Source organism: Kineococcus rubinsiae, assembly GCF_011839805.1.
In the GTDB taxonomy this organism is placed as follows: Bacteria; Actinomycetota; Actinomycetes; order Actinomycetales; family Kineococcaceae; genus Kineococcus; species Kineococcus rubinsiae.
In genome coordinates this window covers 1-52,357 of record NZ_VWPY01000032.1, presented here as the reverse complement: position 1 = coordinate 52,357, position 52,357 = coordinate 1, and the positions used below count along the sequence as shown (strand labels likewise).

Here is a 52,357-nt window from a genome sequence, read left to right as displayed (position 1 = left end):
GGCGACGGGCCGTCGGGCCGCGCGCCCCTGCCGCCCGGGACCGGACCCGCCGCGGCCGCGGCCCCCGCCGTCGACGCAGGCCCCGGTGCGACACCGCCGCCTGCCCCGGCCCGGACCGTCCCGACGGCCGTCGCCCCGGTGCCGGTCCTCCCGCCGGTGGTGCTCCCGTCCGCCGTCACCTCGGCGCCGGCGACCACCGCCGCGGCCGCCACCGTCGCTGCGCTCGACGTGCCGGCCGAGACGACGGCCACCACACCCTCCGGAGCGGTCACGGCCGTGCCGGTCCCCGTGGCGACCCCCGTGGGCTCGAGCCCGGTCGCCGGGAGCGGGGCCTCGACGCCGCCCGCCCCGCTGCCGCTGACGAACCCCGCCGCCTTCGCGCACGGCCTCGCCGGCCGCCTCGACGTGCTCCCGCAGCACACCGACGGTCTGCACCGGATGTCGGTGGAGGTGAACCCCGAGGGCCTCGGCCCCGTGCAGGTGAGCGCCGAGGTCAAGGACGGCGCCCTGCACGTGCAGCTGGCGGGCACCTCCGACGCCGCGCGGCACGCCCTGCGCACCGCGCTGCCGGAACTGCTGCGCGAGCTGGCCACGACGAGCTTCACCCAGGCGACCGCCGACGTCCGCTCCGACCTGCGCTCCGACACCGGCGCGCAGCAGCAGCGCCAGGGCGCCGACGCTCAGGCCGGGAGCGCGTCCGGCGGCGACCAGGGCCGCCGCGGGCACGGCGGCGGGGGAGAGGGCGGCGGCGAGCGGCGTCACCTCTTCGCCGCGGACGAGCAGCGCTCCGCCCGCCGGGCGGCGGTGGCCGCCGCCGCGGGCCGGCTCGACCTCCGGATCTGACGCGACCTCCGGATCCGACGGGGCCCGGGTCTGAGCCCGTGCACCCGGGTCCTTCAGCCCTGGAGCCCCGAAACCACCGATCGGCCTACAGCTCGTCCCCCGAACGACCGAAGGAGTGCGCATGACCATCGATGCGGCCAGCGGCGCCTCGGCCTTCGACTCCCTCCTGGCGTCGTCCAACGCGGCGACCGCCGGTGCCCTGTCGAAGCTGAGGAACGACGTGACGACGAGCGCCAAGGCGTCGGGCACCACGAAGGAGAACAAGGACACCTTCATGAAGCTCCTCGTGGCGCAGCTGCGCTACCAGGACCCGTCCAAGCCCGTGGACTCCTCGCAGTTCATCGCCCAGACCGCCCAGTTCTCCACGCTGGAGACGCTCGAGGAGATGAGCACCAACAACACGTCGATGCTCGCGGCCCAGCTCAAGCTGCAGGCCAGCACCCTCGTGGGCCAGACGGTGAGCTACCCGGGCGGTGACGGGAAGACCGTCACCGGCGTGGTGTCCTCGGCCTCCTTCACGGCCACCTCGGCCGGCGGCACGGGCGGCGAGCCCGTGCTCAAGGTCGACGGCAAGGACGTCCTGCTGTCGAAGATCTCCAGCATCGACGTCCCCGCGGGCCACACCGCGAGCGCCACCGCGACCGGCCCCGCGACCGGCACCGCCGGCGCGACCCCCTGATCCCCTGCACCTGAACCCCTGCAGGTCAGCACCAACCGCAGCACCCGCTGCGCAGCCCGACCGCACTGCCCCTCCACGCACGACCCCCGGCACGATCCAGGCCAGCCGTCCGAAAGGCAACGACACATGCTCCGTTCCATGTTCTCGGGTGTGAGCGGTCTCCGCTCCCACCAGACGATGATGGACGTCGTCGGCAACAACATCGCCAACGTCAACACCACCGGCTACAAGAGCTCGACCGTGGTCTTCGCGGACACCCTGAGCCAGCTGACCAAGGCGGCCGGCGCCCCGCAGAACGACAACGGCGGCACCAACCCGTCGCAGGTCGGCCTCGGCGTGCGGGTCAACACGATCGCCCAGAACTTCCAGCAGGGCTCCGCGCAGAGCACGGGCAAGGCCACCGACCTCATGCTGAACGGCGACGGGATGTTCGTCGTCAAGCAGGGCGAGAACACCATGTACACGCGCGCCGGGGCCTTCTCGCTCGACAAGGACGGCTACCTCACGACCCCCGAGGGCGCCTACGTCCAGGGCTGGCAGGCGGACAACGGCGGCACGATCAACGTCAACCAGCCCACCGGGCAGCTGCGCATCCCGGCCGACAGCGTCATGCCGGCGGAGCCGACGGCCGCGTCGTTCGTCAAGGGCAACCTGGACAACTCCGCGGACCCGGTCAAGGACCTCACCGGCACGTGGAAGACCCCGGCCGTCACCACGGCCTTCGACAGCTACGACGCCCAGGGCACCCGGACCCGGATCACGGTGTCCTTCATCAACACTGGACCGGGGTCGACCGCGAGCGCCGCGGAGGCGAAGTCCGCCGCGACGGACGAGTGGACCGTGGGCTACAGCTGGGTCGACGCGGCCGGGGCGACGCAGACCGCGGACGGCGGCACGATCTCCTTCGACCCGGCCGCGAACTACGCGATCGACGTCTCGGCGGCCCCCAACCCGGTCGCCCTCTCCAACGGTCAGGCGACCGTCGTGGACCTGACGTCCCTGACCGGCCTGGTCGGCAACGGCAAGTCCAACCTCAGCGCCACGGCGGACGGTGCCGCGATCGGCACGCTGGAGTCCTTCACCTTCGGCGCGGACGGCATCCTGTCCGGCAGCTACTCCAACGGCCTCAAGCGCAACCTGGGCCAGGTGGCGGTCGCGACGTTCAACAACTACGCCGGGCTGCAGAAGGCCGGCGGCTCGCTGTTCAACGTCTCGGTCAACTCCGGCACGCCGAACGTCGGCATCCCGGGTGCGGCCGGCCGCGGCACCCTCGGGGCCGGGCAGCTGGAGATGTCCAACGTCGACCTGTCGACGGAGTTCACCAACCTGATCCTCGCCCAGCGCGGCTTCCAGGCGAACTCCAAGATCATCACCGCCTCGGACGAGATCCTCCAGGACGTCATCAACATCAAGCGCTGAGCGTGACGGCCGCCGGCTGAGCCGGCGGCCGGGCAGGACTGGACGCCCCCCGGGGCCGCGTGGTGCGCGGTCCCGGGGGGCGTTCGTCGTGCGGCCCTCCCCGGACCGGGTCGTCCGCTGCCGGCGCACTCACGCTGCGCCACTAGCAGTTCACCCGCTCGGACGCAAGGTGTCCGCTCAGCTCGCTGCTCCCACCGCCGATTGACCGGTGAACCCCGGCCCATGGACGGGCCCCGCCACCACCCTCCAAGGATGGACCCCTCGTGATCCTCGTGACCCGGCTCAACGGGTCGGTGTTCGCCCTGAACCCCGACCTCATCCAGCGCGTCGACGCCACGCCCGACACGGTCGTGACGCTGGTCGACGGCGTCAAGTTCGTCATCACGGAGCCCCTCGCGGACATCATCGACCGCATCATGACGTTCCGGGCCCGCGTCGTCGCCACCGCGCACGCGCTGGAGGAGCGGGGCACCTCCGCGGAAGTGCTCGAGCTGCCGCACACGCGTGCCGATACCTCGCACGACGACGACCACGACGACACCGGGGGCACGCTGCCCGCGCCGGTGCCGCTGCACCGCAGGAGGACCTGACCCCATGGACATCGCAACCATCGTCGGCCTGGTCATGGCCGCGGCGGCCATCCTGTGGGCGCAGAACCACGAGGGCGGCTCGCCCAGCGACATCCTCCTGCCGGGCCCCCTGGTCCTGGTCTTCGTCGGCACCCTCGGCGTCACCCTCATGGGCGGCGTCCTGAAGGACGGCACCAACCTCATCGGCTCCCTGAAGACCGCGTTCCTCGGCAAGCCGAAGAACGCCGCCGAGACCGTCGGCGTCATCGTCTCGATGGCCGAGCGGGCCCGCCGCGAGGGCCTGCTGGCGCTCGAGGACGCCATCAAGGCCGTCGACGACGACTTCCTGCGCGACGGTCTGCAGACGGCCATCGACGGCACCGACCCCGACGAGCTCTACGAGATCCTCACCGCCAAGATCTCGGCCAAGAAGGCGTTCGACAAGCAGGGCGGCAAGGCCTGGGGCGACATGGGCGCCTACGCCCCCACCGTCGGCATCTGCGGCACCGTCATCTCCCTGACCGTCGTGCTGGCCAACCTCGACGACGTCTCGGCCCTCGGCCCGATGATCGCCGCGGCCTTCGTCGCCACCTTCTGGGGCGTGGCCAGCGCCAACGTCTTCTTCCTGCCGATCCAGAGCCGGCTGGCCCGCCTGTCCGGCCTCGAGGTCGCCCAGATGGAGCTGGTCGTCGAGGGCATCCTCGCCATCCAGGCCGGTTCCAACCCCCGCTCGGTCGCCAAGAAGCTGGAGAGCCTCCTGCCGCCGGGCACCGCGGTGCCCGACAAGAAGGCCGCCTGATGTCCGGAGGCGGGCACGGCAAGCGCCGTGCGAAGCACGAGGAGCACGAGGAGCACGTCAACCACGAGCGGTGGCTGGTGTCCTACGCGGACATGCTCACGGTCCTCGTGGCCCTGTTCATCGTCCTCTTCGCGCTCAGCCAGGTCGACGCGGTCAAGTTCGCCCAGTTCAAGGCCGGGCTCACCGACGGCGCCTCGGCGTCGAACCTGGTGCTGCCCGGCAACGACGGCATCAACCAGGTCGACAACGGCGAGGACCCCATCGACCTGATGCCGCTGGCCGGCGGCGACCCGATGCAGGAGATGTCGGTGCAGCAGGTGCTGGACCAGGCGCAGAAGAAGGCGAACCAGTCCGACCTGGACGCCGCCCAGGCCGAGGTCGCGCAGTACCGCGACGTCGAGGAGGAGCTGGACAACGCCCTGACGGCGCAGGGCAAGGAGAACCAGGTGACCTACCGGATCACCTCGGAGGGGCTCGTCATCGGCCTGGTCGCCGACAACGTGTTCTTCGCCAACGGCAGCGCGGACATCCAGCCCGTGGGCCTGCAGGTCCTGGACGTCATCGGGCCGACGCTCGCCGCGCTGCCCAACGACATCGCCGTGCAGGGCCACACGAACTCCCTGCCCCTGAGCAGCACCGTGCGCTTCCGCGACAACTGGGACCTGTCCTCGTCGCGGGCGAACAGCGTGCTGACCCGCTTCATCGCGGCGAACGGGGTCTCCGACCAGCGGTTGTCCTCGACGGGCTTCGGCTCGGCGAGGCCGCTGTACCCGGACTCCGACCCCCGGGCCCTCGCCGGCAACCGCCGCGTGGACCTGGTGGTCGCCTCGCCGTCGTCGGAGGCCGTCAAGGCGCTCCTGCCGCAGGTCGCGGCCGGCACGCCCACCACGGGTCCCGACGAGGTGCAGCCCCCGGCCGCGGACCCCGCGCCGGCGGAGGCCCCGGCGGCCCCGGTCGTCGACCCGGGCCTCGCGGGGCCCGTCGAGGTCGCCCAGGTCAGCACCACCGAGAACACCGCGGAGCAGGCCGTCGCCGAGCACGCGGACACCACACCGGAAGGCCACTGAGATGGAGCGCAAGATGGCAGGCAAGAGCGGCGGCAAGACCCCCGGACCCGGGGGCGACGGTGGCACGGCCGCCGACGCGCCGGCCGGCGGGAAGAAGAAGAAGCTCATCGTCGTCGGCCTCGGTGCCGTGCTGCTGCTCGGCGGCGGCGGGGCCGGGACCTACATGATGATGAAGCCGGCGGCCGCGGCGGAGAAGCCGGTCGAGGAGGTGCTGGTGGCGGGCGACGTCACGGCGCTGGACCCGATCACCGTCAACCTCGCCGACGGGCACTACCTGAAGCTGGGCCTCGCGCTGCAGGCCACGCTGTCCACCGGGGGCGGCCACGAGGGCGGGGGCGGCCCCGACGGCAGCAAGGCCCTGGACCTGGCCATCGCCGAGTTCAGCGGCCTGTCCACGGCGGAGCTGTCCAACGCCGAGCAGCGCCAGCACTACAAGGACGAGCTCCAGGAGAAGATCATCACCGCCTACGAGGAGGAGCCCGCCAAGGAGGGCGAGCACCCCCACAAGGTCATCATGGGCATCTACTTCACCCAGTTCGTCACGCAGTGAGCGCACCGTCCCGGGGGCGGCGCAGCCCCGGGACGGTGCTTCCGGCCGGACGGCGGGGGAGCGGGCCGGCAGCGTCGCCGGCCGCTCCCGTCACTCGTCCGGCCTAGCGCTAAAGGGTGAACCCCCTGCGTGCCGATAGGTCAGCGTGGCAACCGAGACCTCCACCGCCCCCGGGCGGACGAGCACAGGGCGACGCTCGCGTCGGCGCGGTGTTCCCGTCCCGTACGACTTCCGGCGGCCCACCAAGCTGTCGCGCCAGCACGCCCGGGTCCTCGAGATCACCTACGAGACCTTCTGCCGGCAGTGGGCGACCCTGCTGAGCTCCACGCTGCGCACCACGGTGCAGGTCGAGCTCGAGGGCATCCAGCAGTTCAGCTACGACGAGTACGTGGCGTCGCTGCCCACCCCCAGCGTCATGGCGGTCTTCGACCCGCAGCCGCTCGTGGGGGCCGGGATCCTGCACCTGGACACGCCCGCCCTGCTCAGCTGGGTCGACCGCATGCTCGGCGGCAACGGGGGTGGGCAGCAGCCGACCCGCGCCCTCACCGAGATCGAGGCCGTCCTGGGCCGTCAGCTGATCGAGCGCACGCTCACCGAGCTCGCGTTCTCGCTGACCTCCGTCGTCGACCTGCACCCCAGCCTCACGAGCCTGGAGCAGAACCCGCAGTTCGCGCAGGCCGGCTCGGCCACCGACGTCATGATCGTGGCGACCTTCGAGATGGTCCTCGGGGGAGTGGCCGGCCGCGCCACCCTCGCCATGCCGCTGGACCCGCTGTCGACGGCCCTGACCGCCGCCGAGCTGCGGGTGGCGAGCCCGGAGGAGCTGCGCACCCGCCGGCTCATGCGCGACCGGCTCGACGACCACCTCGAGCACATCCCGATCGACGTCTCCGTGCGCTTCGCGCCGGCCCGCCTGCGGCCCGACGAGATCCTCGCGCTCTCACCCGGCGACGTCCTGCGGCTGCCGCACCGCTCCGAGGTCCCCCTCGACATCGTCGCCTCCGGCGCTCGCATCGCCACCGCCGTCGCCGGCAGCCGCGGCCCGCGGCTCGCCTGCCTGGTCGTCCCCACCCCCGAGGAGTCCGCATGAGCACCGCCACCCACACCGACGCCCAGGCGTTCGTCAGCCAGGCCGCCGAGGCGGCGCTGTCCGTCCTGCCCCTGCCGACCCCGGGCACCATCACCGCCGTCCTGGCCGTGGGCGACGCCCCCGACCTCGGCGAGGAGGGCACCGGCGTCTCGGCGCGCTTCGCGGGCGCCGCCTCGGGCACGGTCGTCGTCATCATCGGCGAGGCCGCCACCGACGCGCTGCTGTCCAGCCCCGAGGGCGCGCTCGACCCGGTCGACGCCGTGCGCCCCGCGCTGGAGACCGCCGTCGCCACGCTCGGGCCGTGCACGCTCGAGGCGGCGGTCGAGGGCAGCCCCGCCGAGGCCCTGGCCGCGCTCGGTCCCGCCGGTGCGGTCGCGGTCGTGTCCTCCGACGGCGAGGTCGTCGCGCTCATCGGGATCAGCGCCTCCGGCGAAGCGCCTGCGCCGCAGCCGGTGGCGACCGCCACCGCGACCGCGGCCGGCCCCCGCCGCACCATGGACCTGCTGCGCGACGTGCAGATGGACGTCACCGTGGAGCTGGGCCGCACGAGCATGACCGTGCAGGACCTGCTGTCCCTGCAGCCCGGCTCGGTCGTCGAGCTCGACCGCGCGGCCGGCAGCCCCGCCGACATCCTGGTCAACGGCCAGCTGATCGCCCGGGGCGAGGTCGTCGTCGTCGACGAGGACTACGCGATCCGCGTCACCGAGATCGTCACCCCGGGCACCGAGGTCCACTCCTGATGGACGCCCTCGCCGCCCTGGGGCGCATGTCGGTCTCGCTCGTCGCGGTCCTCGGGCTGCTGTGGCTGATCGCCCGCTGGCTGCGCCGCTCCAAGGGCGCGGCCGCGGCGGCCGGCAGCGACATCGCCGTGCTCTCGCGCCAGGCCATCAGCCACAAGGCCGGGGTCGCGGTCGTCCGGGTCGGCGAGCGCGCCATCGTCGTGGGCGTCACCGAGCACCAGGTCACCCTGCTCTCGGAGGTCCCGCTGGCCTCGGTCACCCCGGCGCCCGCGGAGACCCGCAGCGTCGTCGAGATCCCCCGGCAGGGGGGCTCCACCGCGTCCGTCCCGACCGTCGAGGAGCTCCTCGCGAGCCCGGACGCCTTCGGCGCGCACCTCGCGGAGCAGGACCCCACCACCCCCGCCGAGCACGACGCGGCCGCGGGTGCGCTCACCGGCTCGGCGCTCTCGCCGGCCACCTGGACCAAGGCCGTCGACGTGCTGCGCGAGAGGACGACCCGCCGATGACCGCACGAGTGCGGCCCACCCCGGCCCCCGGACGGGGCCGCGCCTGGCGCGGCCTGGCCGCCGGGACCCTGCTCGCCGGTGGCCTCCTCGTCGCCGGGGCCGGCGCCTCCTCGGCCGCCGCCCCCGCCACCGCTCCCGCCGCCGTCCCCGCCGCCGCCCTGCACCTCGCGGCCCCCGCGAGCGCGCCGCTGCAGCTGCCCGCGGTGTTCTCCGCGGCGACCGCGCCCGTGGCCCCCACGGGCCCCGCCGCGCCCACGGCGCCGGCCGCCCCCGCCGAGGGGCAGGTCACCATCGGCGTCAACGGGGTGAACGGCGCGAACGGCAAGCCCAGCCAGTCGATCGTCATCATCGTCGCGATGACGGTGCTGTCCATCGCCCCGTCGCTGCTGCTGCTCACGACGAGCTTCACCAAGATCCTCATCGTCCTGGGCCTGACCCGCAACGCCCTGGGCCTCACGGGGACCCCGCCCAACCAGGTCCTCGCCGGGCTCGCCCTGTTCCTGACGATGTTCGTCATGGCGCCGACGTTCAGCACCATCAACGACACCGCCGTGCAGCCCTACCTCAAGGGCGAGAAGACCGCGACGGCCGCCTTCGAGTCCGGCTCCGTGCCGCTGAAGGCGTTCATGCTCAAGCAGACCCGCGGCGAGGAGCTCGCCCTCATGACGCAGGCCGCCAAGCGCGACCTGCCGAAGAACCGGGCCGAGGTGCCGCTGACGACGCTCGTCCCGGCGTTCGCGCTCTCGGAGCTGCGGTCCGCCTTCATCATCGGCTTCGTCATCTTCATCCCCTTCCTGGTCATCGACATCGTCGTGTCCTCCGCGCTGATGTCGCTCGGCATGATGATGCTGCCGCCGGTCACGGTGTCGCTGCCCTTCAAGCTGCTGCTGTTCGTCATGGTCGACGGGTGGGGCCTCATCGTGAAGGCGCTCGTCTCCAGCTACGCGGGCTGAGCGCGCCGCACCGCCCGGCGCCGCGCCGCCACCTGCCCCCGGGCCGCGCCGCGAGGCCCGTTCAAGGACGTCACCCGGACGGCCGATGCAGTTCCCGCACGCACCCTCCAACGGAAGGCACCGCGATGACCGACGTGACCGTCATCCACCTCGGGATGACCGCTCTCGTCCTCGCTGCCAAGCTGTCCGCCCCGATGCTGCTGACGGCGCTGTTCGTCGGGTTCGCCATCTCGCTGTTCCAGTCCGTGACCCAGCTGCAGGAGCAGACGATCTCCTTCGTGCCCAAGGCCGTGGCCGTGGGCACCGCGATCGTGCTGTGCGGCCGCTGGATGCTGCACGAGATGACGGCCTTCACGACCGCGCTGTACGGGCAGATCCCGTCCTTCCTCAGCCACGGCGGCTGAGCCGGGTGGAGGGAACGACGGGCGCCGTCCCGCTCGACCTGCTGGTCTCGGTGCTGCTGGCCTCCGTCCGCGCCGCCGCGTGGATGCTCCTGGCCCCGCCGTTCGCCAACCGGGCCGTCAGCGGACGCGTCAAGGCGATGCTGTCGGTCGCGCTGGCCCTGCCCGTCGCGGGCCGCCTGCGCGAGCAGGTCCCGGCCATCGAGCCGGCCCCGCTCATCACGGCCGTGCTGCAGCAGGCCCTCGTCGGCGCCGTGCTCGGCGCCCTCTGCGCCCTCGTGTTCGCCGCGGTCCAGGCCGCCGGCGACCTCCTCGACCTCTTCGGCGGGTTCCAGCTGGCCAGCGCCTACGACCCGCTGATGCAGGCGCAGACCGCGATCTTCGGCAAGCTGTACTCCTGGACGACGACCGCGCTGCTGGTGGTCACCGGGGGACACCTGCTGGTCCTGCAGGGGTTCATGCGCACCTACGACGTGCTGCCGCTGGACGCCGGCGTCTCCACCGCCACCCTGGCCCGCGTCTACAGCCAGGGCCTCAGCGACCTCATGCTGTCCGCCCTGCAGATCGCCGGGCCGCTCGTCGCCGTCCTCTTCGTCGCCGACCTCGGGCTCGGCCTGCTCTCCCGCGTCGCGCCTGCGCTGCAGGTCTTCTCGATGAGCTTCCCGCTGAAGATCATGATCTCGCTGACCCTGGGCGGGTTCGCGTTCGCCCTGCTGCCCGGGGTCGTCGACGACCTCGCCGGAACCGCGCGCGAGCTCGTCGTCCGCGTCGTCGCCGGAGGCGCCCCGTGAGCGGTGAGAAGACCGAGAAGCCGACTCCGAAGAAGCTCAAGGAGGCCCGGCAGGAAGGCAACATCCCCCAGTCCCGCGACGTCGCGGCCTGGCTGAGCACGGCCGCGGGAGCGGTCATGATCCCCCGCACGATCGAGGCCGGCCGGCAGATGTGCCAGCAGGCCTTCTCCCAGGTCGCCGTCGTGGCCGCCGACCCGGACCCGGCCCGCGCGCTGGCCGTCCTGGGCAGCACCTTCTCCGCCGTCCCCGGCGTCGTCGGGCCGCTCGCCGTCGTCACGGTCCTCGCGGTCGTCGTGGCCGGGGCGATGCAGGGCACGCTGGCCCCGGCGACGAAGAAGCTCAAGCCGAAGTTCTCCAACCTCAACCCGGTCAACGGCTTCAAGCAGCACTGGGGCCCGGCGGGGGTGTGGGAGGGGACCAAGTCGCTGCTGAAGACGGCCGTCATCGGCCTCGTGCTGTGGAACGTCGCCAAGGGGCTCGCCCCGCAGCTCGTCGGGTCGGGCCTGCTGCCGATGTCGACCATCGTGGGGCAGACCAAGGCGTCGATCGTCTCCATGATCACGGTGACCGTGCTCGTCGGCCTCGTCATCGCCGCCGCCGACTACGGCATGAGCCGGCGGCGCATCATGGGCAAGCTGAAGATGAGCGTCCAGGACATCAAGCAGGAGCACAAGAACGCCGAGGGCGACCCGCTGCTCAAGGGTGCGATCCGCTCCAAGCAGATGGCCATGAGCCGCAACCGCATGATGGCCGACGTCGCCAAGGCCGACGTCGTCATCGTCAACCCCACCCACATCGCCGTCGCCCTGCGCTACGAGCCCGGCACGGGAGCGCCCCGCGTGGTGGCCAAGGGCGCGGGCGCGATCGCGACGAAGATCCGCGAGCGGGCGCGGGAGAACGACGTGCCGCTCGTCAAGGACATCGCGCTGGCGCGCACCGTCTACAAGAGCGTCAAGGTCGGCCAGGAGATCCCCGCCGACCTCTACGCCGCCGTCGCCAAGGTGCTCGCCTTCGTCATGAGCCTGCGCAACCGCGGCGCGAGCACGCCCCTGGGCGACGCGCACACCGTCCCCGCCTGAGCACCCGCCCGAGCCCCCCGCCCGAGCGCCCCCGCCGGGCGCGGCCGCGGCCCTCCCGGCGCGCCGTCACCCGGGTGGCCCCGCGCCCGTCCCGCCCGGTCGGCGCACTCAAGGTGGGGGCGGGGGCTGCCGAAGTGGTGGGAGCCAGGACGGCGACGCAAGGCCAACGGACGGGCCGCTGGACGAGGGAACCCCAGGTTCCCGAACCTCTCAGGCGGTGTGGTGCAACCTCGCAAGCTCACGCAGATGATCGTGCCGATGGGTGTCGTCGGCATCATCCTGCTGCTCGTGGTCCCGCTGCCGGCGGCGCTGCTGGACGTGCTGATCGCCACGAACATCACCTGCTCGCTCATCGCGCTGCTGGTGGCCATGTTCGTGAAGCGGCCCCTGGACTTCTCGATCTTCCCCTCGCTCATCCTCGTGCTGACGCTGTTCCGGCTCGGCCTGAACGTCGCCTCGACGCGCCTGGTGCTGGCGGACGGCTTCGCGGGCAAGGTCATCGAGGCCTTCGGGCACTTCGTCATCTCGGGGTCGCTGGTCATCGGCCTGGTGATCTTCTTGATCCTGGTCGTCATCCAGTTCGTCGTCATCACCAAGGGCGCCGAGCGGGTCGCCGAGGTCGGCGCCCGCTTCACCCTCGACGCGATGCCCGGCAAGCAGATGGCGATCGACGCCGACCTGAACGCCGGCCTCATCGACGAGGACGCCGCCCGGCAGCGCCGCGCCGACGTCACCGCCGAGGCCGACTTCTACGGCGCCATGGACGGTGGCTCGAAGTTCGTCAAGGGCGACGCGATCGCCTCGGTGATCATCGTCCTCATCAACCTCATCGGCGGCTTCGCGATCGGGATGCTCCAGCACGGCCTCGGCCCGGCGGAGTCGATCCAGAAGTACACGCTGCTGAGCGTCGGCGACGGCCTCGTCTCGCAGATCCCGGCCCTGCTGCTGTCCGTGGCCACCGGCCTCATCGTGACCCGCTCCACGTCCAACGGGGACCTGGGCTCGGAGGCCATCAGGCAGCTCGGGCAGAACCGCATGGTCCTGCAGATCGCGGGCGGCGCCGGCATCGTCCTGGCCCTCATCCCGGGCATGCCCAAGGTGCCGTTCCTGCTCGTCGGCGGCCTGACCATCTTCGCCTCCACCCTCGTCGCCAAGCGCGACCGGGAGGCGGCCGCGCAGCTGGAGCTGGCGTCGGTCATCGCCCCGCCGAGCCCGGCCGACGCCGCGGAGTCGCTCCTGGAGGAGATGCGGGTGGACCCCCTCGAGGTGGTCCTCGCCCCCGACCTCGTCGACCTCGTCGACACCTCCGGCGGGGGAGACCTCCTGGAGCGCGTGCGGGCGCTGCGCCGCAAGGTCGCCCTCGAGCTCGGGCTCGTCATCCCGCCCGTGCGCACCCGCGACTCGCTCGACCTGCCGATGTCGACGTACGCCGTCCGCATCTCCGGCGTCGAGGTCGCCCGCGGGCTGGCCCCGCCCGGTCAGGTCCTGGCGCTCGGCGACAACCTCGACGGCCTCCCGGGCCGCGCGACGGTCGAGCCCGTGTTCGGGCTCGCCGGCAAGTGGGTCCCGGCCGAGCTGCGCCACCAGGCGCAGCTCATGGGGGCCACGGTCGTCGACCGCGCCAGCGTCCTCATCACCCACCTCGGCGAGCTCGTCCGCAGCCACGCGCCGCGCCTGCTGTCCCGCGAGGACGTCCGCTCGCTGGTGGAGACGCTCAAGCGCACCCACCCGGTGGTCGTCGAGGAGCTCACGCCCAGCGTCCTGACGCTGGGGGAGGTGCAGCGCGTGCTGCAGGCGCTGCTCGACGAGAGCGTCCCCATCCGCGACCTGGCGCGCATCTTCGAGGCGCTCAGCCTGCGCGCCAAGCAGGGCGCGGACCTCGACGGGCTCGTCGAGGCCTCCCGCGCCGCCCTCGGGCCGGCCGTGGCGGCGGTGCACGAGCAGGACGGCGTCCTGCACGTCATCACGCTCGACCCGGTGCTGGAGCAGACCCTCGCCGAGGCCCTGCGCCCCGGCGAGCACGGCGCGAACCTGGCGCTGGACGCGCTGACGGCCGAGCACCTGGTGACCGCCTCAAGTTCCTGCCTGGAACGTGCCGAAGGGCAGGGCATCTCCGCAGTCCTGGTCTGCGCACCTCCCCTGCGAGCGCCCCTGCGGCGCCTGCTCAAGGTGGCCGTCGGCCGCCTGAACGTCCTCTCCTACGACGACGTCAGCAACCATGCCCGTATCGAGACGGTTGGATCGGTGAGCGGTGTCCACGCACTTGCTTCTTGAAGGCACTGACCTGCACGAGCTCCTCGCCCAGGTCCGCTCCACCCACGGGGAGGCGGCGCGCATCGTCCGCGCGGAGCGCATCCGCACGGGCGGCGTCGCCGGCTTCTTCTCCAAGGAGCGCTACGAGGTGACCGTCGAGCTGCCCGAGGACGGCGAGGTGCTCGCCCCCGGCGTCGACACCGCGCACCTCGTCGAGCAGGCCGCTCTCGCGGCGCTGCGCCGGCAGCAGGAGTTCGAGCGCGCCGACCTCTCGGTGCAGCACCGCGACGACGCCGAGCTGCCGTTCCAGCAGCTGCCCGGCTCCCGGGTCGCGCTGCCCCCGGCCCTGCCCGCGGGGCCCACCCCGGCCGCCGCTGCCGCGGCGACCCCCAGCCTCGGCGACCTCCTCGCCGCGGCCGACGCCTCCGACGGCGCCGACCGCCTCGGCGCCATGCTCTCCGCGGGGGCCAAGGCGCCCAGCGCCGCGGCGCAGCGCGAGGAGAAGATGGCCGCCGCCCTGGCCGAGCGGGCCGAGACCGCCGCCCGCCGCGAGCCGGTCCCCGCCCCCCGGCCCCGGCCGGCCGGCCACCGGTTCGACCACCCCGCGGGCCACCCCGTCGACCACCCCGTCGACCACCCCGTCGACCACCCGTTCCACCGCGACGCCGAGCGCCGCGACCACCGCGACGACCACCGCGACGCGCGCCGCGACGACCGTCGCGACGACCGCTGGGCCGCCCGCGAGGCCGTCCACGAGCTCCCCGAGGAGGTGCCGGTGCCGGCACCGCACCGCCCCATCTCGACGGAGGGCGACAACTTCGCCTTCGCGCTGGCCTCGATGCGTCGTCACCTCACCGACGGCACTCCTTCGGCTGCACCCAACGTCACACCTGTTGTACCGTCTGTCACACAAGCACCCCTGGGTCGCCACTCGGGCTCCGGGGCCGCCGCACGCCAGACGGAGGACCTCGTGAGCCCTGACCAGTTCGGCACGTCCAACGGTGTGGCCTCGGCCCACCGCGTCGGTGAGCGCGCGTACGCCGAGAACGCGGACGGCTACGCCGAGCCCCGAGGCGCCGCCCCCCGCGACGAGCACCAGCGCGTCGCCGCCGCCTACGGCCAGGAGGCCCGCGGCCAGGACGCCCAGGCCTTCGAGCCCGAGGCGGACGAGCGCGAGGCCCGCCGCCCGCAGTCCGAGCGCTACGAGGCCGACCGCTACGAGGCGGACCGCTACGAGTCCGACCTGTACGCCGGGGACCGCTTCGACGCCCCCCGCGAGCGCCCCGCGGCCCGCGAGTCCGCGGATCGCCGGGAGAACGAGGCACCCGAGCCGCGTTCGGCGTATCGTGACGATGTGACTACGTACAGCGACCGTCAGGCGCCCCGCCGTTCCGTCTCGCGGGAGCAGAACGACCCGACCGACGTGCTGCGCCTGGCGCGGGAGATCGAGGTCCCGAGCCCGCTGCGCATCGGCGCCGGCGAGATCGTCGTCGTGGTCGGCGAGGCCGACGCCGTCGTGGCCGCCAGCCTGCTGGTGGCGGACGAGGTCGGTTCCGAGGCGCCCGTCGTCCTGGGCCGCGCCGACGTGCACCACACGGTGACCGCGGAGGAGCTGCCGCAGCGCCAGGAGCAGGCGCGCCGCTGGAGCGCCCCGCTCACCGTGGCGCTGCCCGCCCGCCCGACCGGTGCGGACGCCGAGCGCGCCGCGCGCCTGGCCGCGAGCGTCGGCCCCGCCGCCGTCGTCGTCTGCGTCGACGCCACGCGCCGCTCGCACGCCGTCACCGGCCTGCTGCGCGCCCTGGACGCGGCGGGCGTGCCCGCCCGCCGGGTCGCCGTGCACCGCGCCGCGGAGAGCCCGGACCCGCTCGACGTCCTGTCGCTGGACGTGCCCGTCGGCTTCCTCGACGGACGCCCCGCGACCTCCGGCGCGTGGGCGGGCCTCCTGCTCGACGCGACGTCGGAGTCCGGCAGCCCGCTCGGCCGGTGAGCCCCGCCCTCGGGGGGACGTCCGCGCAGGTGGGCGTCCCCGCGGGGTGGCCCGGTCTCAACGACCGGGTGCACGTGCGCCTGGACCTGCCCTCGCGGCCGGGGGAGGACGAGTTCGACGAGATCACGCGCGTCGAGGACGTCCGCTCCGAGCGCGGGGGCGACGTGCTGGTGGTCGCGGCCCCGCCCTTCGCCGGTGACTTGCACGTGGCGGTCGAGGGCCGTAGCGTCACCGTCGCCTGGTCCACGCCGCGCGGCCACTCGCGGCAGGACTTCGTTATCACGGCCGTCGTGCGGCGCCTCGTGCCGTGCTGGGAGCTGCTGGCCACCGGGCCCGTCACCCAGGAGCAGCGGCGCCGCTACGTCCGCGTCCCCGTCGCGGGGCGCGTCGTCCTGCGTGCGGTGCCGAGCGCGACCGAGCCCGACGACACCGCGACGGCCGGCGTCGAGGACCCCGAGCTGCTCAAGCTCGACGCCCAGCTGGTCGATCTGAGTGAGGGCGGCGCCTGCGTCCGCGCCACCGCCCGCACGTGGGTGGCGGCCCGGCGCGAGGTCCGCGTCGAACTCGACGTCGACGGGTCTCCCGTCGTGCAGCTCGCGGCGGTCCTGCGGGTGCGGCCAGCACCCGGGGCCGTGCCCCTGGACCGCGACCAGCAGCAGCACGACGTGGTCCTGGAGTTCGTCGAGCCGGTGCCGGCCGCCGACCGCGTGCGCCGCTACGTCATGAGGGTCCAGCTCGAGAACCGCCGCCGAGGGGAACGATGAAATCACTCGTGCTCGCCGCCAGCCTGCTCATGGCCGGCCCGTCGATCGTCGCCGCCCTCACCGGGCGCGGCGGCGTCGACACCGCCCTGTGGCACCTGGCCCTGGCGCTGGTCGTCTCCACCGTCGCCGGCAAGGTCCTGCGCTCGGTGCTGACGGGCTACGAGGAGTCCGCGCGCGAGTCCGCCCGCGAGGCGCAGCTCGAGGAGGCGCGCGCCCGCCGCGCCGAGGCGGGCGAGCGCCGCCGCACCGCCTGATCCGAGCCCACGGCCCAGCTCGACGGCCCCGTCCCCTCCCGGGACGGGGCCGTCGTCGTCCCCGGGGTGGGTCGTCGCGGCGCCTGGTGCCCGTGCGGCGGGATGACATCACTGGTTTGACATGGACGATCACGATTCGTCACCTATGCTGGGCCCCATGCTGGTCCTGACGCGCAAGGCCGGGGAATCCGTCGTCATCGGTGACGAAGTCGTCGTGCGCGTGCTGGAGGTGCGTGGTGACGTCGTCCGGGTCGGCATCGACGCCCCCCGCGACGTGCAGGTGCACCGCCAGGAGGTGTACGAGGCCGTCCGCGAGGCGAACATCGCCGCGGCCTCCGCCTCGGAGGAGGCGATCTCGGCCCTGCGCGGCATCGTGCGGCGCGCCGGCTCCTGAGCCGCGGGTCCCCGCCCCGGTCGTCCCGGCTCCGGCCACCCCGAGCCGCACCGGGCTGACGTCGGCCCGGTGAGAGGCCCGCGGTCGCGCGAGCGGGTCGCTCGAAGGCTCAAGTCCCGTCCCGCGCCGCCGATGGTCTGGTGAGGCCCGGCGCGGCTCCGGAGCACGGGTCCGGGGTACGGGACGACGGCGGGGAACGAGGAGGACACGGTGGTTGCTGCGCGGACGAGCGCGCGCCGGTCCGCCGGCGACGCGACCCAGCCCGCTGCTCCGGTCCAGGACCCCGACCTCCTGGACGCCCTCGAGGTCAGCGGTGTGGCCCTCCTGGTCCTCGACGCCGGGGGAGCGCTGCGCCACCTGACGCGCGGTGCGGCCGACCTCCTCGACCTCGCCCCCGACGACGTCCTCGGCGGTGCGCGGCTGGACTGGTGGGCGGGTCCCGACCCCGAGGCCACCGGTGGCGCGCACCCCTCGCTCCCCGGAGCGCTCGCCGCCCCCGCCCCGCACGGCGCCGACCTGCTGCGGGCGCTGGCCGCCGGCCCGCTCGAGCTCGACGTGGACGTCGAGCTCACCGGCGCCCGGCGGCTCCTCGTGCACGTGCGGGCCGTCGCGCTGCCCGGCGGGGGAGCCACCCTCGTCCTGCGCGACGTCGGCCCCGAGCGCGCCGCGACGCGGCTGGCCCGCGAGGTGCTCCTGCGCCAGGAGGCGGTCATCTCCGCCTCGCCCGACACCATCTACCGCCTCGACCTCGCGCAGCGGCGCGTGGAGTGGACCAGCACCCCGGGCGCCGTCGTGCTGGGGCTGCCGGGCGACGACCCGCTGGCCGTGCCGGAACCCGTCCACGAGGACGACCGCCCCGCCGTCGCGCAGGCCCTGCAGTCGTTCGCCCGGGCGGGCGAGGGCGAGGTCGTCGAGTGCACCTACCGGGTCAGCGAGGGCGCCGAGTGGCGCTGGGTGCACACCCGCACGGTCGTCAGCGACCGGCGCGCCGGGGTGCCGGTGCGTGCCGTCGGCATCGCGCAGGACCTCACCGAGACCATCACGACGATGGACGCGCTGGCGGGTTCCGAGCGCCGCTTCCACGAGATCTTCGCCCGCGGTCCGGTCGGCATGCTGCTGCACGGCCTGGACGGCTGGATCAGCGAGGTCAACGACGCCCTGTGCGGCTTCCTCGAGCGCGACGCCGCGGAGCTGCTGGGCACCAGCGCCGAGGAGCTCCTGGCTCCGCCGCCGGGCGGGGACGCCGACGCCGGCGACGAGCTCCGGCGGCGGGCCTGGGCGGCCGAGGTCGCGGACCTCGTCTCCGGGGCCGTCGAGGTCGTGCACCGCGAGCGTCGCTTCGAGCTGCCCTCGGGGGCGGTCGTGTGGGCGCAGCTGTCGCTGTCGGCCACCACCACCAGCGAGGGCCAGCCCGCCGTGCTCGTCTTCGTCGAGGACGTCACCGCCCGCCGGCGCGAGGTGGAGCAGCTGGCCCACGCCGCCCGCCACGACCCGCTCACGGGCCTGCCCAACCGGGCGCTGGCCGAGGAGCGCCTCGCCGCGGCGGTGACGCGCGCGCGGCGCCGCGGCGGCTGCGTGGGCGTGCTGTTCGTGGACCTCGACCACTTCAAGGAGGTCAACGACACCCTCGGCCACGGTGCGGGCGACCTCGTGCTGAAGGAGGTCGCCGACCGCCTGCGCGGGGTGCTGCGGGCCGGCGACACCGCGGCCCGCCTGGGCGGGGACGAGTTCGTCGTCGTCTGCGAGGACGTCGAGGACGCCGCGGTGCTCGCCACCATCGCCGCCCGGGTGTGCGGCGAGCTGTCCGTGTCGCTGGAGCTGGAGCAGGGCCTCGCGCACGTCACCGCGAGCGTGGGCGCCGTGCTCACCGACGGCTCGCGCTCGGCCGCGGAGCTGCTGGTCGACGCCGACACCGCCATGTACGGGGCGAAGGCGGCCGGCCGCGCCTGCTGGCGCGCCGCCTGACCCCCGGCTCCCGACCCGCTCGGCTCCCCACCCGCCCCCTGCGCCCGTCCGGGGCCCTCGCCGTGGTCCGGCGGGGTGCCGAGGGGCACCCGCGGTGATGCACGTCACCCGTCCGGACGGGGGTCTGGGGGGAGCGCTCGCGCGGCTGCGCTCCTAGACTGCTCATCGGACGAGGCGCGACAGCGATCGAGTCCCTTCTCGACCCGCGAACCCCTCCGGGGGTGAGGACAGTGCCGTCTGCGGTTCGGCGAGCAGCAGGGTCCGGCGTGCCCACGAGGAAGCGCCGGCCGGTCCTACCAGGAGGTCAGACGATGAACGAGCACCAGAACGACATCCAGGTCATCGACGTCCGTGACGCGATCGACCTCACCACGGTCGCCAACCCGCGGCGCGTGCGGCTCTGACGAGCAGCACATCGCGACGACGAGGGCCGGTCCGCACCGCGGACCGGCCCTCGTCGCGTTCCGGGGCCCGTCCCGGGCCCGCGGCCCCGCGGCCGACTCCTCAGCCGCGGCGCAGGACGCCGGCGCGGTACCAGCGGTGCATCAGCTCGTAGCCGTTGTCACCGCTGACCCAGCAGACGTCGCTGTCGTCGGGCGTGCTGGGCGAGGCCAGCGGGTGCCCGCCCGCGAGCAGCTGCTCCGCCGGCGTCAGGCGCCGGATGCCCACCGCCGCAACCCGTTCGGGGGCCGCGGCCAGGAACTCCGCGTACAGCACCGGGTCGTGCTGGCCGTCGTCGCCGACCAGCAGCCACGTGACCTGCGGCAGCTCCTGCGCGAGACGGGCCAGCGACCCGCGCTTGTGCGCGCTGCCGTCGCGGAACCAGCCGGTGTTGGTGGGGCCCCAGTCGGTCAGCAGCAGCGGACCCTCGGGGTAGCCGGAGCGGGACAGGAACCGCGCCAGCGTCGGCGCGGCGTTCCAGGCCCCGGTGGAGAGGTACACGACGGGGGAGCCGGGGTTCTCCTCGACGAACTGCTGGTACAGCTCGGCCATGCCGTTGACGGGCACGCGGGCGCGCTCGTCGATGACGAAGCTGTTCCACGCCGCGATCAGCGGCCGCGGCAGGCGCGTGACGACGACGGTGTCGTCGATGTCGCTGAGCAGGCCCAGCTGCGGCTCGGGCCCGACGACGATCACGCGGGCCGTCCCGGTGTGGCGGGCCGCGGCCAGCTCCGGCGCGAGGTCAGCGCCGCCCTCGGTGTCGTCCTGGACGCTCTCGACGACCTCCTCCTCGGCCGGGGCGGCGTCGAGGCCCACGGTCAGCGTCAGCTCGTGCTCGCCGGGGGGCAGGTCGACGTCGATGACCTGGTCGAGGTAGCCGCCACGGTCGGTGGTCAGGACCCGCTCGTGGCCGCCGATGCGGACGGTCACCTCGTGCCCGGCGACCGGGACGGTGAGGAAGTTGCGCCAGCCGCGCACCGACGCCGGGGGAGCCCCGGGCGCGGGCGTCACGGGCTCGTCGCGGCCGAGCAGGACGCGACCGAGGACGCGCACCCACCCCGGCCCGCCGTAGCCCGGGAAGGCCAGCGCGTGGGCGTGGTAGCCGCGGCGGCGCAGCCCCGCCCCGACGACGCCCTTGAGGGCGTTCTCGATGCGGGCGGCGCGGTGCAGGGAGTGCTCCCCGGGCCGCGACTGCAGGTCCACCTCCCGCAGCTGCTCGTAGTTGCGGCGGGCCTGCTGGCGCAGCTGCACGCGGCGGGCCCTGCGCTCGTCCGGCGTGATCACGCCAGAAGGCTAGCTGCGCGGGGAGCTCGTCGCTCCCCGGGACGGGCGGCGCGTCAGCGGCCGAAGCCCGCGGCGAGGCGGCGGAAGCCCTCGTCCAGCGGCACGCGCGGGGCCCATTGCAGCACCTCGCGCGTGCGGCGCTGGTCGAACCAGTGCGCGGTGGACAGCTGCTCCGCGAGGAAGCGCGTCATGGGCGGCTCGTCGGGCAGCCGGCCCCACGTCCAGACCCGCTCCACGAGGCTGCCCGCGACCTTGGCCGCGGCCGACGGCACCCGGCGGGTCGGGGCCGCGACGCCCGCGGCCTGGCAGATGCGGGCGAAGACCTCGGCGACCGTGCGCGGCTCGCCGTTGGTGACCACGAAGGCCTGCCCGTGGGCGACCTCGGCGCGGTCGGCTGCGGCGAGCAGGGCGTCCACGGCGTTGTCGACGTAGGTGGTGTCGATGAGCGCGGTGCCGTCGTCCAGCAGCGGCAGCCGGCCCGCGCGGGCCCGGTCGGCGATGCGCTGCACGAGCTGCGTGTCGCCCGGGCCCAGCACGATGTGCGGGCGGATGGCGACGACCGCGAAGCCGGGGGCGTCCGCGGCGAGCGCGAGCAGCTCCGCCTGCCCCTTGGTGATGGCGTAGGAGCCGTGCGCCGAGGACGGGTCCGCCGGTCCGGTGCCTTCGCCGACGAGCGCCGCACCCGCGTGGGCGACGGACGGCGAGGAGACCATGACGAAGCGGGAGACCCCGGCCCCGCGGGCTTCCTCGACCAGCGTGCGGGTGCCCTCGACGTTGACGGCCACGTACTCGGGGTGCGGGCCCGTGATGGAGACCTTCGCGGCGAGGTGGACGACGGTGTCGACGTCGGCCACGGCCGCGCGCACCGACGCGGGATCGGTCAGGGAGCCGAGGACCTCGGAGACCCCGTCGATGCCGCTGGGGCGCCGCTGCAGCACCCGCACGTCGTCGCCGCGCCGCGCGAAGGCGCGGGCGGTCTCGCGGCCCAGCATCCCGCTGGCGCCCGTGACCAGGACCCTCACCGTCGTCCCCCCTTCGCCGTGCGCGGGCGCACGAGCGGTTCCACCCGGTCGCCCGCCAGGGCCCGGCCGGCCCACGCGCTCACGCGGGCCCGGTCGATCTTGGAGTTGTGCCGCACGTCGGTCGGCAGCGCCGGGACGAGCAGGACGGCGACGAGGTTGCGCCCCGTCGCCGCGCGCACGGCCTGGGCGAGGTCCGGGTCCGCGACGGTGGTGCGGGCCACGGGCGCGGTGGCCTCCGCGACCACCGCGAGCTGCCGCGCGTGGCGGGGGCCGACCCCGACGAGCGCGGCGCGGGCGATGCCGGGCACCGACTCGGCGCGCTGCTCCACCCCGACGGGAGTGACGACCTCGGTGCCGGTGACCACGACGTGCGCGAGGCGGCCCTCGATCCAGACGCGGCCCTGCTCGTCCAGGTGCCCGACGTCGCCCGTGCGGTGCCAGCGGCGGGCGCCGTCACCCGCGCCGTCCGGGGCGGTCACCGAGACGCTGTCGGTCTGCGTGAGCCAGAGCTGGTCGTAGTGGTCCTTGACGTGGGAGGCCCCGACGACGACCTCGCCGGTCACCCCGGGCTCCAGGACGAGCTGGGCGCCGGCCCGCCCGTCGGCGTCCAGGGGGGCGATGGCGATGACCGCGCCCTCGATGGGGCGGCCCACGCAGATGCCCTCGCCCGGGCCGGCTGCGAGCACGTCGTCGAGGCTGACGTCGGTCGCGGGCAGCACCTCGGTGGCGCCGTAGGGGCTGCGCGGGTCGGCCAGCGGCATCAGCGTCCGCGCCTGCTGCAGCAGCGCGTTCGGCACGGGGGCCCCGGCCGAGAGCAGCACCTCGACGCCGCGCAGCGCGGCCCGGCCGCCCTCGTCGAGGCCGTCCGCGGTCGCGAGCACGTTGACCAGCGCCGCGGGGGACAGGAACGCCGACGTCGAGCCGCTCGCCGCCACGGCCGCCGCGAGGGCGCTCGCGGTGAGGGTTGCGGGCTTCGTGACGTCCATGGCCGGCACGACGCAGGTGGCGCCGAGCGCCGGTCCGAACAGCGCGAACGGGGCGAACGCCGAGACGAGACCCGCGCCGGGGCCGATGCGGATGGTCGCGCCCATGGCCTGCGCGAGCTGCGAGAGCTGGCGGTGGGTGTAGACGACGCCCTTGGCGGGGCCCGTCGAGCCGGACGTGAACAGCACGGCGGCCTCGGCCGACGGCTCGGGTGCGGGCGGCAGCGCGACGCCGTCGGCGAGGCGGCGCGCGCCCAGGGCCGCGAGGTCGGCCAGCGTGACGCGGGTGCCCGTCAGGCGCAGCACGGTGTCGGAGACCGGGCCGGCGGCGATGCGGCGCCCCGGCCAGCCCAGCGCGCGGGCGCCCACGAGGGCGCGGGAGACGCCGATGACGACGTCGACGCCGGCGCCCTTCACGGCGCGGGTGAGGCCGCCGAGGCCCAGCCCCGCGTCCGCGACGACCCCGACGGCGCCGATGCGCACGACGGCGTACATCACGGCCGTGAGGTCCGCACCGGGCGGCACGAGCAGCGAGACGCGCTGGCCCGGCTCCACGCCGAACTCCAGCAGCCCCGCGGCGAGCTCCTGCGTGCGGCGCTGCAACAGCGACCACGGCACGCGCCGCGCCACCCCCGCGGGGCCCATCTCGACGACGGCGGGCTCGGCGGAGTCCGCGCGCTCGTCCAGCCGCGTCCACAGCGGCACGTGCGGGGCGGGGTCCTCCTCGACGGCCGCGGTGGACGCGCCGGCGCCGAGGCGGACGTCGAGCCAGCGCAGGACGGCCCCGGCGACGTCGGCGTCCTCGGGCAGCAGGTGCCCGGCGCCCTCGAAGCGGTGCACGTCGGCCTGCGGCAGCCGGCGCCGCCAGTCGCGCAGGTAGCCCTCGCCGAACACGGGGTCGCGCGGGCCCCACAGGACCAGCGCCGGCAGCCCGGAGCGGCCGAGCTCCTCGGCGCCCGCGGCGACCTGGTCGATCGCCGGCCGCGACGGGTGGGCGGGGCCCACGGGCACGTCGGCGACGAAGTCCTCGATGCCGGCGCGGTCCGCGGCGTGCCGGTAGGGCGCGCGGTAGGCCTCGCGCACGGCGCGCTCCAGCGGCGGGTGCGTCAGCGCCAGCGTGGTGCGCAGGAACGCGTCGGTGCGGCTGGTGACCAGCGGCAGGACGCCGGGCAGCGTCGCGAGCTTCAGCGGACCGGGCGCGGCGTCGTCGACGTCGTGCGCGGCCGCGGTGTTCATCACCACGAGACCCGCCAGTCGGCGCACCGGACGGGCGGCCGCGTGCCGACCCGCGGGGGCCTGCGCGGCGACCAGGCCGCGTGCGTGCTCGAGGGCGGCCCAGCCCGTCGCGACGACCCCGCCCCAGTCCTGGCCGACGGCCACGACGTCACCCGTGAGCTCCAGGGCGTCCACCAGCCCGGTCAGGTCCCGCACGCGGTGCGCGAGCCCGCGGCGCTGTCCGGTGCGCTCGGAGAAGCCCATCTCCAGCTGGTCCACGGCCACCACCCGCCACCCCGCGGCCGCACCCCGCGCGACGAGGTCGCGCCACAGGTAGGACCACGTCGGGTTGCCGTGCAGGCACAGCAGCGTCCCCCGCGGCTCGCGCGGGCCCGCGTCCAGGACGTGCCACGTCCTGACGGTCCCGCCCGCGTCAGGCGCCTGCACGAGCCGCGACCACGCGGGGTCGAGGCCCGGCAGACCCGCGGGCGGCAGGGTCGCGGGACGCGCCGGGCGCAGGGTGGAGCCGGGCGACGGGGCGTGGGGCCGGGTGCCGGGGGAGGAGCCGGGCGGGGCGGGGGTGGCGGAGGCGGTCACGTGGTCGTCGTCACCAGGCGATCTCGACCATGGCGGAGTTCAGGCCGGAGCCCACCCCCATGGCGATGACGCGGTCGCCGCGGGTCAGCTCCGGGGCGGTGTGCGCGAGCGTCATCGGCAGCGAGATCGGCCCGACGTTGCCCCAGTGCGGGAACGTCCGCGGCACCTTCTCCGGGTCCAGCCCGAGGCGCTCGACGACCGTCTGGGTGTGCACGCGCGAGATCTGGTGGATGACGAAGCGGTCCGCGTCGCGCCAGCCCCACTGCGCGTCGCCGCTCTCGAAGGCGCTCGCGACGATCTCGATGCCCTCGGTCAGCAGCAGCTTCGCGTCGGTGCGCATGTGCGTCATGTCGCCGATGCAGAGCTCGTGGTGCTGGGTGCCCGCGCGGCCCGTGCCGCCCAGGATGCGGTGGCCCTCGGGGTGCTCGTCGGCGCGGCCCAGCACGGCCGCGGCGGCACCGCAGCCCAGGGTCATGGTCGCGAACTGGTCGAGGAAGTCGCGGCGGGTCACGTCGGGGCGCAGCAGCCGCTCGATCGTCCCCTCGTGCATCGGGCGCACGTCCTCCGCGCCCAGCACGACCGCGTAGCGCACGGCGCCCGAGTCGATCATGGCGGAGGCGACCTGGAGGCCGTTGACCCACGCGAGGCAGGCGTTCGTGAGGTCGAAGTTCAGCGCCGACGTCGGCAGGTCCATCGCGTGGTGCACCGAGGTCGCGACCGCCGGCTCGAGGAAGGGCCGGGTCACGGTGGTGCTGATGACCACGCCGACGTCCTTGGCCTCCACACCGGCCTCGGAGAGGGCCTTGAGGCCGCACTCGGCGGCCGCGTCGGAGGCGTTGGCCCCGTCGGACCACCAGCGGCGCTCGCGGACGCCCGCGACCTTCTCCAGCAGCCCCGGTCGCAGCCGCAGGCGCTCCATCGTGGGCGCCAGGACGTCGTCGAAGTAGGAGGAGGGCACGACGACCGGAGCCTCGAGGTGCGTCACCGAGAGCAGGGCCGCGTTGGCCGGCCGGAACGTCGAGTTGCCCGACCGGTCCGGGTTGGTGGTGTCGTTCAAGGGCTTCCCCAGTCCGTGGTGGTCGACCGCCCACCCGGGCTCTACGCTCGTCATGGGCGCCCGCGTGGCTGTTCAGCGGCGCTGGCCCAGGTTAGCCGCCGTTCGGGATCGCGCCTCCGCGCAGTGCCTCCCCGGGCCCCCGCACCTCCCTGCGATCACCGACCGTCGCCGGTGGAGCGCCGAGAGTGAGCGGAATCGTCGTCTGCCGGGTCAACGCGCACGACGCCCCCGGCGGTTCCCCGCAGGCCCCGCGGTGATCCACCGTGCGCAGCGGGGCTGCTCCTGCGTGCTACGGTTTTCCCCGTTCCCTCCGGCGTCCGCGCCGGGTGCGGAGCCCACTCGTCCGGGTGGCGGAATAGGCAGACGCGCTAGCTTGAGGTGCTAGTCCACGTATAGTGGGTGGGGGTTCAAGTCCCCCTCCGGACACTCGTTGAGACAGCGACGGGAAAGGCCCTGACCAGCACTCGTGCCGGTCAGGGCCTTTCTCGTTCCCGTCGTGATCATGCAGGCGCCTCGTGGAACGTGGTCATCGAGATCGACCTGTGGCCGCTGGAGCCGGACCCGCCACCATCCTGAGTCGGCCTCCCGGTCATCCCGCGGCGCGCCCAGCATCTTCGCGGCGTCCACGGTGATGACCTCACCGGTGGAGACGTTCACCGAGAGCACGCCGGAGCGGGTGGGCGCGGCGGTCCTCACCGCCTACGGCGTCCTGGCCACCATCGTCGGGACGTCGGCCCCGCGCCGCGAGATCGAGTGAGCGATGTCGTCGTCAGGTAGAACGGCCGCGGCGAGGAGGACGGGCGCGGTGGGAGCTCGGTGAGTTCCGGTAGACGGTCAGGAACAGGCGGTGGCTGGTGATGACGACGCTCAGCCACGCCAGGCCCAGGGCCCAGCCGACGAGCACGTCGGTGAGCCAGTGGTGGCCGAGGAAGACCCGGCTGAGCCCCATCGCCGTGGCGAACGCGGTGGCGAGGACCACGGTGAGCCGGCGCGCCCAGGTCCGGCGCAGGCGACGCAGCAGCAGGTAGGTCAGTATGCCCGCGAAGGCGGCGGCGTTCAGCGAGTGCCCGCTGGGGAACGAGAAGCCGAACTCGTACGGAGGCACGGCGTCGACGTGCGGTGGGCGGGCCCGGGTCACGGCCGCCTTGCCCGCCACGGTCAGGGCGAGGGACCCCAGCATCGTGGAGACGATCAGCACCGCGGGCGAGAGGCGTCGCCACGCGACGGAGAGGCCGATCGCTGTCGCGGCGGCCAGGACAGGCATCCCCACGGGACCGCCCACGTGCGTGAAGCCCGTGACCCACGAGTCGAGCAGCGGCGTGCGCTGCCGCATCGCCAGGGCGAGCACGGGGTGGTCCAGTGCGGCGATCCCGTCGTCCTCCACGACGCTGTCGTAGATGCCGTCGGTGAGGGCCGCGAGGGCTGCCGTGAGCAGCAGGCCGATGCCCAGGGTCAGCAGCATCACCTGGTGGGGCGCCAGCCGGTGTCCCAGCCGCAGCGCCACGTGGACGAGTCGTCGCCCCGCGGTGCTGGGCCAGTGGGTGAGGTCCCGGCGACCGACGAAGTCCTGAGCGCGGCTCTCGGAGAGCCGCCCGGTCAGGTCGTACCCGCGCGGTCCGGTCGACCGGTGCGCCTCGCCACGGGCCTGCTCTGGTTCCGGCACTGCTCCACCTCCGTCGACGGTCGTCTGCGCGGTACCTCTCGGCGCCGCAGGGCGTCGAGCGTGTCACGGGTTCGCCCGGCGGGCCGCTCGTCGCCGTGCGGGTGACTCAGCGGAGGTTCAGCGACGGTGGGCGGCGGTGGCGCGGGCCCGACTGCTGGTGGATCGCCGACGCGGTGCCGCGGTGTTCTCGGGGCGGTCCACGGCGCTCCTGCGCGCGGTCACCGCAGCCCTGGCCGGGGGGGCATGCCCTACCGGCGGTCAGCCGTCTGCAACGTGCTCGGTGGTCTCAGCTGGGCGGCGGCTCTGGTGCTCGTCGGCTACTCAGCCGGTGCTTCCTCCGCGACGGCAGCCCGCCTCCTGGGGCGGGGGGCACCGGGCTCGCGGTCGTCGCCGTGGTCGACGCCCTGCTCGTCGCCGCGGTGGTCCACCGCCGCCGGGTTGGGGGCGCCCGGTGCCAGGCCCTTGGTCACCTGAGGCGCACGCGGCCGTGACCGCGGCGTACCGCGGTCTGCAGGGCCTTCACGGCAGGCCCCGGCGCGACGTGGCGGCGAGGCATCATGGTGGGGATCCGCGACGCGAGGAGGACCCGATGAGCGACTTCCTCCGGGACGTCGTCGCGAGTGCCTCCCGCCGGTGGCGTGAGGCGGGTGTACAGGCCCGTTCCGCTCTGGCCGCCACCGCGCTCCTGGCCGTGGTCATCGCCGGTGCGGGCGCCGTCCTGCTGATGACCCTGCAGCACGACCTGGTTCAGGGGATCGACTCGAGCAACACCGCCATCGCCCAGGGGATCAGCGCGCAGGTGAGCGCCGACGTCTTCGACGCGACGCCGGGCCCCGAGGGGCAGGAGGACCTCGAGTCCGCCATCGCCGAGGGCGCGCCGCGCCGCGCCGTGGTCCAGGTCCTCGACAGCACGGGCAGCGTGGTGGCGAGCAGCGCGGAGGTCGCCGGAGAACCGCCCCTCACCACCGACCTGCCCCCGCCGGGAGCCAACGACACCTCCCGCATCCACGTCCGCTTCGACGACGACGCCTACCGTGCGATCGCCGTGAGCAGCTCCGTCGGCGGCCGGGCGTTCACCGTCGTGGTCGCACAGTCCCTCGGCTCCGTCGAGGACAGCCTGCACATCGCGGAGATCACCCTGGCGGTCGGACTGCCGATCCTGCTCCTGGTGGTCGCGCTCGCCACCTCCGTCTTCGTCGGCCGCTCGCTGCGACCGGTCGGGGCCATCCGGCAGACCGTCGAACGGATCACCGAACGTCAGCTCGCCGAACGCGTCCCGGTCCCCGAGGGCCGCGACGAGGTCTCCCAGCTGGCCCGGACCATGAACGCGATGCTGACCCGCCTCGAGACCTCAGCCGGGGCACAGCGCCAGTTCGTCGCCGACGCCAGCCATGAGCTGCGCAGCCCCATCGCGACGCTGCAGGCGGCCGCGGACATCGCGGCCTCCGTCCCCGGCTCGATCAGCACCGCCGAGCTCGCCGAGCTGGTGGGTGGAGAGTCACGACGGCTGGAACGCCTGGTCTCCGACCTCCTCCTGCTCGCGCGCCACGACGACGACGGCGTCCGCGTGCGCGCGGAGGAGGTGGACCTGGACGACCTCGTGGACGCGGAGGCGAGGCGACTGCGGGCCACGTCCGCCGTGCGCGTCAAGGTCGACCTGGTCGCGGCCCGGGTGGTGGGTGACCCCCATTCCCTGTCCCGAGTGCTGCGCAACCTCAGCGACAACGCCGTGATCCACGCGGAGTCCTGGGTGCAGATCCGGCTGCGGACAGCGGGCGACTCGGCCGTCCTGGAAGTCGCCAACGACGGCCCGGCGATCGAGCCGGCCGACGTGGACCGGGTGTTCGGCCGCTTCGTCCGGCTCGAGGAGAGCCGGGCGCGTGACAGCGGCGGCAGCGGCCTCGGCCTCGCGATCGTGCGGGAACTGGTCGACGCCCACGAAGGGACGGTCCGGGTCGTGCCTCAGGAACAGGGGACCCGCTTCCAGGTCGTGCTGCCCCTCCTCGTCCTCGACGACGCCGACGGCGAGTTCGTCAGCGAGGGTGGGTCCGACGACCCTGGCGTGGTCGATGGGGCGGCCGCCGTCGGACACGAGGTCCCGGGCCGGTTCGCTGGCGTGCCGGTCAGGCCCGACGGTTCGACGCGGCCGCGTCGGGATCGCTGAAGCGGTAGCCGGCCCCGCGGATGGTCTCTATGGTGTGCCGCCCGAGCTTGCGCCGCAGGTAGCCGACGTACACCTCGACGACGTTGTGGTCGCCGTCGTAGTTGACGTCCCACACGTTCTCGAGGATGTCCGTCTTGGTGACGACCGCGCCCCGGTGGCGCATGAAGTAGTGCAGGACCTGGAACTCGCGTGCGGTCAGGCGCACCAGCTCGCGGTCGCGGTGGACGTGCTGCCCGACGGGGTCGAGCGAGATCGGGCCCACCTCGAGGACGGTCGGGCGTTCCGGGGCGCTGCGCCGGACGAGGGCTCGCAGGCGCCGCACCAGCACGTCGAAGACGAAGGGCTTGCGCAGGTAGTCGTCGGCGCCCAGGTCGAACGCGTCGGTCTCGTCGTACTCGCCGTCCTTGGCGGTGAGCATCAGCACGGGGGTCCACACCCCCGCAGTCCGCAGGTTCCGGCACACCTCGTAGCCGTTGAGGACGGGCAGCATGATGTCGAGCACGAGGACGTCGAAGGAACCCTCCTGGGCGCGGCGCAGACCGGTTCCCCCGTCGGGCGCGATCTCCACCGTGAACCCCACGCCGCTCAGTCCCCGGGCCAGGGTGGTGGCGAGGGTGGTCTCGTCCTCGACGAGCAGGATCCGCACCTCGACCACGCTACCGCCGCCCCGGCGTTCGCCCTTGGAGACCGGCGTCCTCTGCGTTCAGCGTGGACGGGCTCGCGACCGCCGTCGTCGACAAGGCGGGACGGTTGTCCGTGTGTGCTCTCGGCGCTGGTGTCGCGCTCACGCCGCACGTGGTCGCCGCGCGGCAGAACCTGCACCTGATCGTCGACGGGGGGCGCAGCGTTCCCGGATTGGGCACCGACGCCGGTGGGCGGTGGGGCACGGCCCGCAACCAGACCCAGTTCACCTGGCGCTCCGCGCTGGGCACGGACCGGGCGGGGAACCTCCTCTACGTAGCCGGGAACGGGCTCGACCTCGTGCACCTGGCCCAGGCGCTGACCGCCGTCGGAGCGGTGCAGGGGATGGAGCTCGACATGCACCGCGGGATGGTGTCGTTCGCCAGCTGGGCGCCGGCGGGCGGTGGGGGAGCGACCGTCGCGCCCACCGAGCTCCTGCCCGACATGACGCGTGGGGCCGACCGCTACCTCGCTGCCGATCAGCGCGACTTCTCCTACCTCACGGTCCGCGGCGGCTAGGGCGACGGCGCCCGCACCGGGGCGGGTGGGCGGCCTCCGCGGCGCCCCGGCTCGGCCCGCGTTGGTCCCACAGGTGACCCGGGGCTGCCTGACGTCACTCAGCAGGGGTTCAGCAGGCGCTCGGCACGCTGGGGTCATGACTGAGACTCCTGGTCCGGACGGAACCCGGCGCGGCACCGGTGCCGCCCTGCGCACGGCGGCGAACAAGGTGCCCGAGGTCACCGCGTTCTTCTGGATCGTGAAGGTGCTGGCCACCACGGTGGGCGAGACCGCAGCGGACTACCTCAACGAGACCCTCGGCCTGGGTCTGACCGTGACCAGCGTCGTCATGACGGTGCTGCTCGCGGTGGTGCTGGTGGCGCAGTTCCGCACCCGCGGCTACCGGCCCCCGGTCTACTGGCTGGCCGTGGTGCTCATCAGCGTCGTGGGGACGCTGCTCACCGACAACCTCACCGACGGCCTCGGCGTGCCGCTGCTCGTGTCCACCATCGTCTTCGCGGTCCTGCTGACCGCGACGTTCCTGATCTGGCACCGGGTCGAGGGCACGCTGTCCATCCACGCGATCGACAGCCCCCGGAGGGAGGCCTTCTACTGGCTCGCCATCCTCTTCACCTTCGCGCTGGGAACCGCAGCCGGTGACTTCGTGGCCGAGACGACCGGGATCGGCTACTTCTCCTCCGTCGTCCTGTTCGCGGTCGCGATCGCCGTGGTCGCCGTCCTGCGCTTCGGGTTGCACCTGAACGCCGTCGGAACCTTCTGGGCGGCCTACGTCCTCACCCGCCCGCTGGGTGCGTCCCTGGGTGACCTGCTGTCCCAGGACCGGGCCGACGGCGGCCTCGGCTTGGGCACCACCGTGACGAGCGTCCTGTTCCTCGCGGCGATCCTGGCGGTGGTCGTCTACCTGAGCTTCAGCAGGATGGACGCCCCCGACCGGCGCCGCGTCTCCGCTGCGGCGTCGTCGTCGTGACCGGGCTGCTGGACCCGCAGCACCTGCTCTCGTCGTTCGGGACCCTGGGTGTCTTCGTCATCCTGTTCGCCGAGACCGGGTTGCTCGTGGGGTTCTTCCTGCCCGGTGACTCGCTCCTGTTCACCGCCGGCCTGCTGACGGCGACGGGCGTCACCTCCTCGGTCCACCTGTCTCTCGTCCCGGTGCTCCTGGCTGCAGCCGGCGGTGCCCTCCTGGGGGCAGAGGTCGGTTACCTCATCGGCCGGGCCGCCGGCCCGGCTCTGCTGGAGCGTCCCGAGCACCGTCGCCGCTACGCCGGGGTGCAGCGCGCCCGCGCCGTCCTGGGGCGCTACGGGCACGGCAAGGCGATCGTGCTGGCCCGCTTCATCCCGGTCGTGCGGACGCTGATGAACCCCCTCGCGGGGACGGTGGGCGTCCCGGCCCGCACCTTCACCCTGTGGCAGTGCGTCGGTGGGCTCCTGTGGGCCCTCGGCGTTCCCCTGGCCGGGCACGTGCTCGGCGGGCAGATCCCCGGGATCGACGCCTACCTGCTCCCCATCATCGCCGTCGTCGTGGTGGTCTCGCTGCTGCCGGTGCTGGTCGAACTCCTCAAGGCCCGGCGGGGAGCCTCCTCGCGCCGCTGACCGACGGGCGCCCGCGTCCCGGTCCGCGTCGGACGCTCTCAGCCGCGGTTCAGCGACCCGGGGGCAGCATGGGAACGACCCCTCGACCGCCTCCCCCCCCCGACGTCTGGAGACGACGCCATGGCCCGCACGCCCCCGCAGCTGTTCCCCCGTGCGCGTCCTCCGGTCGCGGCGAAGGTCCCGGAGATCACCGTCCTGTTCTGGGTGGTGAAGGTGCTCACCACCGGCATGGGGGAAGCCGCCTCGGACTTCCTCGGCACCACGAACCTCGTCCTCGGCGGGGTGGTCGGCGTCGGGGGCTTCGCCCTCGCCCTGCGGTGGCAGCTGCGCTCGACGCGCTACCACGCGGTCCGCTACTGGTCCGCCGTCGCGATGATCGCCGTCTTCGGGACCATCGTCGCCGACGTCCTGCACGTGGTGACGGGTCTGTCCTACTACGTGACGTCGGCGTTCTACGGGGTGGTCGTGATCGTCCTGTTCGCCTGGTGGCGGCGCAGCGAGGGCACCCTCGACATCCACAGCATCACGACCGCGCGCCGGGAGCGGTTCTACTGGGCCACCGTCGTCGCCACCTTCGCGCTGGGCACGGCCGTCGGGGACCTGACCGGGCTGACGATGCACCTCGGCTTCCTGCCCTCGGGTCTGCTCTTCGCTGCGGCCATCGCGGTTCCACTCGTGGCGTGGCGACTCGGGGCGAACCCGGTCGCGACGTTCTGGGTGGCCTACGTGCTGACCCGCCCGCTGGGGGCCTCCTTCGCCGACTGGCTGGCGAAGGAACCCTCCGTCGGTGGTGGTGTCGGCTTCGGAGACGGCCCCGTGACCCTCGTCGCCCTCGTCGTGATCCTCGCCCTCGTGGCGTACCTGGCGGTGAGGCGCGGCGACGTGCAGGGGCAGGTGGAGGGTGTGCCTTTCGGGGCTGCCGGCGTGGACCTGCCGGTGCGCCGCGCTGCGCCGTCCCCGTCGTCCGCCCGCTTCGCGACCGAGTCCCGGCCTGGCGACGGCGAAGCGGACCGGGGATGACCGGGATGCCACCCGCACGGAGCCCGGAGCACCCGTGACCGCGACCTCCGCGCTCTTCCTCTCCGTCTTCCTGGCCTGCACCGTCGAAGCCGTCGAGGCGTTGACGGTGGTCCTCGCCGTGGGGGTGACGCGGGGCTGGCGCTCCAGCGGACTCGGCGTCCTCGCGGGCCTCGCCGCGCTGGCGGTGCTCGTGGCGGTCCTGGGGCCGGCGCTGACGGTGGTCCCCCTGCAAGCGGTCCGCGTCGTCGTGGGCGCGCTGCTGCTGGTCTTCGGGCTGCAGTGGCTGCGCAAGGCGGTCCTGCGGGCCGCCGGGCGCAAGGCCCTGCACGACGAGTCGGCCCTTTTCGCGGCGCAGGCGGAGGCGGCACGGTCCCAGGCGACCAGCAGTTCGTCCACCGTCGACGTCTACGCGTTCACGCTCTGCTTCAAGGCCGTCCTCCTCGAAGGCCTCGAGGTGGTCTTCATCGTCCTGACCTTCGGTGCCAACGCCGGGCGCATCGGGTTGGCGGCGATCGGGGCGTCCGCGGCGGTCGTCGTGGTCGCTCTCGCCGGCCTCGTCGTCCGGGGCCCGCTGTCGCGGGTGCCGGAGAACCAGCTGAAGTTCGTCGTCGGTGTGCTGCTGACCAGCTTCGGGATGTTCTGGAGCGGCGAGGGTGCCGGGGTGGTCTGGCCCGGTGCCGACGCCGCCCTGCCGGTGCTCGTCGTGTTCACCGCGTGCGTCGCCGTCGGCTACACCCTGGTGCTCGGTGCGCGGACCCCGCGCGTGGACGCGGCCGCGCGGGTGGGGTCGTGAGGGCGCTGCGGGTGGTCCTCGACGTCGTCCGGGACCTCGTCATCGGTGACGACTGGCGCATGGTCGCGGGAATCGCCGCGATGTTGCTGGTCATCACCGGCGGTCGTGCGGCGGGACTGCCGGTGTGGTGGCTGCCTCCGGTGACGGTGCTGGTGATGCTCGGTGTCGGCGTCTGCAGTGCGCCTCCGGTCCTCCGCCGGCACCGCCGCTGACCGGGCGTCGCTGGGCCGGGATCGCGGGGGCCGGCGGCGGCTCTCACACGCCGGCGGCGGTGACGACGGCGTCGGTGGCGAAACCGGCGAGCAGTCCCAGGAGGAGCCCGCAGCCGAGGAGGGTGGGACGCTTCGCCTTGGCCGCCAGCGGCATGAGCTGGACGACCACGTACAGGATGGAACCCGCGGCGAGGGTGAGGAAGGCGACGCTGACGGGCTCGCTCGTGAAGCCGTGCCCCAGCGCTGCTCCCACGAAGGTCGGGCCGCCGCCGATGAGGCCGAGGAGGGCCAGCAGCGCCCAGCTGGGCCGCTCGCCCTCGGCCGCCAGGGGCGCGACGATGCCGAAGCCCTCGGTGGCGTTGTGCAGGGCGAAGCCGACGACGAGGAGGGTCGCGAGGGCGATCTCTCCCGTGGCGGCTGACTGCCCGATCGCCAGGCCTTCCGCGAAGTTGTGCAGGCCGATGCCGACGGCGATGAGGAACGCCAGCTGGCGCGCCGGACTGCCGGCGACAGCCGGCGGTGTCGTCGACCCACGGAGCTCACCCGCGGTCATCGCGCCGGGCCCGAACCGCCGTGCGGAGGGAGCGGAGCGGCTGCGCATCCACGCCTCGTAGCCCACCAGGGCGAACATCCCGGCGGCCAGTCCGACGGCGAAGAGCGCGCCGTAGCCGACCGCGGGCCCGGCGCCGCCCTCGCCCTGGCCCAGGGCACCCAGTGCCGCGTCCAGCGGCTCCCAGGCTGCGGAGAGGACGTCCCAGAGGAGGAACAGCAGGACGCCGATCGCCGTGGCGTTCAGCAGGACGCGCAAGCCGGGCGCTGGCCGGCGCAACCGCCCGAGCGGCAGACCCAGGAGGATGGTTCCCCCGGCGATGAGACCCAGCACCAGGGTCGAAGACAGGGACAAGGGAACCTCGCGGACCGCAGGGACAGGTGAGCCTCACCTAACACCAAACGAACGGCGATGACAAGAAGTGCGCGCCGGCTACCTGGCGTGCGGCCAGCGGCCTGAGCGCGCCTTCGCGCGTTCAGCTGCATGAGCGCGCCTTGGCGCGGCCCGGAGTAGTGACCGCTGGTCGTCGGTCATCGGTCCACACCGCCCACGTGGCTGGCGCTGGTCGTGCATTGAGACCGGCACCGTTCGCAGGTTCGCCGACGTCACACAAGGCTCGGTGAGGCGCACGTCCGTGGCGGCTCGGCGACGGCAGGGTTCGAGTCCCCCTCCGGACACTCGTTGAGACAGCGACAGTCACGGCCCTGACTAACACTCGTGCAGGTCAGGGCCGTTGTTGCGTCCTGACCAGGGTCGTGTCGGCGCCGGTCGGACAACGGGAGGTGCGGCTCCAGGCCTGCCGTCCCAGCAGTCCCGGTGGTGTACCCGGGACCCCGGGGAACACCACGTCCGGGATCACGCCGAGGCCGCGGCCGCAACCGTCACCACGTCGGCGACCTCGCGGACCAGTCGACGCACCTGCTCGTCCCAGCAGCCCAGTCGTCGACGTGGTGACGGTGGCTGCTCGACCGGCCCCCCACGGAGGCGCACAGGCCGGGGTCCGCTGTCGTCGCTGATCCGCTGAGCGTCCACACGCGACCACCGGGGTCGCGAACGCGGCGGTCCCGGCGACGGTGACAGCCCCGCGCCGTGAACCGTCGTCGCGCCATCGAGGCTGGTGGAGGCGATCCGTGCCGGCGGAGTCATCCTCCGCTGACGGGGGCGGAGAGCACGGGGCGCGGGTGCGGTTCGGGGTACCGATGCGCCCGTGGCTGCGGCGGGTGTCCTCAGGTGGTCGCGACGGCGGCTGTCCCGGCCGGTGCCTGACGTCCACCGCCGGGCCCACCGCCGGCGGCGCCGCGGCCCCCACCGCCACCAGCGGCCGTCAACCCCGGCTCGGCGGCGGTCAGGGTGGCCACCTGGGTGAGGCCGTCGAGCGTGGTCGCGGTCGTCGCCGCACTGGTCCCGGAGTACACCGAGTAGCTCTGCCCGGCGACGAAGCCGGTGGAGGCGACGACGACCGAGCCGTCACCAGGCTGGACGAAGCTCGCCACGACGGCACCGTCGGCGTCGACCACGGCGACCAGCTGGCCGGCGGTGACGCTGCCCGCCTGCGTGGTGACGGTGGCCGGGGCGGTCAGGGTGCCGTTGACGTCGAAGGCGCCGTTGCCACCCCCGCCCGCCGACGACGCGACGACGGTGGTGCCGCCGCTGACCGTGGCCGAGCCGTTGGAGTCGATGCCGTCGCTGCCCGCGTCGACGAGGACCGTGCCGCCGCTGATCGTCACCAGCACACCGTCTTCGGCGTCCTCGCCCCCACCGGCGACGCTGCCGTTCGTCGCGTTGAGGCCGTCGTCGGAGGCGGTGACGTCGACGGTGCCCCCGGTGACGGTGATGACCGCGGCCTCGAGGCCCTCCCCTGACGGGGGGACCGTCACGGTGCCGCCGGTGACGTAGACCGCGCCGACCGCGTCGGCGCCGTCGGACTCCCCGGAGGTGGTGACCGTCCCGCCGTCGACGAGGATCCAGCCCAGCTCGCCGGCCGTGTCGCTGTCGGACTTCAGGCCGTCGCCGCCGGCCTGGACGGTGACGTCGCCGTCCTCGACGACGAGGTAGTCCTTGCCGCGGATGCCGTCGTCGACGGCGTTCACGGTGATGGTGCCCGAGAGGATGACGACGCCGTCCTTGCCGGTGATGCCGTCGGCGCTAGCGCCGGTGACGTCGAGGGCACCGGTCCCGGCGATGGTCAGGTCGGCCATCGAGAACAGGGTGGCGTTCGGGGCGTCGTCCGCCTCGTCGTCCGCGGAGGAGGCGGCGGAGTCGGCCAGGGAGTTCGTGGAACCGTCGGCCAGGACCACGACGGCCTCGTCGGCGGCCGCCACGACCAGCGGTGACGTGCTGGCGGAGGTGATGTCGACGCCGTCCAGGACGAGCACGACCTCGCCGTCGCCGGCGCTGTCGACGACGACCTGGCCGTCGGTCAGGGTGCCGGAGACCGTGTACGTCCCGGGGTCGGAGATCGTGACGACGTCGCCGTCCACGACCGCGCCCGACCCCTCGACGGTGCTGGCGCCGTCGGCCAGCGTGACGGCGGTGGCGCCGGCGGCGTCGTAGGCCCCGTCGTCCGCGTCGGCGTGCGTGTCGGCCAGGGTGGGGACGGTCGAGGAGACGGTCGTGGCGTCCACGGCTGCGGCGCCGGTAGCCGCTGCGCCGGCCGTCTCGTCGTCGGCCGTCCCCGAGCAGGCCGCGAGACCGACGACCAGCAGGGCGGCGGCGCCGGAGGTGGCGAGGCGGTGGCGGAGCGTGCGGCGGGTCATGGGGTGACTCCTCGTCGGAGGGGTGTGCTCGGGCACGACAGGTGACGGTCCAGGGCCCGGTGCCACTTCAGCCGGGGCAGTTCGGGGTGCAGGGCGGCCATCCCGGCGCCGTACTTGGAGATGCGGACCGGTCGGTGACCGTGGGCCCACAGCAGGCGGTCGACGGGGGAGGGGGTGGATCCGGTCTTGGTCTCCACGACGGCGAGCCGGCCGCGCTCGAGGTCGCGCCCGGTCTGCAGGGAGGTCCAGCCCAGGTCGACGTCGACGGTCACGCGGGTTCCTGACGTCGGCAGCAGCAGCGTGGTGCGCCGGTAGGACGTGACGAGCACGGGGTGCAGGGACCGGGCTGGACTGTCGCCGATGATGCCGCTCACGAAGGCCACACCATCGCTCGACAGCCCGTCGCGCACCGCGCCGGGGTGGGCCAGACGCTGCTTGACGGTCTGGCTGCGGGGGCCGGTGGTCTTGACCTCCAGCCAGTTGCCGCCGGTGTCCTGGTAGGTGCGCTCGCGGACCTTCCACCGGCGACGCCGGGAGCGGCCCGAGCTGTGGAAGCTGAGCAGGTCAGGGGTGTCGAGGTAGGTCGAGACGTAGGCGAAGTCGCGTCGGCCCCCGATCTCCAGGACCCGGGTACCGCTGGGGACGTCAGCCAGCAGCGACTCGAGCGTGCCGGCGTCGATGACGTACTTGCGGTCGACGCGGGTCAGCAGTTCGGCCTCTTCGACCAGCTCGGCCAGGCCCACCGCCGGGAGCTGCCCCACACCGCGGCCGGCGGTCCCCACCGTCCCGCTGGTGGTGCGGTGCGCCGTCGTCGCGGTCACCGCAGCACCCCGGTCCGAGCCGCCTCGGGGGTCGCGGCGGTCGTGGTGGGGCCGGCGACCGAGGCTGGTGGTGTCCGTGGACTCGTCCGGTAGCGGACGTCGACGAGGGTGGTGTCGTTGACCAGGTCGGTGCGCACCACCTTCGTGGAGAGCACGGCTGCGTCCAGCAGGACGCTCAGGTGGAGGCGCAGGGCGTCCTCGCTCGTGTGCGCGCGGTCCAGCAGGAGCTGCTGGGAGCGGGTTCGCGGGGAGACCCGCGGGTGGTCGCCGATCGCCACGGCCGCCAGGACCGCGGCCATCAGGGCCAGGTCGATGCCGTTCGCGGCGGTGTTCAGCCCGCCCAGGAGCCCCAGGGCGAGGGCGGCGAAGTAGTAGGCCACCTCGTGCTGGGCCAGTTCCTCCGAGCGCAGCCGGATGATCGACAGGATCCCGAACAGGCCCAGGCCGAGTCCGGCGCCGATCGTGCTGCTGGCCAGGGCCGAGGACACCGCCAGCACGCCGATGTTCGTCGTCAGGAAGGCGACGACGAGTTCGGGACGACGGTGGCGGGGCAGGAACAGGCCGAAGACGAGGACGACGATGCCGACGAGGTCGGCTGCGTAGAGGACGAAGGGGGTCACGGGGTGTCCTTCAGGTCAAGGGCAGATGAACAACCCCTAGTACGACCGGAGCGACTGTTCCTCCCACCTGAAGCGCTTGTGCTCTTCCTGTGAGGGCGGAACACCGGTCCGCTGCCCACGTCCGACGAGGCGGGCGGTGGTCCCCCCGACGGGCTGCCGGGCCGGCGGTCAGTCGTCCTCCACCAGGCCGGCCGGCTCGTTGAAAGGCGTGATCACGTGGATCTGGGAGGGGTGCGACCGGGGGCGCCCGGGCAGCGCACCCTGCGCCTGCATCACCGCACGGCACAGGCGTCGCACGTCCGCCCGCAGGTCGTGGTGCAGCACGGCCGTCAGCCGGCGTTCCCGCAGCAGCGCCACGTTCTCGGCGTCGAGGTCGTGCGCGATGAACGCCCGAACCGTCCGGCCGGCGTCGTCGAAGGCGTCGAGCACGGCGCGGTTCCCGCCGCCGACGGAGTACACCGCGTCGATCACCGGACCGCGGGACAACGCGGACGTCACGGTCGAGAGGGTGGAGGCGTCGAGGCCGTCGGCGCCCTCGACGACGTGGACGGGGACGTCCGGAGCCATCTCGCGCAGGGCCTGCCGGAAACCGACCTCCCGGTCGCCCTCACCCCGGAAGCTGCTGCGGCTCAGCGAGACCAGCACGCCACCGGAGTTCGGGGCGACCGCGTTCAGCAGGTAGGCGGCGGTCGCGCCGGCGGCGCGGTCGTCCATGCCGACGTAGGCGACGCGGCGACTCGTCGGGACGTCGGTGACGAAGGTGATCGTGGGGGTGCCGCGCTCTTCCAGCCGGAACACCGCCTCCACGAGGGCGGGGACGTCCGGCGCCTTCAGCACCACGCCGCTCGATCCCTTGCGGGCGATGCTGTCCAGCACCTCGACCAGGTCCTCGGGGTGCCCCTCCTCGCGGAAGTGGAACCGGGCCCGGACGACCGCGGGTCGCAGGGAGGGGAGCTCGGCCTCGAAGGCCGATCGCAGCGCCCGGGTGAACCGCGGTGGCGCGAGGACGACGACGTCGACGAGGAAGGTGCGGCCGCTCACCCCGAGCTGCGACGCCTGACGTTCCAGGTCGGCGATCGCACGGTGCACGGCGGCGACGGTGCCGGCACGCACCCCGGGACGCCCGTGCAGCACGCGGTCGACCGTGGCGGTGCTCAGGCCCGACTGCTGCGCGATCTCCCGCACCCGGTACTCGTGAGCCACGCAGTCCCCCTGATGCGAACGTGATGCGTTCACGATGCCACGACGGACTCACGGGTGCCTACCGTCGACAGCACGCACCGACCACGACCACTGACGAGGAGATCACCGTGAGCTCGACGACGACGACCACGACGACGCCCCACCGCTTCCGCGAGAGCGACTGCGACGTCGCGGAGTTCGCGAGGCTGCTGGACCGCACCACGGACCTGGCCGACTACCCGCACGCCGTCGAGGTCGCGCAGGACGTGCTGATCTACGACGCGGCCCGGCTGCGCGAGGCCGTCGTCGACGAGGCGGGCCGCGAGGCCGTCGAGGGTGAACTCGTCCGGGCGCTCACCGACGGCCCCGGCGTGGTCGTCCTGCGCGGGGCCTTCCCCGATCTGGGTGTCGTGGACCGCGTGACCGCCGCCTTCGACGCGATGATCGCCCGCGAGAAGGCCGATGGAACGGCCAAGGGCGACCACTTCGCGAAGGCCGGCGCCAACGACCGGGTCTGGAACGCGCTGGAGAAGCTCGCCGTCGCCGACCCGGACGCCTTCGTCGACTACTACGCCAACGACGTCCTCGCGCTGATCTCCACGGCCTGGCTCGGGCCGGGCTACCAGGTCACCTCCCAGGTCAACGTCGTCCGCCCCGGGGGCAAGGCCCAGGACCCGCACCGCGACTACCACCTCGGGTTCCTGTCCAACGCCGTGGCGGCGCGCTACCCCCGCCACGTCCACCTGCTGTCCCCGGTCCTCACCCTGCAGGGCGCCGTGGCACACAGCGACATGCCTGTGGAGAGCGGCCCGACGCTGTACCTGCCCTACTCCCACCAGTATCCGCAGGGCTACCTGGCCTGGCGCCGGCCGGAGTTCCGCGCCTACTTCGCCGAGCACCACGTGCAGCTGCCGCTGCGCAAGGGCGACGCCGCGTTCTTCAACCCCGCCCTCTTCCACGGCGCCGGGTCCAACGTGTCCGCCGACGTCCAGCGCGTCGCGAACCTCCTGCAGGTGTCCTCGGCGTTCGGGCGGGCGATGGAGACCGTCGACCGGGTCAAGACCGCCAAGGCCGTCTACCCCGCCCTCGCCGCCCGCCAGGCCGCCGGCCTGGACCCGGCGCTGCTCGCCCACGCCGTCACCGCCGCGAGCGAGGGCTACCCCTTCCCGACGAACCTCGACCTGGACCCGAACGTGGACGGGCTCACCCCCCTGTCGCAGAGCGAGCTCCTGCACCGGGCGCTCAGCCAGGGCTGGGACACCGCCGCCGTCAGCGCGGCCCTGGACGCCTACGCCACCCGGCACCGCACCGACGACATCGGGGGCTGAGGCACGAGCTGGTGAGCGACGAGGCGGCGAGGGCTCAGGCCCGCGCCGCCTCGAAGCAGCGCAGCGTGGTGGACCGCGCTCGGGCGAGTCCCTCGTCCAGCGGCGCGGCGCGGTGCTCGTCGGAGAGGATCTCGACGCCCCACGGGCCCCGGTAGCCCAGCTGCTCCAGGACGCGGATGAAACCCGGTACGTCCTGGGCGCCTTCACCGCAGTAGCGACGGCGGTCCCGGGTGTCCTCGAACAGGGTCCCGACCGGCTCGGCGTCGGCGTCGTTGAGCTCGACCGCGGCGACCAGGTCCAGGGTCAGGGAGGCCGTCAGCTCGTCCAGCGACGTTCCGGCGCGGAAGACGTGCCAGTAGTCCACGGCCAGCGCTGCGGCCGGGTGGTCGACAGCGCGGACGAGGTCGGCTGCGGCGGGGACCGAACCGACCATGGAGAACGGGAGGGGCTCCAAGGCCACGCGCACCCCACGCTGACCCGCCTCCACGGCCAGCCGGCGCAGCGGTCCGACGAGACCCGACAGGTCCGTCCAGGGCTCGCTGAACGCAGTGCCCGCCTTGATGAACGGGGAGTCGAAGGCATCGGCCGCCTCCAGCAGCAGGTCCCACCGCTCGCGCCAGGACTCCTCACCCAGCCACCAGTCGGTGATCAGCTCCACTTCGACGTGCGCCAGCCCAGCATCGCGCGCAGCCCGGGCGACGCGGGGGAACCCTGGTCCCTCCCGCATGGCGGCCAGGTCCTCGTGGGCGAAGCCGAGCCCGGCCCAGCCGCCGGCGGCGACCGCCTCGACGCGCTCCTGCGGGGAGCAGGAAGCGACCTCGGAGGCATCGAGGGGTCGAGCGGTGCCGGACGTGGTCCAGCACGTGGCGATCAGGGAGGGGCTCTCCATGTCGGGGCCGCCTTCGAGCTCGGGGACTGGACGGGGCCGCCTGACGCAGTGCCGGACGGACGGGCGACGACGATTGTGTCCCGCCTGGTTCCCTCCCGCCCGGTCGGCGACCTCCTCAGAAGGCGAAGCGCTCCTCGTGCACCTGACGGTCGGGAACGTTCAGCTCCGCCAAGGTCCGCCGGACGGTGTCGGCGAGGTTCGGTGGTCCGCAGAGGTAGACGTCGCGTTCGGCGATGTCGGGGACCAGGCGCTGCAGTCCAGGGGCGGTCAGGCTGCTGCGGTCGGCGCCGAGGAGGTAGCGGACTCGGACGCTGCGGTGGTGAGCGATCGCGTCCAGTTCGTCGCGGAAGAGGAGTTCGGCCGTGCTGCGGGCTCGGTAGAGCAGGGTGAGGTCCTGGCCGGGCAGGACCGGCAGCGTCTCGAGCAGGGTCCGCAGGGGCGTGATGCCCACTCCGCCGGCGATGAGCAGGACGTGGCGGCGGGTGCGGGCGGCAGCGGTCATCGCGCCGTAGGGCCCCTCGGCCAGGACACGTGTTCCCACGGGGATGTGCTGCAGGAGGGTGCTGCCGCCGCCGAGAGCCTTGACGGTGATGCGCAGGTGATGACCGGTGGGCGCAGCGGACAGGGAGAAGGGGTGGGCGCTGCGCCAGGTGGGGGAGGTGAGGAAGCGCCAGCGGAAGAACTGCCCCGGTTCGGCGTGCAGCTCCTCGAGGTGCTCGCCGGCCACGACGATGCTGACCACGCCCGGTGCGAGCGGGAGGACGGCATCGACGCGCAGGCGGTGCCGGACGCCTTGGCGCAGGGGTGCGATGACGCGGTGGGCCAGCAGGAGGCCGAAGACCTCGGCGTACAGCAGGCTCCACACGATCTGCAGCCACAGGTGACCGGTGAAGTCGGGACCGGCGAGCTGGTGGGCGAAGGACAGCCCGATGGCCACGTAGGTCAGCAGGTGCAGTCCGTGCCAGGTCTCGTAGGACAGGCGTCGTCGCGCGGAGCGGGCAGAGACCGCGGCGACGGTGAGCAGCAGGAGCGTGCCGAGGGTCGCGGTCATCAGGTCCGGCAGGTGCAGCACCTGCCAGGAGGACAGCAGTGGACCCTCGCCGCGCGACTGGCTCCAGGTGAGCACCGCCGCCCAGGCGTGGACCAGGACGAGGGTGACGACGATGCGTCCACCGACGCCGTGCCAGCGGGCCAGGACGTCAGCGCCGACGCCGCGTTCCAGGGCGGGAGCACGCGACATCAACGCGATCATGACCAGGACGCCGTACCCGGCGAGCATGCCGGACACGTGAGCGGTCAGCGGCGCCCACGCCGGCGGCTGGGACGGGAACGGCTGCGGCCCGGCGAAGGTGAGCAGGATCGGCCACCAGGCGACCGAGGCCGCTCCGGCGAAGATGAGGAAGAGCAGGGTCGAGGGATCCAGCCGGCGACCAGGGCCTGCGGTGGTCCGCCCGGGCCTGGTAGCTCCGGTGTGGGGGTGAGCGTGTCGGGAAGGTGTCACCGCCGACCACCATTTCCGCCACGCCCCGGCCCGGCGTTCTGCTGGCCGCCGTCGGTGACGGTGATCCGGCCGACGCCGTCCTGGCCCCTGCCGTCTCGACCGCGGTCGGTGCGCGCATCCAGAGGGGTGGCCGTCGGGGTGTCGTCGACGGCGGCAGGGACGGCGGCGGCCGTGACGGTGGCCGGGGCGACCGGGCTGATCTCCGGGGCGGCGACGCCCACGCCGATCCCGACGACCGCCGCGACGATCAGGACCGCTCCCGTGAAGCGGCGGCCGTGGCGGGCGATGGACACCGCGACGGACCCAGCGCGTCGTCCAGGGTGCGAGGTCACGTCGACCGCTCCTGTCGGTGGGTCGGCACGGACGGTTCTCTGGACATCAGCTACCAGCCTCGGGGAGTGGACTCGGGTGCCGCGGCACCTGAGCGGGGGAGGGAGTGGACCGCCGGTCCTCAGGTGCGGGGGGTCGGCCGGTTCAGCGGCCGCTGCAGGCTGAGCGGGCTCCGCCCTGCACCGACCCGATGGCGGGTCGGCGCAGAGGTGAACGCAGCAGCCTGTCTCAGGTGCTGCTGGTGCTCGTCGAGCTGCTGGTCGAGGCGCTCGCGGAGCTGCTGGTGGAGCCGCTGGTGGAGTCGCTGTCGTCGCCGCGCGAGCCGCCGTGCCCGCCGGTGAACTCGGCGTCGACGGCGGTGGCCACGCGAGCGGGCAGATCGGCGATGCGCTGGTCCGCCTGCGCCTGGGTGAGGCGGCCGTCGGTGACGGCCTGCTGCGCCCGCGTCTTGCCCGCCGCGACCAGAGCGTCGACGAGGGTCTGCTCGTCGACGTCGTGCGCGGCCGCGACCGTGGCCGGGGTGGCGCCGTCGGCCTGCAGCGCGGTGCGCAGGTCGTCGGCGCTGATGCCGATCGCGGTGGCTGCTGCGTCCAGGTCGAGGCCCCGCCCGCCGCCGCGCCCCCCTCGCAGGGCGTCGGAGGAGCCCAGGGTGCTCGCCACGGTGTCCGCCTGCTGCTGGGTCAAGGTGCCGTCGGTGACCAGGCCCTTCAGCGCATCGGTGATGGCCTGCAGGCGCCCGCTCACGCCCGTCGCGGTCGTGGCCGTGGAGGAACTGCCATCGGTGGTGCTGGTCGCGGCGGAGGCCAGCGGTGCGCCCAGCATGACCAGCCCCAGCCCGCTGGCGGCGACGGCACCGATGGTGCCCGCGGCGATGTTCCTCTTGTTGATCTTCATCGTGTTCCCCGTCCGGTGTGGCCGGAGCGTTCCGGCACCTCCTTTGTCGCCTCCCGAGCTGTGCGTCGACTGTGGTGGATCTGGGTCCTGAGGATGCGTCTGCTGGAGCCGGCGGTCCCTCGCAGGCTGGATGCGTCCGCGATGCCGGCGGGCGCGCCGGGTGCGTGGCCCACAGGCGACGCCCCGGATGAGGCGCCGGGAGCAGGTGCCGGGAGCGGGTGCCGCTACCGCGTCCCTGTCGCGGCCTGGAACGCCTCGGCGTAGATGCGCTCGTGGTGGTCGGCCGCGCGCCGCCAGGAGAAGCCCTCGGCGTGACGCCGGCAGGCGTCGGCGTCGGGCACGTCCCCGGCCAGGGCGCTGGAGAGCCGCGCAGCGAGGGCGTCGGCGTCGCCCGGCGCGACCACGAGCGAGGCGTCGAGGCCGCGGACCACGCTGGGCAGGCCACCGACGTCGGTGACGACGACCGGGGTCCCGCACGCCAGGGACTCCACGGCGCTGAGACCGAAGCCCTCCAGGGACCGGGAGGGCATCACGGACAGGTCCGCGGCGCGGAAGTGGTCGACGAGCTCCGCCTCACCGATCCGGCCCAGGAGGCGCACCGAGTCCTCGAGGCCGAGACTCCGCACGAGGTCGGTGAGCGCGTCGAGCTCGGGGCCCTCACCCGCGAGGAGGAGCAGGTCGTCGGGGCGGCGCGGCAGGCGCGCCCAGGCCTCGACCAGCACGTCCAGGCCGACGCGGGGGACCAGGCGGCGGGCGGCGAAGACGACCCGGCGTCCCGCCTCGAGGCCGAGCCGGCGGCGGGCCGCCTCCCGGCCGGGTGTGAACGCGGTCAGGTCGACCCCGGGCGCCACGACGCTCACCCGCGCCGGGTCCACCCCGTACTCGCGCACGAGGAGCTCGGCGAAGGCCTCGGACAGCACCACGAGGCGGTGGGCGCGGGTGTAGACCGCGCGCTCGAGGGACCGCTTGACGCGCAGCGCGAGCCCGCTGCGCTCGCCCGCCTCCTGGCTCTCGCCCGCCCAGGGGCCGTGGAAGTGCACGACCAGGGGCTTGCGCCGCAGGGCGCCGACGACCACGGGCAGGTAGGCGAGGTAGGCGAAGTGCACGTCGACGACGTCGCAGTCGGCGCCCCAGTGCCGCGCGGTGCGGTCGAACGAGCGCAGCCGGACCGGCAGGGGGCGGGTGTCGGCGGCCGCCTCGGTGACGTCGTGCGGCGCGTCCTCCGCGGGTCCCAGGACGACGGTGCGGACCGCGCTGCGGCTGCCGGGACGGGCGCCGCCTCGCCCGGACAGCGCCCGGTGCAGGTCCTGGACGTAGCGGTTCAGGCCGCCGGGGCGGTCCCATCCGACCCCCAGGACCAGGACGCGCAGCCGTGAGCCGACCGGCGCGGACTCGGCGGAGCTCCGGGGGGAGGGGGCCCGGAAGGGCGGCGGCGGAGCCGTGACCCCGGTCGTTCCCGCCACGTCGGCGTCACCTCGGACGTCGTCCATGCTCTGCTCCTCGGGTGGTCGCACTGCAGGCAGCGCGTGGTCTGCCGCGCCCGGGGGCGCGGCGGGGATCACGGTCGTGTCCGGGTGTGCGGTCGGGGCGTTGCGCGGGTGACCCACGCGGCGTCCTTCCAGCTCAACGCGGGCCTCTCCACGAAGTTCCACGAGGCCGCGGCGACGGCCGCGGTGACGGCCAGGCCGGCGAGGACGAAGGGGACGGTCGTGAGACCCCTCGCGCCGAGCGCGACCAGCACCAGGGCGACGGGCCAGTGCCACACGTACACGCCGTAGGACAGGTCCCAGCGCGGGTTCCACCGCCACGGCAGGCGCACGACGGCGTACAGGCAGAGGTAGGCGGAGGCGGGGGCGGCCGGCATCCGGTCGGGGAGCAGGAACAGCCCGGCGGCGAGGAGGCCGAGGGCGAGCAGGGCCAGGAGGCGCCGGACCGGGACGCGGTCGGCGAAGAGGTGACCCGCGGAGCCGAGCAGGAACATCAGCCCGAAGCGCAGCACGTCACCGGCGTGCAGCGCCTGCAGCAGCGGGTGCTCGAGCACCGGCACCCCCACCAGCGGTGCGACGGTCAGCGCCCACAGCGCGACGCACAGCCCCAGGACGAGGGAGCGCCTGCGCTGCAGGACACCCAGGACCCCGAGGACCGCGACGAGCGCGTAGCACCCGGCCTCGAAGAACAGCGTCCAGAGCGACCCGTCGAGCTGGTCGTGCACGGCGGCCTCGCCGGGCAGCCCCGAGATCCCGAACTGGCGCATCACCAGCAGCGCGTTGGAACCCAGGTAGGACCCGGCGGAGTCCTCGCCCGAGAACACCGACGCCGCCGGTCGCCCGGCGAGCACGGCGAGCAGGGGGGCGACGACGAGGGCGGTGCCCAGGAGGCAGGCCCAGAAACCCGGGAGGATGCGCAGCGCGCGGTGCCAGGCGAAGCGGCGCAACGAGTCCAGCCGCAGGTAGCTGCGGGCGACCAGGAAACCGCTGAGGACGAAGAAGCCGTCGACCGCGAGGCTGCCGAGGTCGGTGGAACCGGTGAGGGGCTGGTACCCGAACCCGAGCAGCAGCGTGTGCGCGAGGGCCACCGTTCCCGCGAACAGCAGCCGCAGGACGTTCAGCGCGTTGCTGCGCGGGTCGAACGCCTGGGCGAGGTTCGCCCGCCGGTCCTCGACCGGGGCCGCGCCGTGCCGGCTCGTCGGGTCCGGTCGGTCCGGCGTCGGGACGGCACGGGTCGGCTCACCGGTGTGCCTCGCGGTCGGACCCACGCCACCTCTCCCCGGAGGGTGCGCTGTGCGCACCGCCCTCCCTCACCTGACGGTCAACTCTACCCTTACGTGAGGGTAGGGATGAGGGCGAGCGGGGTGCAAGCCGGACCGCGGTGGGCCGCGGACAGCGCCCCGGACGGAGCAGCGCCATCGCGCCGCGTGAGCGCCGGTCCTAGCGGGAGCGGTGCGCAGCCCGCCGAACCGGCTCCCGCGCCCGGTCCGGCGAGCGGCGCGGGAGCCCGCGTCGCACGCGGCGGGGCGCCGGGCGGCAGGATGTCCCGGTGACCAGCCCCGCAGAGACCACCCCGCCGGCGGACGACGACGGCGGCACCTTCGCCGCGCTGGGCCTGCGTCCCGAGCTGCTGAGCGTGCTGACCGGCCTGGGCTACGAGGAGCCCACCCCGATCCAGCGCGAGGCGGTCCCGCCGCTCATCGAGGGCAGGGACCTGCAGGGGCAGGCGGCCACGGGCACCGGCAAGACCGCGGCCTACGCGCTGCCCGTGCTGCAGCGGCTGCCCGCCGGCCGGACGGAGCGGGACCCGGCGGCCCTGGTCCTCGTGCCCACCCGCGAGCTGGCCATCCAGGTGGCCGAGGCCTTCTACCGCTACGGCCGCGGGCTGGGCACCCGGGTCGTCCCGGTCTACGGCGGGCAGCCCATCGGCCGGCAGCTGCGGGCGCTGGACGGCGGCGTCGACGTCGTCGTCGCGACCCCCGGCCGGGCGCTGGACCACCTGCAGCGCTCCACCCTGCGCCTGGGCGGTCTCACCACCGTCGTCCTGGACGAGGCCGACGAGATGCTGGACATGGGCTTCGCCGAGGACCTCGAGGCCATCCTCGACGAGACGCCGGCCGAGCGGCAGACGGTGATGTTCTCGGCGACCATGCCGCGCCGCCTCGACGCCCTGGCCCGCCGCTACCTGCGCGACCCCGTGCGCCTGGCCATCGCGCGCGAGCGGCCGGCGTCCGGGGAGGGGCCGCTGGTCCGCCAGACCGCCTACGTCGTGCCCCGCGCCAGCAAGCCGGCCGCCCTGGGTCGCGTCCTGGACCTGGAGGCGCCGACCGCGGCGATCGTGTTCTGCCGCACGCGCGAGGAGGTTAACTCGCTGTCGGAGACGCTGAACGCCCGCGGGTACCGGGCCGAGGCGCTGCACGGCGGGCTGAGCCAGGAGCAGCGCGACCGCGTGATGGGGAGGCTGCGGGCCGGCACGGCGGAGCTGCTGGTGGCCACCGACGTCGCCGCCCGCGGGCTCGACATCGACCAGCTGACCCACGTCGTGAACTACGACGTGCCGGCGGCGGCGGAGACCTACGTGCACCGCATCGGCCGGGTCGGCCGCGCCGGGCGCGAGGGCACCGCCATCACGCTCGTGGAACCCCGCGGGCACCGGATGCTGAAGACCATCGAGCACGTCACCGGGTCGCGGATCAGCGTGGAGAAGCTGCCCACGGTGGCCGACCTGCGCGCCCGGCGGCTGGAGCTCACCCGGGCGGCGCTGCGGGAGAGCCTGCTGGAGGACGAGCTGGACCGCTTCCGGGCGGTCGTGGACGCGCTCACCGACGAGTTCGACGTCGTCGACGTCGCCCTGGCCGCCGTGAAGCTCGCGCACGAGGCCAGCGCCCCGGCCGGGGACGACGAGGACATCCCCGACGTGCCGCTGCGCTCCGGCCCCGACCGCTCCGACCGCGACCGCGGCGGCTCCCCGCGCTCCGGTGCGGACCCCCGGGGCCGGGGCGCGGGCGGTCGGCCCCGCTCGGGGGCGGGCATGGCCCGGCTGTTCATCGGCCTGGGCCGCAGCGCGGGTGTCCGGCCGGGCGACCTGGTCGGCGCGATCACCGGCGAGGCGGGGCTGAACGGCCGCGACGTCGGCGGCATCGAGATCTCCGAGCGGTTCTCGCTGGTCGAGGTCCCCGAGACCTCGGCCGCCGACGTGATCGCCGCGCTGCGGCAGGCGACGATCAAGGGCCGGCGGCCCACGGTCAAGCGCGACCAGGCCGGTGGCTCCGACGCCCCGGCGCAGGGGCGGCCGGACCGCGGGGACGACCGGCCGCCCCGCGACTGAGCCGCCCGGGGGTGCCGACCGGCACCCCCGAGCGCGGGGTCACCAGGCGTAGGCCTCGGGCGCCGGCTTGCTCCCGTGCGGGAACGGGGCCGGGAAGAGCTCGTCGAGGCGGTCGAGCGCCGCCTGGTCCAGCGTCAGGTCGAGGGCACGCAACGAGCCCGTGAGCTGCTCGACGGTGCGAGGGCCGATGATGGGGGCGGTGACCGCGGGCCGGGTCAGCAACCACGCGATCCCGACGTCGGCCGGGTCGTGACCCAGCTCGCGGCAGAACGCCTCGTAGCCCTCCAGCGCGGTGCGGTTCTCCTCGATGCCGGCCGCGTTGGAGGTGCCGCGGCCCTCGACCCCACCGGCCTGCTTGGCCAGCACCCCGCCCAGCAGACCGCCGGCCAGCGGCGACCACGGGATGACGCCGAGGCCGTAGTGCTCGGCCGCGGGCAGCACCTCGAGCTCCACCCAGCGCGAGAGCAGGTTGTAGAGGGACTGCTCGCTGATGAGGCCGACCAGCTTGCGCTCGGCGGCGCTGGCCTGCGCGGCCGCGAGGTGCCAGCCGGCGAAGTTGGAGGAACCCGCGTAGACGACCTTGCCCTGCTGCCGCAGGACGCTCATGCCCTCCCAGATCTCCTCCCACGGCGTCGCGCGGTCGACGTGGTGCATCTGGTAGAGGTCGATGTGGTCGGTCTGCAACCGCTTCAGCGAGGCGTCGCAGGCCTTGCGGATGTTGACGGCCGACAGCTTCCCGTCGTTGGGCCAGTCGGTCATGTCGCCGTACAGCTTGGTGGCCAGGACGGTCCGGTCGCGCCGGCCACCGCCCTGGGCGAACCAGCGCCCGACGATCTCCTCCGTCTCGCCCTTGTGGCTGCCGTAGCCGTTGGCGGTGTCGAAGAAGTTGATGCCGTGCTCGTGCGCGGCGTCCATGACGGTGTGGCTGTCGCTCTCGCTGGTGCGGGGCCCGAAGTTCATGGTGCCCAGGCACAGCGGGGAGACGCGCAGGCCGGTGCGGCCGAGTCGGCGGTAGTCCATGCGCGGCACCCTACGCACGCGCTCGCGGCCCGGCGTGGTGGAACTCCTCGCGACCGCTCGCCCGCCGTCCCCGGCCCAGCGCTCACCAGCCGCGGAACTCGACCTCGGCGCCGAGGTGGGGGGTGAACTGCGCGCGCTCCTGCTCGTCCAGCGCCTGCGGGCGCCCGGACGTCACGTCGACCATGACCATGCGGCTGCGGGCGACCGCGGCCACGCTCGCCTGACCGCCGTGCAGCGCGAGGGCCTGGTAGGCGACGTCGACGCTGCTGGTGCCCAGCCGGGTCGCCCAGATGTCGATGGTGAGCTGGTGGCGGCCGTAGAGCAGCGGCGCGCGGTACTCCACCTCGTGGCGCGCGGCCAGCAGGACCCGGGTCGACATCTGCCCACCGGTGCCGACGCCGGCCGCGGGGAACGCCGTGAAGCGGGCGTCCTCGAAGAAGCGCAGGAACGCCGTGTTGTTGACGTGGCCGAAGGCGTCCATGTCCGACCAGCGCAACGGGATCGGGACCGCCACGGCGTGCGGCAGGGAGAGGTCGGCGAGGGTGCTCACGCGCGGCAGTCTGCCGGGTGCGCGCTCCCGGGTCGCCCGGCCGGTCCCGACACCGGCCTCCCGCGCTCCCGATCCGTTGGCGGGCAGGATGTTGTGGTGAGCACCGAACCGGTCGACCTCCCCGACCCCGCCCTGATGTGGTCGCGCTGGGCGGCGTTCTCGGCGGCGCTCGCCTGCCTCGGGGTGCGCGACGTCTGGTGGATCGACGAGGCCGGCGCGCACCTGGACGACCACGGGGGCAGCGCGGCCCACCTCGTCCTCGGCGAGGACGGGGGCGCCCTCTGCTACGGGTGGGACCGCGACGGCAGCGACACCGGGGACCACTCCCCGCCGATCGACCTCTGCGCGGGGGCCCCGGACTGGGCACCGTTCGAGCACCTGGGCGCGCTCGCGGCGCAGGAGCTCCTCGGGTGGGTGGTGTGGTTCGCGCCGGGCACCGGGTGGCGACGGGTCGGCTACCCCGCCGGGGTGGACGACGGTCGCGCCGGCCTGCTCGGCCTCGTGGGCGGTGACCGGCGGGCGCTCAGCGAGCTCCTCCAGGTGCAGACCGACTGGGCCGGGTACGACCCGGCCGACGAGGCCGGAGTCGCCGCGCTCACCGCGGCCGGGGAGCGGTTCCTGGCCTCCGCGGCCCGCGGGAGCGTGGACTCCGCTGCGCTGCAGGGGCTCTTCGCCGCCCGTGGCGACGGCGCCCCTGCCGTGGACGTCGCCGCCGGGCTGGCCGTGGCCGCGCGCGCCGGTCTGGTGGCCGGGACGG

General features: G+C 74.1%; 48 protein-coding genes, 1 tRNA gene and 1 pseudogene. 31 read left to right on the top strand and 19 right to left on the bottom strand.

What is annotated here, in order from left to right:
- The 20 genes from F1544_RS15220 to F1544_RS26475 form a co-directional block, all read left to right on the top strand.
- Window positions 1-843, top strand: an 843-nt coding sequence (locus F1544_RS15220; protein WP_208971945.1) for a flagellar hook-length control protein FliK, incomplete at its 5' end; no start/stop codon positions are given.
- Between the two features lie 121 nt (window positions 844-964).
- A complete protein-coding gene (locus F1544_RS15215) occupies window positions 965-1,522 on the top strand; it encodes a flagellar hook capping FlgD N-terminal domain-containing protein (protein WP_167586853.1) in 558 nt (185 codons plus the stop codon).
- Between the two features lie 138 nt (window positions 1,523-1,660).
- Window positions 1,661-2,941 (top strand): flagellar hook protein FlgE, encoded by a 1,281-nt coding sequence (locus F1544_RS15210; RefSeq protein ID WP_208971944.1) that lies wholly within the window; start codon window positions 1,661-1,663, stop codon window positions 2,939-2,941.
- A gap of 263 nt (window positions 2,942-3,204) precedes the next feature.
- Entirely contained in the window at window positions 3,205-3,531 is a 327-nt protein-coding gene (locus F1544_RS15205; protein ID WP_167586849.1) for a flagellar FlbD family protein, read from the top strand.
- Window positions 3,532-3,535: 4 nt separating this feature from the next.
- On the top strand, window positions 3,536-4,309 hold the full coding sequence (locus F1544_RS15200; protein ID WP_167586847.1) for a motility protein A: 774 nt from the start codon (window positions 3,536-3,538) through the stop codon (window positions 4,307-4,309).
- Window positions 4,309-5,376, top strand: a complete 1,068-nt coding sequence (locus tag F1544_RS15195) for a flagellar motor protein MotB (protein ID WP_167586845.1) — start codon at window positions 4,309-4,311, stop codon at window positions 5,374-5,376. Before F1544_RS15200 ends, F1544_RS15195 begins: the two co-directional genes overlap by 1 nt.
- Window positions 5,377-5,389: 13 nt before the next feature.
- Window positions 5,390-5,926, top strand: coding sequence for a flagellar basal body-associated FliL family protein (locus F1544_RS15190; protein ID WP_167586843.1), 537 nt, complete (start codon window positions 5,390-5,392; stop codon window positions 5,924-5,926).
- Between the two features lie 145 nt (window positions 5,927-6,071).
- A complete protein-coding gene (locus F1544_RS26480) occupies window positions 6,072-7,016 on the top strand; it encodes a flagellar motor switch protein FliM (protein WP_167586841.1) in 945 nt (314 codons plus the stop codon).
- A complete protein-coding gene (gene fliN / locus F1544_RS15180; protein ID WP_167586839.1) occupies window positions 7,013-7,756 on the top strand; it encodes a flagellar motor switch protein FliN in 744 nt (247 codons plus the stop codon). Before F1544_RS26480 ends, fliN begins: the two co-directional genes overlap by 4 nt.
- The gene (gene fliO / locus F1544_RS15175) at window positions 7,756-8,262 is read left to right on the top strand and encodes a flagellar biosynthetic protein FliO (RefSeq protein ID WP_167586837.1); all 507 of its coding nucleotides are present in this window, start codon (window positions 7,756-7,758) and stop codon (window positions 8,260-8,262) included. Before fliN ends, fliO begins: the two co-directional genes overlap by 1 nt.
- On the top strand, window positions 8,259-9,215 hold the full coding sequence (gene fliP, locus F1544_RS15170) for a flagellar type III secretion system pore protein FliP (protein WP_167586835.1): 957 nt from the start codon (window positions 8,259-8,261) through the stop codon (window positions 9,213-9,215). The genes fliO and fliP overlap by 4 nt, the downstream gene beginning before the upstream one ends.
- A gap of 125 nt (window positions 9,216-9,340) precedes the next feature.
- Window positions 9,341-9,619 carry a flagellar biosynthetic protein FliQ gene (locus F1544_RS15165; protein WP_167586833.1) on the top strand — a complete coding sequence of 93 codons (279 nt, stop codon included), beginning with the start codon at window positions 9,341-9,343 and terminating at the stop codon, window positions 9,617-9,619.
- A 5-nt stretch (window positions 9,620-9,624) separates the two neighbouring features.
- Window positions 9,625-10,407 (top strand): flagellar biosynthetic protein FliR, encoded by a 783-nt coding sequence (locus tag F1544_RS15160; RefSeq protein ID WP_167586831.1) that lies wholly within the window; start codon window positions 9,625-9,627, stop codon window positions 10,405-10,407.
- Window positions 10,404-11,486, top strand: a complete 1,083-nt coding sequence (locus tag F1544_RS15155) for an EscU/YscU/HrcU family type III secretion system export apparatus switch protein (RefSeq protein WP_167586829.1) — start codon at window positions 10,404-10,406, stop codon at window positions 11,484-11,486. Before F1544_RS15160 ends, F1544_RS15155 begins: the two co-directional genes overlap by 4 nt.
- 222 nt (window positions 11,487-11,708) lie before the next feature.
- Window positions 11,709-13,760 (top strand): flagellar biosynthesis protein FlhA, encoded by a 2,052-nt coding sequence (gene flhA / locus F1544_RS15150; protein ID WP_167586827.1) that lies wholly within the window; start codon window positions 11,709-11,711, stop codon window positions 13,758-13,760.
- Window positions 13,738-15,726, top strand: coding sequence for a hypothetical protein (locus F1544_RS15145; RefSeq protein ID WP_167586825.1), 1,989 nt, complete (start codon window positions 13,738-13,740; stop codon window positions 15,724-15,726). Before flhA ends, F1544_RS15145 begins: the two co-directional genes overlap by 23 nt.
- On the top strand, window positions 15,723-16,490 hold the full coding sequence (locus F1544_RS15140; RefSeq protein WP_167586823.1) for a PilZ domain-containing protein: 768 nt from the start codon (window positions 15,723-15,725) through the stop codon (window positions 16,488-16,490). The genes F1544_RS15145 and F1544_RS15140 overlap by 4 nt, the downstream gene beginning before the upstream one ends.
- On the top strand, window positions 16,487-16,744 hold the full coding sequence (locus tag F1544_RS15135) for a hypothetical protein (RefSeq protein WP_167586821.1): 258 nt from the start codon (window positions 16,487-16,489) through the stop codon (window positions 16,742-16,744). The genes F1544_RS15140 and F1544_RS15135 overlap by 4 nt, the downstream gene beginning before the upstream one ends.
- A gap of 157 nt (window positions 16,745-16,901) precedes the next feature.
- Window positions 16,902-17,138: a carbon storage regulator CsrA gene (csrA, locus tag F1544_RS15130; RefSeq protein ID WP_167586819.1), complete on the top strand. Its 237-nt coding sequence runs from the start codon at window positions 16,902-16,904 to the stop codon at window positions 17,136-17,138.
- 210 nt (window positions 17,139-17,348) lie between these two features.
- A complete protein-coding gene (locus F1544_RS26475; protein WP_167586817.1) occupies window positions 17,349-19,103 on the top strand; it encodes a sensor domain-containing diguanylate cyclase in 1,755 nt (584 codons plus the stop codon).
- A 504-nt stretch (window positions 19,104-19,607) separates the two neighbouring features.
- Here F1544_RS26475 and F1544_RS26470 read toward each other — a convergent pair.
- The 4 genes from F1544_RS26470 to F1544_RS15105 are packed head-to-tail and all read right to left on the bottom strand — an operon-like array spanning window position 19,608 to window position 25,702.
- Complete coding sequence (locus F1544_RS26470; RefSeq protein ID WP_208971943.1) at window positions 19,608-20,828, bottom strand: App1 family protein phosphatidate phosphatase; 1,221 nt, start codon at window positions 20,826-20,828, stop codon at window positions 19,608-19,610.
- Window positions 20,829-20,881: 53 nt separating this feature from the next.
- Window positions 20,882-21,850: an NAD-dependent epimerase/dehydratase family protein gene (locus F1544_RS15115; RefSeq protein WP_167586814.1), complete on the bottom strand. Its 969-nt coding sequence runs from the start codon at window positions 21,848-21,850 to the stop codon at window positions 20,882-20,884.
- On the bottom strand, window positions 21,847-24,645 hold the full coding sequence (locus F1544_RS15110) for an alpha/beta fold hydrolase (protein ID WP_208971942.1): 2,799 nt from the start codon (window positions 24,643-24,645) through the stop codon (window positions 21,847-21,849). Before F1544_RS15110 ends, F1544_RS15115 begins: the two co-directional genes overlap by 4 nt.
- 10 nt (window positions 24,646-24,655) lie before the next feature.
- Window positions 24,656-25,702: a 3-oxoacyl-ACP synthase III gene (locus F1544_RS15105; RefSeq protein ID WP_244308719.1), complete on the bottom strand. Its 1,047-nt coding sequence runs from the start codon at window positions 25,700-25,702 to the stop codon at window positions 24,656-24,658.
- A 341-nt stretch (window positions 25,703-26,043) separates the two neighbouring features.
- On the opposite strand from F1544_RS15105, the gene F1544_RS15100 reads away from it, so the two are divergent.
- Window positions 26,044-26,128 (top strand) — tRNA-Leu (locus F1544_RS15100).
- Between the two features lie 343 nt (window positions 26,129-26,471).
- On the opposite strand, the gene F1544_RS26465 is transcribed toward F1544_RS15100, so the two are convergent.
- Complete coding sequence (locus F1544_RS26465; protein WP_208971941.1) at window positions 26,472-27,365, bottom strand: phosphatase PAP2 family protein; 894 nt, start codon at window positions 27,363-27,365, stop codon at window positions 26,472-26,474.
- Window positions 27,366-27,954: 589 nt separating this feature from the next.
- Between F1544_RS26465 and F1544_RS15090 the strand changes: the two genes are divergently transcribed.
- Entirely contained in the window at window positions 27,955-29,529 is a 1,575-nt protein-coding gene (locus F1544_RS15090) for a sensor histidine kinase (RefSeq protein WP_167586810.1), read from the top strand.
- Here F1544_RS15090 and F1544_RS15085 read toward each other — a convergent pair.
- Window positions 29,489-30,175, bottom strand: coding sequence for a response regulator transcription factor (locus F1544_RS15085; RefSeq protein ID WP_167586808.1), 687 nt, complete (start codon window positions 30,173-30,175; stop codon window positions 29,489-29,491). The two genes, F1544_RS15090 and F1544_RS15085, sit on opposite strands and share 41 nt — an antisense overlap.
- A 62-nt stretch (window positions 30,176-30,237) precedes the next feature.
- Here F1544_RS15085 and F1544_RS15080 point away from each other — a divergent pair, with 62 nt between their 5' ends.
- From F1544_RS15080 to F1544_RS15055, 6 genes are all read left to right on the top strand, one after another.
- The gene (locus F1544_RS15080) at window positions 30,238-30,729 is read left to right on the top strand and encodes an RNA-binding protein (protein ID WP_167586806.1); all 492 of its coding nucleotides are present in this window, start codon (window positions 30,238-30,240) and stop codon (window positions 30,727-30,729) included.
- A 136-nt stretch (window positions 30,730-30,865) separates the two neighbouring features.
- Window positions 30,866-31,696 (top strand): COG4705 family protein, encoded by an 831-nt coding sequence (locus tag F1544_RS15075; protein ID WP_167586804.1) that lies wholly within the window; start codon window positions 30,866-30,868, stop codon window positions 31,694-31,696.
- Window positions 31,693-32,319 carry a DedA family protein gene (locus tag F1544_RS15070; RefSeq protein WP_308470105.1) on the top strand — a complete coding sequence of 209 codons (627 nt, stop codon included), beginning with the start codon at window positions 31,693-31,695 and terminating at the stop codon, window positions 32,317-32,319. The genes F1544_RS15075 and F1544_RS15070 overlap by 4 nt, the downstream gene beginning before the upstream one ends.
- A 120-nt stretch (window positions 32,320-32,439) precedes the next feature.
- The gene (locus F1544_RS15065; RefSeq protein WP_167586802.1) at window positions 32,440-33,339 is read left to right on the top strand and encodes a COG4705 family protein; all 900 of its coding nucleotides are present in this window, start codon (window positions 32,440-32,442) and stop codon (window positions 33,337-33,339) included.
- Between the two features lie 34 nt (window positions 33,340-33,373).
- Entirely contained in the window at window positions 33,374-34,132 is a 759-nt protein-coding gene (locus F1544_RS15060; RefSeq protein WP_167586800.1) for a COG4280 domain-containing protein, read from the top strand.
- A gap of 11 nt (window positions 34,133-34,143) precedes the next feature.
- Window positions 34,144-34,344 carry a hypothetical protein gene (locus tag F1544_RS15055; protein WP_167586798.1) on the top strand — a complete coding sequence of 67 codons (201 nt, stop codon included), beginning with the start codon at window positions 34,144-34,146 and terminating at the stop codon, window positions 34,342-34,344.
- A gap of 43 nt (window positions 34,345-34,387) precedes the next feature.
- Here F1544_RS15055 and F1544_RS15050 read toward each other — a convergent pair whose 3' ends face one another.
- The 5 genes from F1544_RS15050 to F1544_RS15030 form a co-directional block, all read right to left on the bottom strand.
- Window positions 34,388-35,248, bottom strand: coding sequence for a ZIP family metal transporter (locus F1544_RS15050; RefSeq protein WP_167586796.1), 861 nt, complete (start codon window positions 35,246-35,248; stop codon window positions 34,388-34,390).
- Between the two features lie 872 nt (window positions 35,249-36,120).
- On the bottom strand, window positions 36,121-37,650 hold the full coding sequence (locus F1544_RS15045; protein WP_167586793.1) for a carbohydrate-binding domain-containing protein: 1,530 nt from the start codon (window positions 37,648-37,650) through the stop codon (window positions 36,121-36,123).
- Window positions 37,647-38,471 carry a polyphosphate polymerase domain-containing protein gene (locus F1544_RS26460; RefSeq protein ID WP_208971940.1) on the bottom strand — a complete coding sequence of 275 codons (825 nt, stop codon included), beginning with the start codon at window positions 38,469-38,471 and terminating at the stop codon, window positions 37,647-37,649. The genes F1544_RS15045 and F1544_RS26460 overlap by 4 nt, the downstream gene beginning before the upstream one ends.
- A complete protein-coding gene (locus tag F1544_RS15035) occupies window positions 38,468-39,091 on the bottom strand; it encodes a DUF4956 domain-containing protein (RefSeq protein WP_167586791.1) in 624 nt (207 codons plus the stop codon). Before F1544_RS15035 ends, F1544_RS26460 begins: the two co-directional genes overlap by 4 nt.
- Before the next feature lie 168 nt (window positions 39,092-39,259).
- On the bottom strand, window positions 39,260-40,294 hold the full coding sequence (locus tag F1544_RS15030) for a LacI family DNA-binding transcriptional regulator (RefSeq protein ID WP_167586789.1): 1,035 nt from the start codon (window positions 40,292-40,294) through the stop codon (window positions 39,260-39,262).
- Window positions 40,295-40,401: 107 nt separating this feature from the next.
- On the opposite strand from F1544_RS15030, the gene F1544_RS15025 reads away from it, so the two are divergent.
- Entirely contained in the window at window positions 40,402-41,601 is a 1,200-nt protein-coding gene (locus F1544_RS15025) for a phytanoyl-CoA dioxygenase family protein (RefSeq protein WP_308470104.1), read from the top strand.
- 34 nt (window positions 41,602-41,635) lie between these two features.
- On the opposite strand, the gene F1544_RS15020 is transcribed toward F1544_RS15025, so the two are convergent.
- From F1544_RS15020 to F1544_RS14995, 6 genes are all read right to left on the bottom strand, one after another.
- A complete protein-coding gene (locus F1544_RS15020; RefSeq protein WP_167586787.1) occupies window positions 41,636-42,490 on the bottom strand; it encodes a sugar phosphate isomerase/epimerase family protein in 855 nt (284 codons plus the stop codon).
- 115 nt (window positions 42,491-42,605) lie between these two features.
- The gene (locus tag F1544_RS15015; RefSeq protein ID WP_208971939.1) at window positions 42,606-43,769 is read right to left on the bottom strand and encodes a ferredoxin reductase family protein; all 1,164 of its coding nucleotides are present in this window, start codon (window positions 43,767-43,769) and stop codon (window positions 42,606-42,608) included.
- 218 nt (window positions 43,770-43,987) lie between these two features.
- Window positions 43,988-44,323, bottom strand: a complete 336-nt coding sequence (locus F1544_RS15010) for a hypothetical protein (protein ID WP_167586783.1) — start codon at window positions 44,321-44,323, stop codon at window positions 43,988-43,990.
- A 226-nt stretch (window positions 44,324-44,549) separates the two neighbouring features.
- The gene (locus F1544_RS15005; RefSeq protein WP_167586781.1) at window positions 44,550-45,215 is read right to left on the bottom strand and encodes a hypothetical protein; all 666 of its coding nucleotides are present in this window, start codon (window positions 45,213-45,215) and stop codon (window positions 44,550-44,552) included.
- A 224-nt stretch (window positions 45,216-45,439) separates the two neighbouring features.
- A complete protein-coding gene (locus F1544_RS15000; protein WP_167586779.1) occupies window positions 45,440-46,705 on the bottom strand; it encodes a glycosyltransferase family 4 protein in 1,266 nt (421 codons plus the stop codon).
- Between the two features lie 68 nt (window positions 46,706-46,773).
- The gene (locus F1544_RS14995; protein ID WP_167586777.1) at window positions 46,774-47,970 is read right to left on the bottom strand and encodes an acyltransferase family protein; all 1,197 of its coding nucleotides are present in this window, start codon (window positions 47,968-47,970) and stop codon (window positions 46,774-46,776) included.
- 281 nt (window positions 47,971-48,251) lie between these two features.
- Between F1544_RS14995 and F1544_RS14990 the strand changes: the two genes are divergently transcribed.
- Window positions 48,252-50,030, top strand: coding sequence for a DEAD/DEAH box helicase (locus F1544_RS14990; protein WP_167586775.1), 1,779 nt, complete (start codon window positions 48,252-48,254; stop codon window positions 50,028-50,030).
- Between the two features lie 39 nt (window positions 50,031-50,069).
- Here F1544_RS14990 and F1544_RS14985 read toward each other — a convergent pair whose 3' ends face one another.
- Both F1544_RS14985 and F1544_RS14980 read right to left on the bottom strand, forming a co-directional pair.
- Window positions 50,070-51,050, bottom strand: a complete 981-nt coding sequence (locus F1544_RS14985; protein WP_167586773.1) for an aldo/keto reductase — start codon at window positions 51,048-51,050, stop codon at window positions 50,070-50,072.
- 82 nt (window positions 51,051-51,132) lie between these two features.
- The gene (locus F1544_RS14980; RefSeq protein WP_167586771.1) at window positions 51,133-51,600 is read right to left on the bottom strand and encodes an acyl-CoA thioesterase; all 468 of its coding nucleotides are present in this window, start codon (window positions 51,598-51,600) and stop codon (window positions 51,133-51,135) included.
- A 96-nt stretch (window positions 51,601-51,696) separates the two neighbouring features.
- On the opposite strand from F1544_RS14980, the pseudogene F1544_RS14975 reads away from it, so the two are divergent.
- A pseudogene (locus tag F1544_RS14975) lies at window positions 51,697-52,357 on the top strand (hypothetical protein); the annotation flags it as partial.

Excerpts from the sequence above, each read along its gene's own strand:
- F1544_RS15215 (WP_167586853.1), top strand. The coding sequence starts at position 965 with ATGACCATCGATGCGGCCAGCGGCGCCTCGGCCTTCGACTCCCTCCTG.
- F1544_RS15210 (WP_208971944.1), top strand. The coding sequence starts at position 1,661 with ATGTTCTCGGGTGTGAGCGGTCTCCGCTCCCACCAGACGATGATGGAC.
- F1544_RS15200 (WP_167586847.1), top strand. The coding sequence starts at position 3,536 with ATGGACATCGCAACCATCGTCGGCCTGGTCATGGCCGCGGCGGCCATC.
- F1544_RS15195 (WP_167586845.1), top strand. The coding sequence starts at position 4,309 with ATGTCCGGAGGCGGGCACGGCAAGCGCCGTGCGAAGCACGAGGAGCAC.
- F1544_RS15190 (WP_167586843.1), top strand. The coding sequence starts at position 5,390 with ATGGCAGGCAAGAGCGGCGGCAAGACCCCCGGACCCGGGGGCGACGGT.
- fliN (WP_167586839.1), top strand. The coding sequence starts at position 7,013 with ATGAGCACCGCCACCCACACCGACGCCCAGGCGTTCGTCAGCCAGGCC.
- fliO (WP_167586837.1), top strand. The coding sequence starts at position 7,756 with ATGGACGCCCTCGCCGCCCTGGGGCGCATGTCGGTCTCGCTCGTCGCG.
- fliP (WP_167586835.1), top strand. The coding sequence starts at position 8,259 with ATGACCGCACGAGTGCGGCCCACCCCGGCCCCCGGACGGGGCCGCGCC.
- F1544_RS15165 (WP_167586833.1), top strand. The coding sequence starts at position 9,341 with ATGACCGACGTGACCGTCATCCACCTCGGGATGACCGCTCTCGTCCTC.
- F1544_RS15135 (WP_167586821.1), top strand. The coding sequence starts at position 16,487 with ATGAAATCACTCGTGCTCGCCGCCAGCCTGCTCATGGCCGGCCCGTCG.
- csrA (WP_167586819.1), top strand. The coding sequence starts at position 16,902 with ATGCTGGTCCTGACGCGCAAGGCCGGGGAATCCGTCGTCATCGGTGAC.
- F1544_RS15090 (WP_167586810.1), top strand. The coding sequence starts at position 27,955 with ATGAGCGACTTCCTCCGGGACGTCGTCGCGAGTGCCTCCCGCCGGTGG.
- F1544_RS15075 (WP_167586804.1), top strand. The coding sequence starts at position 30,866 with ATGACTGAGACTCCTGGTCCGGACGGAACCCGGCGCGGCACCGGTGCC.
- F1544_RS15065 (WP_167586802.1), top strand. The coding sequence starts at position 32,440 with ATGGCCCGCACGCCCCCGCAGCTGTTCCCCCGTGCGCGTCCTCCGGTC.
- F1544_RS15045 (WP_167586793.1), bottom strand. The coding sequence starts at position 37,650 with ATGACCCGCCGCACGCTCCGCCACCGCCTCGCCACCTCCGGCGCCGCC.
- F1544_RS15020 (WP_167586787.1), bottom strand. The coding sequence starts at position 42,490 with ATGGAGAGCCCCTCCCTGATCGCCACGTGCTGGACCACGTCCGGCACC.
- F1544_RS15015 (WP_208971939.1), bottom strand. The coding sequence starts at position 43,769 with ATGCTCGCCGGGTACGGCGTCCTGGTCATGATCGCGTTGATGTCGCGT.
- F1544_RS15005 (WP_167586781.1), bottom strand. The coding sequence starts at position 45,215 with ATGAAGATCAACAAGAGGAACATCGCCGCGGGCACCATCGGTGCCGTC.
- F1544_RS15000 (WP_167586779.1), bottom strand. The coding sequence starts at position 46,705 with ATGGACGACGTCCGAGGTGACGCCGACGTGGCGGGAACGACCGGGGTC.
- F1544_RS14985 (WP_167586773.1), bottom strand. The coding sequence starts at position 51,050 with ATGGACTACCGCCGACTCGGCCGCACCGGCCTGCGCGTCTCCCCGCTG.